At 66.4% G+C, this 56,937-nt stretch carries 49 protein-coding genes and 1 tRNA gene (1 of these 50 running past the window's edge); 22 read left to right on the top strand and 28 right to left on the bottom strand.

Annotation, left to right across the window (positions count from 1 at the left end):
• The 5 genes from JOE41_RS07350 to JOE41_RS07330 all read right to left on the bottom strand — a co-directional run.
• On the bottom strand, positions 1 to 68 hold the 5' portion of the coding sequence (locus JOE41_RS07350; RefSeq protein WP_245200659.1) for a serine hydrolase. 1,087 nt of this gene lie to the left of the window's left edge; the window shows 68 of its 1,155 coding nt (coding positions 1-68); its start codon is at positions 66 to 68; its stop codon lies beyond the left edge, outside the window.
• 157 nt (positions 69 to 225) lie between these two features.
• Positions 226 to 1,038 carry a bifunctional allantoicase/(S)-ureidoglycine aminohydrolase gene (locus JOE41_RS07345; protein ID WP_043431026.1) on the bottom strand — a complete coding sequence of 271 codons (813 nt, stop codon included), beginning with the start codon at positions 1,036 to 1,038 and terminating at the stop codon, positions 226 to 228.
• A 10-nt stretch (positions 1,039 to 1,048) separates the two neighbouring features.
• Entirely contained in the window at positions 1,049 to 2,323 is a 1,275-nt protein-coding gene (locus JOE41_RS07340) for an aldolase (protein ID WP_011693259.1), read from the bottom strand.
• 3 nt (positions 2,324 to 2,326) lie between these two features.
• Positions 2,327 to 3,925, bottom strand: a complete 1,599-nt coding sequence (aceB, locus tag JOE41_RS07335; RefSeq protein WP_011693258.1) for a malate synthase A — start codon at positions 3,923 to 3,925, stop codon at positions 2,327 to 2,329.
• Positions 3,926 to 3,951: 26 nt separating this feature from the next.
• Positions 3,952 to 5,391, bottom strand: a complete 1,440-nt coding sequence (locus JOE41_RS07330; RefSeq protein WP_011693257.1) for an NAD-dependent malic enzyme — start codon at positions 5,389 to 5,391, stop codon at positions 3,952 to 3,954.
• A 221-nt stretch (positions 5,392 to 5,612) separates the two neighbouring features.
• Here JOE41_RS07330 and JOE41_RS07325 point away from each other — a divergent pair, with 221 nt between their 5' ends.
• On the top strand, positions 5,613 to 6,368 hold the full coding sequence (locus JOE41_RS07325) for an IclR family transcriptional regulator (protein ID WP_209742475.1): 756 nt from the start codon (positions 5,613 to 5,615) through the stop codon (positions 6,366 to 6,368).
• 50 nt (positions 6,369 to 6,418) lie between these two features.
• On the opposite strand, the gene JOE41_RS07320 is transcribed toward JOE41_RS07325, so the two are convergent.
• The 4 genes from JOE41_RS07320 to pucL form a co-directional block, all read right to left on the bottom strand.
• Entirely contained in the window at positions 6,419 to 7,981 is a 1,563-nt protein-coding gene (locus tag JOE41_RS07320) for an NCS1 family nucleobase:cation symporter-1 (RefSeq protein ID WP_209751752.1), read from the bottom strand.
• Between the two features lie 103 nt (positions 7,982 to 8,084).
• Positions 8,085 to 8,909 carry a MurR/RpiR family transcriptional regulator gene (locus JOE41_RS07315; protein WP_209751749.1) on the bottom strand — a complete coding sequence of 275 codons (825 nt, stop codon included), beginning with the start codon at positions 8,907 to 8,909 and terminating at the stop codon, positions 8,085 to 8,087.
• 129 nt (positions 8,910 to 9,038) lie between these two features.
• Positions 9,039 to 10,541, bottom strand: coding sequence for a nucleobase:cation symporter-2 family protein (locus JOE41_RS07310; RefSeq protein WP_011693253.1), 1,503 nt, complete (start codon positions 10,539 to 10,541; stop codon positions 9,039 to 9,041).
• A gap of 244 nt (positions 10,542 to 10,785) precedes the next feature.
• The gene (gene pucL / locus JOE41_RS07305) at positions 10,786 to 11,694 is read right to left on the bottom strand and encodes a factor-independent urate hydroxylase (protein ID WP_011693252.1); all 909 of its coding nucleotides are present in this window, start codon (positions 11,692 to 11,694) and stop codon (positions 10,786 to 10,788) included.
• Positions 11,695 to 12,054: 360 nt separating this feature from the next.
• Between pucL and JOE41_RS07300 the strand changes: the two genes are divergently transcribed.
• Positions 12,055 to 12,252, top strand: coding sequence for a hypothetical protein (locus tag JOE41_RS07300; RefSeq protein ID WP_043430022.1), 198 nt, complete (start codon positions 12,055 to 12,057; stop codon positions 12,250 to 12,252).
• 142 nt (positions 12,253 to 12,394) lie between these two features.
• Here the strand turns inward: JOE41_RS07300 and ligD are convergent, their stop codons facing one another.
• Positions 12,395 to 13,639 (bottom strand): non-homologous end-joining DNA ligase, encoded by a 1,245-nt coding sequence (ligD, locus tag JOE41_RS07295; protein ID WP_209751747.1) that lies wholly within the window; start codon positions 13,637 to 13,639, stop codon positions 12,395 to 12,397.
• Positions 13,640 to 13,756: 117 nt separating this feature from the next.
• Complete coding sequence (locus JOE41_RS07290; RefSeq protein ID WP_209751745.1) at positions 13,757 to 15,121, bottom strand: 8-oxoguanine deaminase; 1,365 nt, start codon at positions 15,119 to 15,121, stop codon at positions 13,757 to 13,759.
• A gap of 409 nt (positions 15,122 to 15,530) precedes the next feature.
• Here JOE41_RS07290 and JOE41_RS07285 point away from each other — a divergent pair, with 409 nt between their 5' ends.
• The 7 genes from JOE41_RS07285 (at position 15,531) to JOE41_RS07255 (ending at position 24,659) form a co-directional block, all read left to right on the top strand.
• Complete coding sequence (locus JOE41_RS07285) at positions 15,531 to 16,025, top strand: nucleoside deaminase (RefSeq protein ID WP_011693249.1); 495 nt, start codon at positions 15,531 to 15,533, stop codon at positions 16,023 to 16,025.
• Positions 16,026 to 16,039: 14 nt separating this feature from the next.
• Entirely contained in the window at positions 16,040 to 17,536 is a 1,497-nt protein-coding gene (locus JOE41_RS07280) for an NCS2 family permease (protein ID WP_011693248.1), read from the top strand.
• 219 nt (positions 17,537 to 17,755) lie between these two features.
• Positions 17,756 to 19,057, top strand: a complete 1,302-nt coding sequence (locus JOE41_RS07275; RefSeq protein WP_209751743.1) for an XdhC family protein — start codon at positions 17,756 to 17,758, stop codon at positions 19,055 to 19,057.
• Entirely contained in the window at positions 19,048 to 20,019 is a 972-nt protein-coding gene (locus tag JOE41_RS07270) for a xanthine dehydrogenase family protein subunit M (protein ID WP_209751741.1), read from the top strand. Before JOE41_RS07275 ends, JOE41_RS07270 begins: the two co-directional genes overlap by 10 nt.
• Before the next feature lie 2 nt (positions 20,020 to 20,021).
• Entirely contained in the window at positions 20,022 to 22,874 is a 2,853-nt protein-coding gene (locus JOE41_RS07265) for a molybdopterin-dependent oxidoreductase (protein ID WP_209751739.1), read from the top strand.
• A 7-nt stretch (positions 22,875 to 22,881) separates the two neighbouring features.
• A complete protein-coding gene (locus JOE41_RS07260; protein ID WP_209751737.1) occupies positions 22,882 to 23,865 on the top strand; it encodes an aldo/keto reductase in 984 nt (327 codons plus the stop codon).
• A 53-nt stretch (positions 23,866 to 23,918) separates the two neighbouring features.
• Positions 23,919 to 24,659: a HEAT repeat domain-containing protein gene (locus JOE41_RS07255; RefSeq protein WP_209751735.1), complete on the top strand. Its 741-nt coding sequence runs from the start codon at positions 23,919 to 23,921 to the stop codon at positions 24,657 to 24,659.
• Here the strand turns inward: JOE41_RS07255 and JOE41_RS07250 are convergent.
• Positions 24,656 to 25,180, bottom strand: coding sequence for a DUF488 family protein (locus tag JOE41_RS07250; protein ID WP_209751733.1), 525 nt, complete (start codon positions 25,178 to 25,180; stop codon positions 24,656 to 24,658). The two genes, JOE41_RS07255 and JOE41_RS07250, sit on opposite strands and share 4 nt — an antisense overlap.
• 70 nt (positions 25,181 to 25,250) lie before the next feature.
• On the opposite strand from JOE41_RS07250, the gene JOE41_RS07245 reads away from it, so the two are divergent.
• Positions 25,251 to 25,901 carry a uracil-DNA glycosylase gene (locus JOE41_RS07245; protein WP_011693241.1) on the top strand — a complete coding sequence of 217 codons (651 nt, stop codon included), beginning with the start codon at positions 25,251 to 25,253 and terminating at the stop codon, positions 25,899 to 25,901.
• A 4-nt stretch (positions 25,902 to 25,905) separates the two neighbouring features.
• Here the strand turns inward: JOE41_RS07245 and nboR are convergent, their stop codons facing one another.
• Positions 25,906 to 26,514: a nicotine blue oxidoreductase gene (gene nboR / locus JOE41_RS07240; protein WP_043430020.1), complete on the bottom strand. Its 609-nt coding sequence runs from the start codon at positions 26,512 to 26,514 to the stop codon at positions 25,906 to 25,908.
• Between the two features lie 84 nt (positions 26,515 to 26,598).
• Positions 26,599 to 29,367, bottom strand: a complete 2,769-nt coding sequence (gene aceE, locus JOE41_RS07235; RefSeq protein WP_209751731.1) for a pyruvate dehydrogenase (acetyl-transferring), homodimeric type — start codon at positions 29,365 to 29,367, stop codon at positions 26,599 to 26,601.
• A gap of 307 nt (positions 29,368 to 29,674) precedes the next feature.
• On the opposite strand from aceE, the gene JOE41_RS07230 reads away from it, so the two are divergent.
• The 4 genes from JOE41_RS07230 (at position 29,675) to JOE41_RS07215 (ending at position 34,578) form a co-directional block, all read left to right on the top strand.
• A complete protein-coding gene (locus tag JOE41_RS07230) occupies positions 29,675 to 31,243 on the top strand; it encodes an NCS1 family nucleobase:cation symporter-1 (RefSeq protein WP_209751729.1) in 1,569 nt (522 codons plus the stop codon).
• A gap of 40 nt (positions 31,244 to 31,283) precedes the next feature.
• Entirely contained in the window at positions 31,284 to 32,027 is a 744-nt protein-coding gene (locus tag JOE41_RS07225) for an aspartate/glutamate racemase family protein (protein WP_011693237.1), read from the top strand.
• Between the two features lie 42 nt (positions 32,028 to 32,069).
• Positions 32,070 to 32,849: an SDR family oxidoreductase gene (locus JOE41_RS07220; protein ID WP_011693236.1), complete on the top strand. Its 780-nt coding sequence runs from the start codon at positions 32,070 to 32,072 to the stop codon at positions 32,847 to 32,849.
• A gap of 220 nt (positions 32,850 to 33,069) precedes the next feature.
• Complete coding sequence (locus tag JOE41_RS07215; RefSeq protein WP_011693235.1) at positions 33,070 to 34,578, top strand: C4-dicarboxylate transporter DctA; 1,509 nt, start codon at positions 33,070 to 33,072, stop codon at positions 34,576 to 34,578.
• Between the two features lie 124 nt (positions 34,579 to 34,702).
• Here the strand turns inward: JOE41_RS07215 and JOE41_RS07210 are convergent, their stop codons facing one another.
• Genes JOE41_RS07210 through JOE41_RS07200 form a run of 3 tightly spaced genes read right to left on the bottom strand, consistent with a single transcriptional unit; the run spans position 34,703 to position 37,721 of the window.
• Positions 34,703 to 35,089, bottom strand: a complete 387-nt coding sequence (locus JOE41_RS07210; RefSeq protein WP_209751727.1) for a sterol carrier family protein — start codon at positions 35,087 to 35,089, stop codon at positions 34,703 to 34,705.
• 1 nt (position 35,090) lies between these two features.
• Positions 35,091 to 36,107 carry an asparaginase gene (locus JOE41_RS07205; protein ID WP_011693233.1) on the bottom strand — a complete coding sequence of 339 codons (1,017 nt, stop codon included), beginning with the start codon at positions 36,105 to 36,107 and terminating at the stop codon, positions 35,091 to 35,093.
• Positions 36,108 to 36,143: 36 nt separating this feature from the next.
• Positions 36,144 to 37,721 (bottom strand): molybdopterin-dependent oxidoreductase, encoded by a 1,578-nt coding sequence (locus JOE41_RS07200; protein ID WP_209751725.1) that lies wholly within the window; start codon positions 37,719 to 37,721, stop codon positions 36,144 to 36,146.
• A 91-nt stretch (positions 37,722 to 37,812) separates the two neighbouring features.
• On the opposite strand from JOE41_RS07200, the gene purD reads away from it, so the two are divergent.
• Entirely contained in the window at positions 37,813 to 39,129 is a 1,317-nt protein-coding gene (gene purD / locus JOE41_RS07195; RefSeq protein WP_043430014.1) for a phosphoribosylamine--glycine ligase, read from the top strand.
• Position 39,130: 1 nt separating this feature from the next.
• Positions 39,131 to 40,084: a phosphoribosylaminoimidazolesuccinocarboxamide synthase gene (locus tag JOE41_RS07190; RefSeq protein ID WP_209751723.1), complete on the top strand. Its 954-nt coding sequence runs from the start codon at positions 39,131 to 39,133 to the stop codon at positions 40,082 to 40,084.
• A 25-nt stretch (positions 40,085 to 40,109) separates the two neighbouring features.
• On the opposite strand, the gene JOE41_RS07185 is transcribed toward JOE41_RS07190, so the two are convergent.
• A complete protein-coding gene (locus JOE41_RS07185) occupies positions 40,110 to 41,384 on the bottom strand; it encodes a helix-turn-helix domain-containing protein (RefSeq protein WP_011693229.1) in 1,275 nt (424 codons plus the stop codon).
• A 131-nt stretch (positions 41,385 to 41,515) separates the two neighbouring features.
• Here JOE41_RS07185 and JOE41_RS07180 point away from each other — a divergent pair, with 131 nt between their 5' ends.
• On the top strand, positions 41,516 to 41,746 hold the full coding sequence (locus tag JOE41_RS07180; RefSeq protein ID WP_043430012.1) for a hypothetical protein: 231 nt from the start codon (positions 41,516 to 41,518) through the stop codon (positions 41,744 to 41,746).
• A 98-nt stretch (positions 41,747 to 41,844) separates the two neighbouring features.
• The gene (locus JOE41_RS07175; RefSeq protein WP_209751721.1) at positions 41,845 to 42,189 is read left to right on the top strand and encodes a hypothetical protein; all 345 of its coding nucleotides are present in this window, start codon (positions 41,845 to 41,847) and stop codon (positions 42,187 to 42,189) included.
• A gap of 69 nt (positions 42,190 to 42,258) precedes the next feature.
• Here the strand turns inward: JOE41_RS07175 and JOE41_RS07170 are convergent.
• The 5 genes from JOE41_RS07170 to JOE41_RS07150 form a co-directional block, all read right to left on the bottom strand.
• Positions 42,259 to 42,335: transfer RNA gene (locus tag JOE41_RS07170), tRNA-Pro, on the bottom strand.
• Between the two features lie 83 nt (positions 42,336 to 42,418).
• Complete coding sequence (locus JOE41_RS07165; RefSeq protein WP_209751719.1) at positions 42,419 to 44,251, bottom strand: ABC transporter ATP-binding protein; 1,833 nt, start codon at positions 44,249 to 44,251, stop codon at positions 42,419 to 42,421.
• The gene (locus JOE41_RS07160; RefSeq protein ID WP_209751718.1) at positions 44,248 to 46,065 is read right to left on the bottom strand and encodes an ABC transporter ATP-binding protein; all 1,818 of its coding nucleotides are present in this window, start codon (positions 46,063 to 46,065) and stop codon (positions 44,248 to 44,250) included. The genes JOE41_RS07165 and JOE41_RS07160 overlap by 4 nt, the downstream gene beginning before the upstream one ends.
• 159 nt (positions 46,066 to 46,224) lie before the next feature.
• A complete protein-coding gene (locus JOE41_RS07155) occupies positions 46,225 to 47,169 on the bottom strand; it encodes a metallophosphoesterase (RefSeq protein ID WP_011693225.1) in 945 nt (314 codons plus the stop codon).
• Between the two features lie 7 nt (positions 47,170 to 47,176).
• On the bottom strand, positions 47,177 to 49,477 hold the full coding sequence (locus tag JOE41_RS07150; RefSeq protein ID WP_209751716.1) for a transglycosylase domain-containing protein: 2,301 nt from the start codon (positions 49,475 to 49,477) through the stop codon (positions 47,177 to 47,179).
• A gap of 37 nt (positions 49,478 to 49,514) precedes the next feature.
• Here JOE41_RS07150 and JOE41_RS07145 point away from each other — a divergent pair, with 37 nt between their 5' ends.
• From JOE41_RS07145 to JOE41_RS07135, 3 genes are read left to right on the top strand one after another with little or no spacing between them, the layout of a single operon-like run.
• Positions 49,515 to 49,670: a DUF4177 domain-containing protein gene (locus tag JOE41_RS07145; protein ID WP_011693223.1), complete on the top strand. Its 156-nt coding sequence runs from the start codon at positions 49,515 to 49,517 to the stop codon at positions 49,668 to 49,670.
• 2 nt (positions 49,671 to 49,672) lie between these two features.
• Positions 49,673 to 50,242 (top strand): RidA family protein, encoded by a 570-nt coding sequence (locus tag JOE41_RS07140; RefSeq protein WP_011693222.1) that lies wholly within the window; start codon positions 49,673 to 49,675, stop codon positions 50,240 to 50,242.
• Between the two features lie 15 nt (positions 50,243 to 50,257).
• Entirely contained in the window at positions 50,258 to 51,169 is a 912-nt protein-coding gene (locus tag JOE41_RS07135) for an NUDIX hydrolase (protein WP_011693221.1), read from the top strand.
• Positions 51,170 to 51,377: 208 nt separating this feature from the next.
• Here JOE41_RS07135 and JOE41_RS07130 read toward each other — a convergent pair whose 3' ends face one another.
• The gene (locus JOE41_RS07130) at positions 51,378 to 52,055 is read right to left on the bottom strand and encodes a Crp/Fnr family transcriptional regulator (RefSeq protein ID WP_011693220.1); all 678 of its coding nucleotides are present in this window, start codon (positions 52,053 to 52,055) and stop codon (positions 51,378 to 51,380) included.
• Between the two features lie 260 nt (positions 52,056 to 52,315).
• Here JOE41_RS07130 and JOE41_RS07125 point away from each other — a divergent pair, with 260 nt between their 5' ends.
• Positions 52,316 to 53,500, top strand: a complete 1,185-nt coding sequence (locus tag JOE41_RS07125) for a MarP family serine protease (protein ID WP_011693219.1) — start codon at positions 52,316 to 52,318, stop codon at positions 53,498 to 53,500.
• A 16-nt stretch (positions 53,501 to 53,516) separates the two neighbouring features.
• Here the strand turns inward: JOE41_RS07125 and JOE41_RS07120 are convergent, their stop codons facing one another.
• Genes JOE41_RS07120 through JOE41_RS07105 form a run of 4 tightly spaced genes read right to left on the bottom strand, consistent with a single transcriptional unit; the run spans position 53,517 to position 56,795 of the window.
• Positions 53,517 to 54,536, bottom strand: coding sequence for a DUF2332 domain-containing protein (locus tag JOE41_RS07120; RefSeq protein ID WP_209751714.1), 1,020 nt, complete (start codon positions 54,534 to 54,536; stop codon positions 53,517 to 53,519).
• Between the two features lie 2 nt (positions 54,537 to 54,538).
• Positions 54,539 to 55,015, bottom strand: coding sequence for a type II 3-dehydroquinate dehydratase (aroQ, locus tag JOE41_RS07115; RefSeq protein ID WP_209751713.1), 477 nt, complete (start codon positions 55,013 to 55,015; stop codon positions 54,539 to 54,541).
• Between the two features lie 41 nt (positions 55,016 to 55,056).
• Positions 55,057 to 55,431 carry an SRPBCC family protein gene (locus tag JOE41_RS07110; protein WP_156810699.1) on the bottom strand — a complete coding sequence of 125 codons (375 nt, stop codon included), beginning with the start codon at positions 55,429 to 55,431 and terminating at the stop codon, positions 55,057 to 55,059.
• Between the two features lie 17 nt (positions 55,432 to 55,448).
• A complete protein-coding gene (locus tag JOE41_RS07105) occupies positions 55,449 to 56,795 on the bottom strand; it encodes an NAD(P)/FAD-dependent oxidoreductase (RefSeq protein ID WP_209751711.1) in 1,347 nt (448 codons plus the stop codon).
• Between the last annotated feature and the right edge of the window lie 142 nt (positions 56,796 to 56,937).

Here is a 56,937-nt window from a genome sequence, read left to right as displayed (position 1 = left end):
AGAACGGTGACGGTTGCCGCGGCCGCCGTCCGAAACGGAAGTGCGCGAATCCGTGCCACGGAACTCATGTTCCTCAGGGCTCTCCGACGCGTCAATAGCTAGCGGGCGCCGCCGTCGCAACCCGGTCAAAGTCCCGTTAACCCCCAACTGACCCGCAGTTAACGTTGCGAAACCGCGTTTTGGCGACGTTAACTGCCAGTCAGTTGGGGTGGGGAAGGTCAGGCCTTAGGTCAGGCGGATCTGGCGGTTCATGTCCTTGTACAGCAGGTAGCGGAACTCGCCCGGGCCGCCGGCGTAGCAGGCCTGCGGGCAGAAGGCGCGGAGCCACATGAAGTCGCCGGCCTCCACCTCAACCCAGTCGTTGTTGAGCAGGTACATGGCCTTGCCCTCGAGGACATACAGTCCGTGCTCCATGACGTGGGTCTCGGGAAACGGGATGACCCCGCCCGGCTGGAACGTCACGATGTTCACCTGCATGTCGTGGGCCAGGTCGCTGGAATCCGTGAAGCGGGTGGTCTTCCAGGCGCCGTCGGTATCCGGCATTGCGGTGGGTTCCACCTCGGCATCACTGGTGACGAAGGACTTTGCCTCGTAACCCTCAAGCCGCTCATAGGCCTTGCGGATCCATTGGAAGGAAACGATGTCATCCGAGACGTTCTCCAGGCCCCAGGTGGAGCCGGCGGCCAAGTAGGCATAGCCGCCCTCCTCAAGCTGGTGCAGTTCGCCGTCGAGGGTCAGGTTGACCTTGCCCTTGGTGACGAAGACGACGCCTTCGACGCCGGGCTCAAACTCGGCTTTCGGAGCGCCGCCGCCGGGGCCGATCTCCACGATGAGCTGGGAGAAGGTGGTGGCAAAGCCGGCAATCGGGCGGGCCAGGATCCAGGACCGGGTGTTGGAGAAACCCGGCAGGGTGCTGGTCACGATGTCGGTCATGACGCCCTTGGGGATGACCGTGTAGGCCTCCGTGACGATGGCCCGTTCCGTGGTGAGGTGGGTCTGGGGCGGCAGGCCGCCCTGGGGGTAGTAATACTTTCCCATCATTGGATCCTTACTTCGAAGTGGAGTGGGCCAGCCGAGGGTGGGCCAGGCCGGTCAACTGGGGGATTCCGACGCCGGCAAGCGCCTGGACGTCTTCGGCGCCGACGGCTCCGCACTGGACGCCGCGCAGCACGAACGCTGCTAGCGCACGTGCCGTGGCGGGCTCGTCCATGACCCCGCCTTCGGTGTGTTCCACGTAGTTGCGCAGCCTGGCCGCCGCGGCGGGGAGGCCTTGGCGGTAGAACGCGTAGGTGGCCGCGAACCGGCTGGGCAGCTGCGCCGGGTGAAGGTCCCAGCCCTGGTAGTAGCCGCGCTCCAGGGAACGCCGCACCAGCCGGCCGTGCAGGCGCCACGCATTTTCCACGTTGTCGCCCACGGGGATGATGTTGGTGGAGCCGTCCGACAGCCGGATGCCCGTTCCGGCCACCGCCAGCTGCATGACTTCTTTGGCGAAGTCAGCCACCGGGTGCTCCATGGACTGGTACTCGGCCGAGATCTGCAGCGAGGCGGAGTAGTCGTAGGTGCCGTAGTGCAGACCGCTGATCCGACCGGGCACGGCGTGGGGCAGCTGCGCCACCGGTGACGTTCCTTCCGGACCGAGGATGAGCTGGGGCGTCTCCACCTGCACCTCGAACCGCAGCCGGCCTGCGGGCAGGGAGTGCACGTCCTCCAGCCGGGAGACGGCGAAGTCCATCGCCTTGACCTGCGCCACGGTGGTGACCTTGGGCAGCGTCAGGATCAGGCCCTGCGGCAGCTCGCCCGCGGCGGCCAGACCGGAGACGAACAGGTCCAGTGTGCGCAGGCCGCGCACCCTGGTGGCCGCCTCAAAGCACTTGAAGCGGATGCCGATGAACGGGGGAGCTGTGCCGGCCGCAACGGCGGCGGCCACGGCGGAAGCCGCCGCAACAGCGGCCGCGTCCTCGGCGTCGTCGCCCCTGTCCCCGAAACCGTCTTCGAAGTCCAGGCGCAGGTCCTCAACCGGTTCGCTTTCCAATTTCGACTGGACGCGCGCCGCTACGGCCTCGGCGAGCTCGGCGTCCTGGCCCAGCAGGTGGCCCAGACGGGCCAGGCCGCCGTGGGCTTCCGCCGTCGCCAGCGCCGTAGCCCCCCACTCAGCGGAGAACGACGGCGTGAAACGGTCCGCCGGTACATACACGGTATGTACCGGCTGGCGGGAGCCATCATCGCCCGGGTAGTTGCGCTCCAGCAGCTGGTCGGTGGCGGCCAGTTGTTCGTCGATCTGTGCCAGATCGGCAGCGCTGAGCGATCCGGAGGGTACCGCCATGCCTCAGCCCACCAGTTCGTAGGCCGGCGTGGTGAGGAAGTCGGTGTAGTCCTCGGAAAGGCAGATATCAGCGATCAGTTCGCTGGCCGGCTGGTAGTACTTGGCGAAGGTTTCCTCGCCCACTTCACCGCGGAGCTTGTCGGTTTCCTGGGCCAGGATGCTGCTGACCAGTTCACGGGTGACAGTGTTGCCGGTATCGGCCAGGACCACCTTGTTGCGGATCTGCTGCCAGACCTGCGAACGGGAGATCTCGGCCGTGGCGGCGTCTTCCATCAGGTTGTGGATGGCCACCGCACCGTTGCCTGAGATCCAAACAGCCGTGTATGCGACCGCAACGTAGAGGTTCAGCCGCAGCCCGGCCTCCGTCACCGTGCCGTCGGCCGAGGCAATGTCCAGCAGTTGGTCCGCCGTGACATGGACCTCCGGGCGCTGCTTGTCCAGCTGGTTGGGGCGCTCGCCCAGGACGGAATCGAACACTTCCCGGCACACCGGCACCAGGTCAGGGTGGGCCACCCACGAGCCGTCAAAGCCGTCGTTGGCTTCGCGCGTCTTGTCGGCGCGGACCTTCTCGAATGCCTGGGCGGTGACCTCGGGTTCGCGACGGTTGGGGATGACCGCGGCCATGCCGCCCATGGCAAACGCGCCGCGGTGGTGGCAGGTCTTGACGAGCAGCTCGGTGTAGGCCCGCATGAACGGTGCCGTCATGGCCACGGTGGCGCGGTCCGGCAGCACAAAGTCCGCTCCGGCGTCGCGGAAGTACTTGATGATGCTGAACAGGTAGTCCCAGCGGCCGGCGTTCAGCCCGGCGGCGTGGTCGCGGAGCTCGTACAGGATCTCGTCCATCTCGAAGGCCGCGGGGATCGTCTCGATCAGCACGGTGGCCTTGATGGTGCCCTGCGGAATGCCCAGGAAATCCTGCGCGAAGACGAACACGTCGTTCCAGAGGCGCGCCTCAAGGTGGCTCTCCATCTTCGGCAGGTAGTAGTACGGGCCCTGGCCGTTGAGCAGGAGCTGCTTGGCCGTGTGGAAGAAGTGCAGGCCGAAGTCCACCAGCGCGCCCACGGTGTGTTCGCCGTCGAGCAGCAGGTGGTGCTCGTCCATGTGCCAGCCGCGGGGCCGGGCCACCACGACGGCGAGCGGGGCGTCGGAGCGGAGCCGGTATTCCTTGCCCTCCGGAGAGGTGTAGCTCAGGGTTCCCGTGGCGGCATCGCGGAGGTTCAGGATGGCGTCAATGACGTTGGCCCAGGTGGGCGTGCTGGCGTCCTCGAGGTCGGCCAGCCACACCTTGGCGCCGGAGTTGAGGGCATTGATGGCCATCTTGGCCGGCGAGGCGGGTCCGGTCATTTCCACGCGGCGGTCCTGCAGCGCGGCGGGCGCCGGCGCAACCTTCCAGTCGCCCTCGCGGACATCCTTGGTTTCGGACAGGAAATCAAGCTTTCCGGTCCGGGCTACCTGCTCGCGCTTGGCCACGCGGGCTTTGAGGAGTTCGGCGCGGGTGCCCGCAAACCGCTTGTGGAGCTCCTCCACGAAGGCCAGTGCCTTCGGGGTGAGGATTTCCTCTGCTCGTGCAATCGGCTGCGGGTCTGTGACTGTGAGAGCCATTGTCCGGGTCCTTTCTAGGCTGCGAATCAGGCGTTGGCGGGTTCTAGGTTTGCGTGCGCTGCGCTTGCTGCCTTGGCGGCGCTTGCTGCGTTAGCTGCATTTGCGACCGCGGTGGCCACATCGGCCGCAACATGCGGGTCGAAGACGCTGGGGATGATGTAGCTGGCATTGAGTTCGTCGTCAGCCACGCGGTTGGCAATGGCTTCGGCGGCCGCGACCAGCATGTCCGGCGTGATGTCCGAGGCGCCAGCGTCGAGCAGCCCGCGGAAGAACCCCGGGAATGCCAGGACGTTGTTGATCTGGTTGGGGAAGTCGCTGCGCCCCGTAGCCACCACTGCCGCATGCTTTGACGCTACCACCGGGTCGATTTCCGGAGTGGGGTTGGCCATGGCGAATACGATCGCCTTCTCAGCCATCGCGGCCACCTGCTCCTCGCCGATCACATGCGGGGCGCTCACACCGATGAAGACATCCGCGCCGACGAGTGCCTCATGCAGCGTGCCGGAGAAGCCTTCTTCGTTGGTGTTCGCGGCGATCCAGCTGCGGTGTTCGTCGCTGTATTCCGCGCCGGAGTGGATGGCGCCGGAGCGGCCGGCAGCGATGATGTGCTGCGCGCCCTGGGCCTTGAGGAGCTGGATGATCGCCGAGCCCGCGGCGCCGACGCCGGAGACCACGATCCTGACCTCCGAAAGCTTCTTGTCCACCACGCGGAGGGCGTTGACCAGGGCAGCCAGGGTGACGATGGCCGTGCCGTGCTGGTCGTCGTGGAAGACCGGGATGTCCAGTTCCTCGCGGAGGCGCTTTTCGATTTCGAAGCAGCGCGGGGCGGCGATGTCTTCAAGGTTGATGCCGCCGTAGACGGGGGCCATGGCCTTGGCGATCATAATGATTTCTTCGGTGTCCTGGGTGTCAAGGCAGACCGGCCAGGCGTCAACGTTGGCGAACTGCTTGAACAGAGCGGCTTTGCCTTCCATGACGGGCAGGGCCGCGGCCGGGCCAATGTTGCCCAGGCCAAGGACGGCCGAGCCGTCGGTCAGGACTGCGATGGTGTTGCGCTTGACTGTCAGGTTGCGGGCCGCTGAGGGGTCCTCCGCGATGGCCAGGCAGACGCGGGCGACGCCGGGGGTGTAGGCGCGGGAGAGATCGTCCCGGTTGCGCAGGGCCACCTTCGGGACCACTTCGAGCTTGCCGCCGAGGTGCATCAGGAAGGTGCGGTCGGAGACGTGCTGGACCGTGACGCCGTCGAGCGCGTTCAGGGCGTCCTTGACGCGGGCGGCGTGTTCGTCGTCGGTGGTGTTGCAGGTGACGTCAACAACCAGCGTTTCGTGGTGCGATTCGGTGACGTCCAGGGCTGTGATGGCTGCTCCGGCGGCTCCGACGGCGGCGGCCAGCTCGCTCGTCGCGGTAAAGCTGGACGGCGCTTCCACGCGCAGGGTGATCGAATTTCCGGGGCTCGGGTTCGCCATTGAATGTTCCTCCTGGTCGGGTCCGGACGCGGAGCGCACCCGGACGTACTGCTCAAACAAATGTTTTCGTATTATGGATATTATTATCTACTTTGTGGAAACACAAGCCCCGCCCGTGCATCGACGGAGGGCGATGCGTGCTGTATCTTGGGACTTCTAAGCAATTTTTTTCACGATGTGGATAAGAGTTGTCGGAATCGATACCGCAGGAGACCACGGTTATGGCTGAAAAAGCCCCGGGAGGCGTGCAGTCCGTTGAGCGCGTCTTCGAACTTTTGGAACTGATCACTGACGCCGGCGGAGACGTCACGCTCAGCGAGCTGTCTTCCTCCACCGACCTGCCTCTTCCCACGATCCACCGCCTGCTGCGCACCCTGGTCACGCTGGGCTACATCCGCCAGCTGCCGAACCGGCGGTACGCACTCGGTCCGCGGCTCATCCGGCTCGGCGAAGGTGCCAACAAGCAGCTCGGTGCACTCGCGCGTCCGCAGCTCAAGTCCCTCGTGGACCGGCTGGGGGAGACGTCCAACATGGCGGTGCTGGACTCGGACATGGTTATTTACGTGGCCCAGGTGCCGTCCCTGCACTCCATGCGCATGTTCACCGAGGTGGGCCGCCGCGCGCACACCCACGCCACCGGCGTCGGCAAGGCGATCCTGGCCCAGCTGGATGACGAGACGGTCCGCGGAATCGTCCAGCGCAGCGGCATGCCCACGCCCACCCCCAAGAGCATCGGCGACATCGACTCCCTGCTCCTTGACCTGAAGCTGATCCGGGAACGCGGCTATTCCATCGACGAGGAGGAGCAGGAGATCGGCGTCCGCTGCTTTGCGATGGCAGTCCCCAATGCGCCGACGCCCACGGCCATCTCGGTGTCCGGGCCGGTGTCGCGCGTGGACCAGTCCTTCGCCGAACGCGCCGTGCCGCTCCTGCGCGAGGCAGCCCAGACGATCTCCGACGAGCTCAACCAGAACTGACCTCCCGCCGTCGTACGTCCCGCCGTACGCGAGGTCGACGGCGGCCGGTCCTAAACCAGCGTGCCGTCGCTGACGGTGCCGCTTTCCTCGCCGGCCGGTTCAAGCGAAATCATCGGTGACCGCCGCTCCAGCGCCCGGAAGACTACGTAGCCGAGGGCGCATCCGAGGAACCAGCTGTAGTTGCCGATCCAGGTTGCGTTCACTGCCGTGGCACCGGTGTCGAGCAGGATCTTGGGAATCAGCACGGAGGCGATGGAGGTGGCTCCGCTGATGGCCACGGCCTTGACGGCGTTCGGGTTGTAGCCGTTCCGGAACCAGTACCGGCTTGTGGTTTTCAGCGTGTACATGTCGTCCACCCAGACCTTCTGGCGGCTCACCACGTAGTACCCGGCGATCAGGATGCCAAACAGGGGGCCGATCAACGCGCCCAGGACACCCAGTGTGTAGTGGATGGCGTCGTTGTTGGAGTACCAGTTCCACGGCGTCAGGATGACGGAGCCGACGGCGGCAATCATGCCGCCTGCCCGCCAGCTGATTTTCTGCGGGCTGACGTTGGAGAAGTCGAACGCGGGCGAGATGAAGTTGGCCACGATGTTGATGCCGACGGTAGCGATGACGAAGGTGAGTCCGCCCAGCAGCACGGCGAACACGGTGTCGATTTCCTGGACGGTCTTGACCGGGTCCGTGATGAGGCGGCCGAAAACCGGGATGGTGGCTGAGGCGGTGATGACGGTCAGGAGCGAGAAGAACAGGAAGTTCACCGGCAGCCCCAGGAAGTTCCCCTTCTTGACCGCCTTGTAGCTCTTGCCGTACCGGGCGAAGTCGCCGAAGTTGAGCATCGGGCCGGAGAAGTAGGACACCACCAGCGCGATGGCGGAGACCATGACGGGGATGGAGGCGGCGAAGTCCAGGGGCGGCCCGCTGGACAGGTTCAGGCTGATGTTCCCGATGCCCGCCTTGGACACCAGGTAGATGGCCAGGAACAGCATCACCACGTAGACGGCGGGGCCGGCGAAGTCGATGAACCTTCGGATGCTCTCCATGCCGTTCCAGAAGAGTGCGGCCTGCGCCACCCAGAGGATGCCGTAGCAGATCCAGCCCAAGGTGGAGAGGCCCAGGAAGCCGTTCTGTTCGACGTCGTACAGCGGCGCCATGCCGGGGAAGAACTTGAGGAAGACAATCACCAGCGCCTCGGAGGCGAGGAAGGTCTGGACGCCGTACCAGGCCACTGCGATCAGGCCGCGGATGATGGCCGGGATGTTGGCGCCCTTGACGCCGAAGACGGCCCGGTTGATGACCGGGTACGGAACACCCGTCAGCTGGCTGGGCTTGGCCACGAGGTTGCAGAAGATATTGACGATCACGATGCCCGCCAGCAGGGCCACGAGCACCTGCCAGCTGGCCAGCCCCAGGGCGAAGAGGCTTCCTGCCGTGACGTAGCCGCCGATGCTGTGGACGTCCGACATCCAGAAGGCGAACAGGTTGTAGCTGGTCCAGCGCTGGTTCTTCAGGGGGACAAGATCCTCATTGCTGAGCTGCGGATCGTAGTCGGGGAGCTGGCCGGTGCGGGCGGATGCTTCAACCCGGGGGGCGGCCATCGCGGAATCTGTCATGGTTTCCTCTAAGAGATTGGGACAGCCGCCGATCCGGCCGTTTCACGCTTTCAATTAGATGGAACCAATGTTTCAAAGCTGTTTCTGGCGCAACAATTCCTGTTTACTTCGCTTCGATCTCGCCCAGGGTGTCGAATATTCCCGTCACCTCGCGGACGCGCTCGCGGCCGGGACGTCCCAAGGCTACGAGGACGCCGTTCGCAAGGACGCTGACCAGGCTCATGGCGGCGGCGTAGCTGTCGAAGGCGTGGGCGCCGTCCACCGGGCACTCGAGCCACAGGGCGGCATCAGCTGCGAGGCGGCGTGCCCCCGGGTCCCCGATCAGAATCGTGGTTGCCCCTGTGGCGGCCGCCGCCTGGAGGACTTTACGGAACCCGGCGGGCCGCCGCCGGAAGCCGAACAGGACCACCGCGTCGCCGGCGCCCAGCCCGGCGAGCTCCTCGCCCAGGCTCTGTCCGGGCTGTGGCGCCACAGACACCGCGGGGCGGCACTGGAGCAACTGCTGCCGGAAGTGCAGCGCCACGGGAAAGCTGTTGCGGAAGCCGAGCAGCAGCACGGTCCCGGCGCCGGCGAGCTTGCCGCAGGCTGCCGACAGTTTGTCCTCGTCGAGCGATTCAGCCAGGCGGCGCAGGTTTTCCTGCTCCTGCCCCCAATGGGTAGGCAGGCCGCCGTCGGACGACTGCGGACCCAGCGGCATGCCGCTGGAACGGATGGACCGGGTATGTTCCTTGACCTCGTTGAAATCCTCGAAGCCGAGGCGGCGGAACAGCCGGCTCATGGTGGCTTTGGAAACGCCGCTGAGCCTGGCAAGTTCGGCGGCGTTGTACATGGCGAGGTCGCCGAGGCGGTCCAGGAGCGTGTCTGCCGCCTTTTGTTCCTGCGGGCCCAGCTCCGCATAGTGCCGTTCGATTCGTTCATCGATCCTCATGAAACAACCGTCTCACAGCGGGGACCCGGTGGCATGGATCAGCGACGCAGAAGCGCGAACGGACAGTGGGGCCCCTGTGGGAAAGGGGCCCCAACTGTCCGTTCGCGCTTGTTGTGCCGGTCTGCGGGCTTAGTGGTCAGATTTCGACGCCGACTCCACCGGGACTTCCTTGCCGTCGCAGTCGATCAGCTTCCCGCCTTCGTAACGGTCGCCGTCGGCCAGGCATTTCAGGTCCTCTTCGCGGACAACCCGTCCGGTTCCCGCCACGAAGACGGACTGGTTCTCTGAGTTGCCGGCCTTGAGGTGGTTGAAGAGCAGGTTCAGCAGGATGGCCATCACGGCGGCCGAGCTGATGCCCGAGTGGAAGATGGTGCCGAACCAGGACGGGAACTTGTCGTAGAACGCAGGCGCGGCGATGGGGATCATGCCGAAACCAATGGACGCCGCCACGATGATCAGGTTCATGTTGTTCTTGTATTCCACTTTGGCGAGTGTCCGGATGCCGCTTGCGGCAACGGTTCCAAAGAGAACGACGCCGGCGCCGCCCAGGACGGGCGTCGGCACCGCTGCGACCACGCGGCCAAGCACCGGCAGCAGGCCGAGGATCACCAGGATGAGTCCGCCGGCGCTCACCACGAAGCGGCTCTTGACCCCGGTGATGGCCACGAGGCCAACGTTCTGGGCAAAAGCGCTCTGGGTGAAGGAGTTGAACAGCGGGGAGATGGCGCTGGAGAGCATATCGGCCCGCAGGCCGTCGCCGATGCGCTTGGAGTCAACCTTGGTGCCCACGATCTCGCCGACTGCGATGATGTCCGCCGAGGTCTCGGTGAGCGTGACCAGGATGACGATCAGCATGGAGATGATCGCCGCGAGCTCGAAAGTGGGCGGCCCGAACGCGAACGGGGTGGGGAACGCCACGATTTCGCCCTGGCCCACCTTGGAGAAATCAGCCATGCCGAAGGCGAAGGCAATCACCGTGCCGAGCACCATCGCCAGCAGGATGGAAAGCCTCGAGATTGCCGCGTTGCCCACCTTGCTCAGGAGCAGCACGATCGCCATGGTGGCCGCGGCCAGGCCGATGTTGGCCATGCTGCCGTAGTTCGGGGCCTTGTTGTTGCCGCCCATGGCCCAGTTGGCCGCGACCGGCATGAGGGTCAGCCCGATGGTGGTGATTACTGTGCCCGTCACCACCGGCGGGAAGAACCGGATGATCTTGGAAAACAGTGGAGTGATGAGCAGGCCGATCAGCGAAGCGGCAATCACCGAGCCAAAGACCGCCTGGATACCGCCGCCGCCGTGGACGATCGCCACCATGGTGGAAACGCCGGCGAAGGAGACGCCCTGGACCAGCGGGAGCTTCGACCCGAAAAACGGAATGCCGATGGTCTGCAGGATGGTGGCAAGGCCGCCCACAAACAGGCAGGCGGCGATCAGCAGGCCAATGTCCTGCGAAGACATGCCGGCGGCTGCGCCGATGATCAGCGGCGGGGCGATGATGCCGCCATACATGGTGAGGACGTGCTGGAAGCCGTAGGCGAAGGTGCTTCCGAGGGGCAGCCGCTGGTCTTCGGGGCGGTCGGACTTCTTGCGGCCGGCTGCGGCTGCGGCGGCCGATTTCTTCTTGGTGTTCATGGCAGACTTTCTTGGTGTTCATGGCAGACGTCTTTGTCTGGCTAACGGTGTCTGGCTAACAGTTTTGAATCGTTGGTGGCCCGGGTGGTCGAGCTGGGGAGTGAGGCCGGGAGGTGCCCGGTGGTCGAGACTCGCGAGACCCGGGGATGTCGGGCCCCGCCTGCCCCCTGACCTCGCAAGCTCGGTCAGGGAACCCGTCAGGCGGGGCCCGGCTCAACCACCGGCGCGGGCCGCTAAGTGCGGTCTAGCAGAAGCCGGCGATGCCGGACCAGGCGATGTCCGCCGGGGTGGCGTCCTCGCGCTGGACCGTGGCCTCGATCAGGCCGTACGGACGGTCCGCGGCAAAGAAGACCTCGTTGGGGTTGTCGAGGCCGAACGGTGAGAGGTCCACCAGGAAGTGGTGCTTGTTGGGCATCGAGAACTTGATCTCGTCGATCTCGCTGTGCGCTTCCAGTACCTTGGCGCCCATGTCGAACAGGGTCTGCTGCAGGGCGTGGGAGTACTTTTCGGTGAAACCCTCCAGCAACAGGCTCTTGACGTCCTCGTAGCTCTTGTTGAAGTCGAGCGCGCTGAAGTCCGTGTTGGCGTTGAAGCGCCAGCGGGCGGAAACGTCCGTAGCCAGGATGCGGTCAGTGGTTTCCGGAAGGGTGGTGTACTTGTCCCGCGGGTAGCCGACGAAGCCGGACTGGGTGGACTTGAGGACGGTGAGGTCCTTCAGGCCGGAGATGAGGTGAGCGGCCGCGCCGTCGCGGACCAGCACCGCAGTGCGGACTTCCTGGCCGTTACGCACGAAGGAGTGGTCGTGCTCGGCTCCGTGGGCCTGGATCCGATCCCAGCTGTAGGACTCGGCTTCCCAGCGGCCGCCCGTGACCCAGTCGAAGCTGGAGGTGAAGTGCTCGCCCAGTCGCAGGAGGAAGGCCTCCGGCGAACCGACGCCTTCACGGGCAAACGCATAGATGGTGTTCTTCTGCGTGTCCGTGGCAACGACGTGGCTGTTGTCGCCCTGGAGGTGCGCGGCGGCGAAGTCCCCGCGGAGCTGCGAGGTGACGTTCAGGTCTTCGATCTCGTGGCGGTCGGTGTCCCTGGTGATCTTGACGACCCGGACTTCGGCCTTGCCGTACTGGTTCTGGCCGAGGATGATTTTGCTGCTCATGGTCTATTCCCAACTTCCGTGATGTGGAACCTAGGTTCCATCATTGAAATTAAGCGCGTGTTACACACGCGTTTCTGATGGAGCCGACCCAACAAAAAAGAGCCGGCATCCAATGACGCCAGCTCATTACGACCCTGCCTGCTGCTCCCAGGTTACGTGACCTACGCCACGAGTTGACTTAAAGCGTAGCCGAGCATCGCCGTGGTGTACATCACTAGCTGAAAAATCAGATTGTGACCGGCGGCCTCCCGGACCATTGACGAATACCGGGCAGCGCTCTACGCTATTTCACATAGCAAAAGTTATTTTCCATTTTGTGGAAGTTGAGAGCTTAACCAAATCGCCTTGGAGGAGGATCAGATGTACCAGCAGGACACAACGCCGGTTGCACCGGCACCGACGGCGGCACCTTCAGTCCCGGAGTTCTACCTCCCCCTCGGAGGCGGAACGGATCCGGACTTCTACCTGCCTGCAGACCGGGAGCACGTCCCGGGCCGCTTCTCGCGCTGGGTCCACGGCCTGCCGGGCTTCGGCGGCCAACGGTCGCAACGAGGCTGACGACACGCTTCTTCGCTGACGACGCCCAAAAGGCCTGGCGACACCCGAATCCGGGTGTCGCCAGGCCTTTTGCGTGTCGCCGGACACTTTGCGTGTCGCCAGGCCTTTTGCGTGTCGCCGGGCGCTTTGCGTGTCGCCGGCGTCAGGCCCCCGGGCGCCCCGGCCATTCCCTGCCGGCCCAGGGGTCATAGTCGGCGATGAGCTCCTCCTGCGCTGGACGCTCCGCTTCGGGGATGTGTTGCAGGTTCACCCGCACCCTGTACCAGAGCGAGCTCGATCCGCGCATTCCGTCGACGAGGACATCGGCCGGGTGCAGGGCCGGGACGAGGTCCGCATGCCGGGACTTCCACTCGTCGAGTGCCGCGAGCGCCTCGGGTCTGGTCCTGGTGCGGGCCACCTCGATCAGCGGCATCACCGACTGCCGGCGGCCGGAGCCGTCGCCGCCGCGCGGCGGCTTCTCGGCGGGGCCGAGCTTGGCAGCCAGGGCGAGGAGCCCGTCGAGGCTGCCGGCCGCGTCGTCGATGCCGGCGTGCGGGTCGCCCACCTCTGCAAAGCGCCCGAGTACGGTGGGCACCGTGAACTGTTCGGGCCGGGTGGAGCGGACCTCGTCCCAGGTGAGCGGCGTCGAGACCCGGGCATCGGGCAGGGGCCGGATCGAGTATGCGGAGGCCACGGTGCGGTCTTTGGCATTCTGGTTGAAGTCGACGAACACACTCTCGCCGCGTTCCTCCTTCCACCAACGCGCCGTGGCAAGGCCGGGAGTGCGGTTCTCCACCTCGCGGGCGAGGGTCTCGGCGGCGAGGCGCACGTCTCGGTACGACCACTGCGGCGCGATGCGCACCAGGATATGGAGTCCCCGCGAGCCGCTCGTCTTCGGCCACCCCACCAGTCCCGTGTCGTCGAGGACCTCCCGTGCCACATACGCGACGTCGACGATCTGCGACCAGTCGACCCCCGGCATCGGATCGAGGTCCACCCGGAGCTCGTCGGGGTGCTCGAGGTCCTCGGCGCGTACGGGATGGGGGTTGAGGTCGAGGCATCCAAGGTTCACCACCCACGCCAGGCCGGCGGCATCGCGGATCACGGCCTCTTCGGCCGATGTTCCGGACGCATAGTGCAGTGTTGCCGTCTCGATGAAGTCGGGGTGGTTTTCCGGCACGCGCTTCTGGAAGAACGGCTCGGCGTCGATGCCCTTCGGGAAGCGCTTGAGCACCATGGGCCGGCCGCCCGCGCCGCGCAGCGCACCATCCGCGACTGCGAGGTAGTAGCGCACCAGGTCGAGCTTCGTCAGCCCGGGCTCGGGAAAAACCACCTTGTCCGGACTCGAGATGCGAACCTCGGTGCCGGAAATGTCGAGGATCTCGGCCGGCGTCTTCGACGGATTCATGCCGCCACGCTAGCAACGAACACCTGCCGGGGCATAGGCCCGTTTCGACGGTTCCCTGCGCCCACGACGCCGCCGAACGTCGTGGGCGCAGGGAACCGTCGAAACGGCGGGAAATGGCTACCCGTTCACCAGCTTCCGTGCAGCGGCCGAGTGTTCCGCGATCAGCCCGGCAACATCAAGGCCCGGGATCTGCCCGTCCACCACGCGCCACTGCCCGCCCACCATCACCCGGTCGGCCCGGTCCGCTCCGCACAGCAGGAGCGCGGCGAGGGGGTCGTGGCTGCCGGAGAACCGCAGCTCGTCGAGCCGGAACAACGCCAGGTCCGCCTGCATCCCGGGTGCCAGCTGGCCCAGGTCGGAGCGGCCCAGCACCGCCGCCGATCCCCGGGTCGCCCAGCCCAGCGCCCGCTCCACCGGGACCTGCGCCCCGTAGCGCAGCCGCTGCAGGTACAGGGCCTGCCGTGCCTCCAGGATCATGTTCGAGGCGTCGTTCGACGCCGACCCGTCCACTCCCAGCCCCACCGGCACTCCGGCATCCTCCAGTTCGAGTACCCGGGCAGTGCCCGAGGCCAGCCGCATGTTGGACGTGGGGCAGTGCGCGACGGCGGTGCCCGCGGCTCCCAGCGCGGCGATCTCTGCATCGCTGAAATGGATGCCGTGGCCCAGCCAGGTCCGGTTGCCGAGCCAGCCCACGCTCTCCAGGTATTCCACCGTGCGCAGGCCGAACATCTTCCGGCAGAAGTCTTCCTCGTCCAGCGTTTCAGCCAGGTGCGTGTGCAGCCGGACGTCATGCCGTTCGGCCAGTGCGGCGCTCTCGGCCATGATCTCCTTGGTCACGGAGAACGGCGAGCACGGGGCCAGGGCAACCTGGATGACGGCGCCGTCGCCGCGTTCGTGATACTCCCGGATGAGCCGCTCGCTGTCCGCCAGGATCACGTCCGGCTGCTGGACGGTGGACTGTGGCGGCAGGCCGCCGTCGTCCTCTCCGAGCGTCATGGAGCCGCGGGTGAGCGTGGCCCGCATGCCGAGCTCCCGCACCGCCCGGACCTCGATGTCGATGGCGTCTTCCATGCCCTGGGGGAAGAGGTAGTGGTGGTCAGCGGCTGTGGTGCAGCCGGAGAGCAGCAGTTCCGCGAGTGCAACGGTGGTAGCCAGTTCCAGGTCCCGCGGCTTGAGCCGGGCCCAGACCGGGTACAGGTTCTGCAGCCACGGGAACAGCGGGGCGTTGGCCACCGGACCCCAGGCGCGCGTGAGTGTTTGGTAGAAGTGGTGGTGGGTGTTGATCAGGCCCGGCAGCAGGACGTGGCTGCCGGCCTCGAAAGTTTCCTGGCAGGGCGCGGAAGGCTGCTGGCCGGCGGCCAGGACTTCCGTGATGATGCCGCCGGCCACCACGATCCCGCCGGTGGCATCAAGATTGTTGGCGGTGAAGGCTGCGAGTGGATTCCGGATCCAGAGCCTGTGTGCGGAGCGGTGGGTAGCCATAAACGGGATTCCTGTCTGAGCGTGCGGATGGAATGCCAGCTCAGTGAGGGCCTGTCTGCTGATCCAGGCTCCCGGCGCGGGTAAGGCGAGCGCCGGTTCGGCATCAGCGTAGGACGGCGGGAAGCGCCGCGTCAACGCACTGGATTGTGACAGCACGTGGCGCCCCGTCTGGCGACCGGCCCGGCCGCCGCAATTTCACATCACGAAATTAACTTTCCAAAACCTATGGCGCAGCTCACGTTCAGGTGCTAATCTCGATTTTGCCAAAGGCGGGCCCCCGGACTCCGGGGAAGCTATCTACCAGGCGCAACTTAACCTTCAAAAGCACATGCTGAAGCCTGGTAACCGTCGCATCTGGCCTTTTCGTCCCACCTCGGCGTACCGGCTTCCCAGCAAAGGGAGTCGCATCATGAGTACCACCGTCACGGCCCAGGATTACCTGGCCAAATCAATCAGGTTGGCCACGGCCAACGTCCTTAACAGCGGCGGCCCGTTCGGTGCCGTCGTTGTCACGGCAGACGGACAATCGTTCGGCGGCGTCAATCGCGTCACCGCAACGAACGACCCCACAGCCCACGCCGAAGTCACGGCCATCCGCCGTGCCTGCAGCGAGCTGGGCACCTTCGACCTCACCGGCGCCACCCTCTATACGAGCTGCGAGCCGTGCCCCATGTGCCTGGCGTCAGCACTGTGGGCGCGGGTGGAGCGCGTGGTGTTCGCAGCGGACCGGCACGACGCCGCCTCCGTTGGCTTCGACGACGCAGTCTTCTACGAGTACTTCGAAAACGGCGGGCGCGACGCGCTGATGCCGGTGGCCAAGCTGGAACTCGACGACCCACAGGCACCGCCGATCCTCGAACCTTTCAACACCTGGAACACGCTCGACTCCAGGATTGACTACTAGGGCCGGCGGCTGAGATGACAATCCTGGACACTACCTCCGACGAGCGGCAGCAACCGGCCGCACCCAAGCGCCCGCAGCCAGCCAATGCTTTCCTGGACCGTTTCTTCGAAATCACCAAGCGCGGTTCCACTGTGGCCCGCGAGGTTCGCGGCGGCCTGGTCACCTTCTTCACCATGGCCTACATCGTCATCCTGAACCCGTTGATCCTGGGTGGTTTCAGCGCGGACAATGCCCCCACCGACGTTGCCGGGGGCTGGCTGTCCGCAGCGCAGGTGGGCGCCGTCACCGGCCTCACCGCCGGCGTCATGACCATCCTGTTCGGCCTGATCGCCAACCTCCCCTTCGGGCTCGCGGCAGGGCTGGGCATCAACTCCTTCCTGGCCGTGGCCGTGATCCAGGAGGTCACCTGGGCCGAGGCCATGGGCCTGGTGGTCATCAACGGAATCCTGATCGTCCTCTTCGGCGTCACCGGCGCACGGACCGCCATCTTCCGGGCCGTGCCCAAGGAACTGAAGGCCGCCATCACGGTGGGCATCGGGCTGTTCATCGCCTTCATCGGATTCGTGGATTCCGGATTTGTCCGGGCCACCACGGCGGGTCCCCCTGTCCAGCTGGGCGACAACGGTTCCATCACGTCGGTTCCAACCCTGGTGTTCATCGTGGGCCTGCTCGTCATGGGAGTGCTTGTGGCCCGCAAGGTGCAGGGCGGCCTGCTGATCGGCATCGTGGCGACCACCGTACTCGCCGCGGTGGTCGAGGCAGTCATGAAGATCGGCCCCGGCAGCGCGAGCAACCCCGGCGGCTGGCACCTGAACACCCCTGTCCTCTCCGGCCACCTGGTGTCCGCCCCGGACCTTTCCCTGGTGGGGCAGTTCGACCTGTTCGGCGCCTTCGGCCGGATCGGCGGCCTCGCGGCGACCATGCTGGTGTTCACGCTGGTGTTCACCAACTTCTTTGATGCCATGGGCACCATGACCGGCCTGGCCAGGAGCGCCGGAGTGGCGCACAAGGACGGCACGTTCCCGCGGCTGAAGTCCGCCTTCATCGTCGAAGGTCTGGGGGCCGTGGCCGGCGGTGCCACGTCAGGTTCGTCCAACACGGTGTACATCGACTCCGCCGCGGGCATCGGGGAAGGCGCCCGCACGGGTCTGGCCTCCGTGGTCACCGGCGCGTTGTTCCTGGGTTCGATGTTCCTGACGCCGCTCACGTCCGTGGTGCCGCTGGAAGTGGCCGCGGCAGCGCTGGTGGTTGTTGGCGCAATGATGATGGCCCAGATCCGCGAGATCAAGTTCAGCAAGTTCTCCGTGGCACTGCCCGCCTTCCTGACCATCGTCACCATGCCGCTGAGCTATTCCATCGCCAACGGCATCGGCGTGGGCTTCATCTCCTGGGCGGTCATCAGTGCCTGCTCCGGCAGGATCCGGAAGGTGCACCCGCTGATGTGGGTGGTCACGGCCGGCTTCCTGATCTACTTTGCCCGCGGTCCCATCAACGCGCTGCTGGGCGCATAGGACCCCCCCCGTAGGGACCACATAGACCGGACCGGGGCAGGCAGATGGGGCCGGCCCCGGTCCACCAAACCGCTGGTTCACTACCCGGCTGTTCAACAACGGCAACCCACAGAGTGCAATGAAACTGACGCAGGCGCCACAACTGCCGGTGCTTCCCCCGGCGCACGATAGGAACGAGAATATGGACACCATCGCCGCACAGGAAAAGGGAGTGCAGCAATGTTGGATCTGATGCCTTCACTGAAGGAATGGCGGCCCGCCGCCACCGGGCAGCGCTGCGCACTGGCAACCGTGGTGGGGGCCGGCGGATCCGTACCCCGGCCCTTGGGCACCTCCATGCTGGTGTCCGAGGCCGGCGACGTCCTGGGGAGCCTGTCCGGCGGCTGCGTTGAGGGCGCCGTCGTGGAGGCGGCGCTGGCGGCAATGCACGACGGCGGCACACGCCGCGAGTTTTTCGGCTACAGCGCGGAGGACGCGTTCGCCGTCGGGCTCACCTGCGGGGGAGAGCTGGAGATCCATATCGAACCCCTGGGCACGGCGCCCGGCGCGCTCCGGCTGGAAAGCCTGCGGCTCCTTGCCGGTCAGGGATCCGCCAGCGCACTCGCACTCATCCGCAGGGTGGACGCCCACGGGGGCGGCGCCGTCGTGATTCCGGACCCGGCAAGTTTCCAGGCGGAGCATTCCACGGAACTCGCGGCGCTGCTGGGCCTGCCCGGGCTGGGAGCACCCGCGGCCGGGCATCTGATGCTGGCGGCCGCCGCCCAGCTGGAACCCCTGCTGCGCGGCGGCCGCACGGGCCTGGTCCGGCTCGCCCCGCCGGAAGGCTGCCTTTCCGGCGCAGCCGTGCCGCCTAACGCCCCAACCAGCCCGGCCACCGTAGCGGAACCCGTCACACTCCTCGTAGAGAGCCGGCTGCCCCCTGCGCGGCTGCTGATCTTCGGAGCCAACGACTTCGGCGCCGCCCTGCTGCCCGCCGCCCAACTGCTGGGCTACCACGTGACCCTCTGCGACGCCCGCCCGGCCTTCGCCGGCCAGTCACGGTTTGCCGGGGCGGACCAGGTGGTCACTGCCTGGCCGCACCGCTACCTGGCCGAGGAAGCTTCGGCAGGGCGCATCGACGCCCGTACCGTGGCGTGCGTCCTGACCCACGATCCCAAGTTCGACATCCCGCTGCTGCACACCGCGCTGGGGCTTGACCTCGCCTATGTGGGCGCCATGGGATCGCGGCGCAGCCACCGGCAACGCGTCGATGCACTGCTTGCCGCCGGGGTAGGCCCCGAAGACCTGTCCCGGCTACATTCACCCATCGGGCTGGACCTCGGCGCCGTGACCCCGGCCGAAGTGGCCGTGTCCATCACCGCCGAACTCGTGGCCAGCCGCAGCCGCTCGGCCGGTGCCTCCGTGCTGGCGGCGTCGCTGAAAGACGGCGCAGGCCCCATTCACAGGACCGGCCCCGTTCACGAAACCGGGCCCATTGACAACGTCAACACCGCGCAACACCAGGAGACCCCATGGACATGAACACCATCGACGCCGTGGTCCGCACCGAGGACCCGGCCGAATGGCGCGACGGCGATGCCTGGCTGGCCGGCGGAACGGTGCTCTTCTCCTACGGAAGCCTTGCCTTCGGCAAAGAACCGCTCCGCCGTCTGCTGGACCTCGGCTCCGCCGGCTGGCCCGCCGTCACGGTGACGGACGCGGGCATCGAGCTCGCGGCGACCTGCACGGTGGCGGAGCTGTACGCCCTGCCCGGGTCCGCTGCCGCGGCGGACCAGGACACTGCCTGGCCCGCCTTGGACCTCATCCGCCCCTGCTGCGACTCCTTCGTGGCCTCCTTCAAGGTGTGGAACATGTCCACCGTGGGCGGCAATCTCTGCACCGCGCTGCCCGCCGGCCCCATGACCTCGCTCTGCGCCGCCCTCGACGGAGTGGCCACGGTGCTCGGGGCGGACGGCGCCAGCCGGACCGTCCCGGTGGCGGAGTTCGTCACGGGGGACGGGCGCAACTGCCTGGCACCTGGCGAGCTCCTCCGCAAAGTCCACCTTCCGCCGTCGGCCCTTGCCGCCCGGGTGGCTTTCCGCCGGCTGTCGCTGAGCAACCTGGGACGGTCTGGGGTGCTGCTGCTCGGAAGGCTCGACGACGACGGCACCCTGGTCCTGACCGTCACGGCCGCCACCAAACGCCCCGTGCAGCTGCGCTTTCCGGCCACCGCGGCGGTGTCCGCGGCTTCCCTCGTAGACGCGCTCGACGCCGCCATTCCGGCGGAGCTCTACCACGATGACATCCACGGCCTGCCCGCCTGGCGGAAGGACATGACGTACCGGCTTGCCGAGGAAATCCGGGCAGAGCTGGCAGCCCCTGCCGGGGTTCCGCCGGTCCGTGTCTCCGGGGATTTCTGGCCGCCGCAGCGAAAATCACCACAGCACGGTTCACCACAGCAAACGTCTTCACCGCAGGCTTCGCCTCTGCAGGAAGGGGCCTGAGCATGGCCAACGACACCACCCGCGCCATTGAAATCAACGGCGTCCAGGCCGAAGCCGCGCCGCGCCCCGGCCAGTGCCTGCGCACCTTCCTGCGCGAACAGGGCAACTTCGGCGTCAAGAAGGGCTGCGACGGCGGCGATTGCGGTGCCTGCACCGTGCACGTGGACGGCACTCCCGTGCACAGCTGCATCTACCCGGCCGTTCGGGCCGAAGGGCACTCCGTCACCACGGTCGAGGGCCTGGCCGGCACCTGTGGAACTGCCGGCGCCCTCCACCCGATGCAGCAGCAGTTCCTGGACCGCCAGGGATTCCAGTGCGGATTCTGCACCGCCGGCATGGTGATGACGGCGGCCACGTTCGACGAGGAGCAGAAGGAAAACCTGCCCCGGAACCTCAAGGGAAACCTGTGTCGCTGCACCGGCTACCGGGCCATCGAGGATGCCGTGTGCGGCCAGGAAGGACACCCGGACCCCAGGGGCCCGGGTTCGGGCATCGCCGGCGAAGGCCAGCCCGAGCCCAAGCCGGGCCAGCTCGGAGACGACGTTCCCGCCCCTGCCAGCCTTGCGGTGGTCACCGGGAAAGCCCGCTATACCCTGGACGTTCCGGCAGAGGAGCTGCAAGGGCTGCTGCACCTGAAGCTCCTGCGGTCACCCCACGCCCATGCGCGGGTCGTCTCCATTGACTCGGGCGCGGCCCTGCAGGTTCCGGGCGTCGTGGCCGTCCTCACCCACGAGGACGCTCCGGCGCAGCTTTTCTCGACCGCCCAGCACGAGCTTTACACCGACGATCCGGACGATACCCGCGTCCTGGACAACGTCGTGCGGTTCATCGGACAGAAGGTGGCCGCCGTCGTCGCCGAATCCGTGGCGGCGGCGGAAGCCGGCGTCCGCGCCCTCACAGTCGAGTACGAGGTGCTCGACGCCGTCTTCACCCCCGAGGACGCGATGCGCCCCGGTGCCCCCGCGATCCACGGGGAAAAGGACGCGGTCACGGCCCGCATCAGCCGGCCCGGGCAGAACGTCGTGGCAGAGCTGCATTCGGAACTCGGCAGCGTGGCAGCCGGGTTCGCCGAGGCCGACTTCATCCACGAACAGACATACCGGACCCAGCGGGTGCAGCACACCGCACTGGAGACGCACGCCGCGATCGCATCCGTGGACGGGGAAGGCCGGCTGCAGGTCCGCACCTCCAGCCAGGTCCCGTTCCTGGTCCGGCGCACCCTGTCCCGGGTCTTCGATATCCCGGAAGAACAGATCCGCGTGGTGGCCGGCCGCGTGGGCGGCGGCTTCGGCGGCAAGCAGGAGGTGCTCACGGAGGACGTGGTGGCACTGGCTGCGATGAAGCTGAAGCGGCCGGTGCAGCTCGAATTCACCCGGACGGAGCAGTTCACGGCCGCCACCACCCGGCACCCGTTCACCATCCACCTCAAGGCCGGCGCCAGCAGGGACGGCAGGGTCACCGCGCTGCAGCTGGACGTGCTCACCAACACGGGCGCCTACGGCAACCATGCCCCGGGCGTGATGTTCCACGGCTGCGGCGAATCACTCGGCGTGTACAAGTGCGCCAACAAGAAAGTGGACGCCCACGCCGTGTACACCAACACAGTCCCGTCGGGCGCGTTCCGGGGCTACGGCCTCAGCCAGATGATCTTCGCCATCGAATCCGGCATTGACGAGCTGGCCGCCGGGATCGGGATGGATCCGCTGGAGTTCCGCCGCCGCAACATGGTCCTGGAGGGCGACGACATGCTCTCCACGCATCCCGAGCCCGAGGAAGACGTGCACTATGGCAGCTACGGGCTGGACCAGTGCACGCGGCTGGTGCAGGGTGCCCTGGCCCGCGGGTTGGAACGGTACCGTGCCGCCGGACTGGACGACCTGGGCCCGGACTGGGTCACGGGCGAGGGGACCGCGCTGTCCATGATCGACACCGTCCCGCCGCGCGGCCACTTTGCCCACTCAAAGCTCCGGCTCCTTCCGGACGGAACGTACGCTGCCGACGTCGGGACCGCCGAATTCGGCAACGGCACCACCACCGTCCATGCGCAGCTCGCGGCCACCGCGCTGTCCACGACGGCGGGGCGCATCACGGTGCGGCAGTCGGACACGGACCTGGTGCAGCACGATACCGGCGCGTTCGGCTCGGCCGGAACCGTGGTGGCAGGCAAGGCCACGCTGGCCGCGGCCGAAGAGCTCGCCATCCGGATCCGGGCGTTCGCTGCCGGCATCCGTCAGGTCCAGTCCTCCGGCTGCGTGCTGGAGGATGACGCTGTGGTGTGCGAAGGAACGCGGGTGCCGCTGACGGAAATTTTCGACGCCGCCGAGGCCGCCGGCGTCGAACTCGCCACCGAGGGACACTGGGGCGGCACGCCGCGCTCGGTGGCATTCAATGTCCAGGGCTTCCGCGTGGCCGTAAATACGGGCACCGGCGAACTGAAGATCCTGCAGAGCGTCCAGGCCGCCGACGCCGGCGTGGTGGTCAACCCGCGGCAGTGCCGCGGGCAGATCGAAGGCGGGATCGCGCAGGCCCTCGGCGCTGCGCTGTACGAGGAAGTGAAGGTGGACGCCGGCGGAAAGGTCACCACGGACATCCTGCGGCAGTACCACATCCCCACTTTCGCGGACGTGCCCCGCAGCGAGGTCTATTTCGCCGAGACCAGCGACAAACTGGGCCCGCTGGGGGCGAAATCGATGAGCGAAAGCCCGTTCAACCCGGTGGCGCCGGCGCTCGCCAATGCCATCCGGAACGCCACCGGAGTGAGGTTCGCCGAGCTGCCCATCGCCAGGGACAAGATCTACCTTGGTCTGAAGGAAGCAGGCGTCGCCTCGCGATTTGAGAGCGCTAACGGCCTATAGTCGGATGATGGAAAAGCGAATATTGGGCAAGACCGGACGGAACGTCTCCATTGTTGGCCTGGGGACCTGGCAGCTTGGCGCGGACTGGGGCAACGTGGACCCTGCGCAGGCGCAGGCCATCCTGGCTGCATCCGTGGAAGAGGGCGTCACGTTCTTCGATACTGCAGACGTTTATGGCGACGGCCGCAGCGAGCAGGCCATCGGCGCGTTCCTGGCCGATAACCCGGGCCTGGACATCACGGTGGCCACAAAGATGGGCCGCCGGATGGAGCAGCGGCCGGAGAACTACAACCTGGCCAACTTCCGCGAGTGGACGGACCGGTCCAGGCGGAACCTGGGCGTGGACCAGCTGGACCTGGTCCAGCTCCACTGCCCGCCCACCGCTGTGTACAGCAACGCGGAAGTCTACGATGCGCTGGACACCCTGGTGGCCGAGGGGGCCATCCGTAACTACGGCGTCAGCGTGGAGCGTACCGACGAAGCCCTTGAAGCCATGCGCCACCAGGGCACTGCCACCGTGCAGATCATCCTTAACGCTTTCCGGCTCAAGCCGCTGGACGACGTGCTGCCCGCGGCGGAGGCTGCCGGGGTGGGCATCATCGCCCGCGTGCCGCTCGCTTCCGGGCTGCTCTCCGGAAAATACACCGAGGATACCTCCTTCGCGGAGAACGACCACCGGAATTACAACCGCACCGGCTCTGCGTTCGACGTCGGGGAGACCTTCTCCGGCGTGGACTTCGGGCAGGGCCTCAAAGCCGTGGCCGAGTTCGAGGAACTGGTGCCCGACGGCGTCAGCACCGCACAGGCGGCCATCGCCTGGATCACGGCTCAGAACGGGGTCAGCACGGTGATCCCGGGTGCACGCAACGTGGACCAGGCGCGCTCCAACGCTGCAGCTGCGGATGTCAGCGGCATCGATGCCACGTTCGACGTCGGTGTCCACGAAATCTACGACCGCTACTTCCGCGAATCGATCCACCCGCGCTGGTAGCGCGCAGGATTCCTTGACGGTCAGGGGCACTTCGGGAGCGGGGAAATTGGCCGATGACCAAGCGTTCGGATTACAGGGCGGTGCTGGAGTCGCTCCCCGCTGACCAGTTGGTGGCCTACCTTAACCACGAATCCGGCCTTCCCGGCCCCCGCGGCAACATAGAACTTGCGGAGGCATTCGCCGACGTGGCTGACCCCGCCCTGATCCGAAGGTGCGCGGAGAGCCAGGACGAATTCCTGGCCACCTGCGGCGCCGTCGGCTTTGGCCGTTTACTTGCCGACGGCGAGCCGCAGGCTGCGGAAGTGTTGAGGTCGCTGGCAGCGGATTCCCGCTGGCGGGTGCGCGAGGGTGTGGCGATGGCCCTGCAGCGACTCGGCGATGCGGACATGCCGGCATTGTGGGCCGTAACCGGTGACTGGGTGGATGGCCCGCTACTGGTGCAGCGCGCCGTGGCGGCCGGTATCTGTGAACCCCGGCTGCTCGCCAATCCGGACGATGCCCGCCGGGCGGTGGAGGTCCTGGACCGGATCACGGCGTCAGTCCAGGGCCTGGGGCCCCAGTCCCGGCGTGCCGAAGAGTTCCGCGTGCTGCGGCAGGGGCTGGGGTACTGCTGGAGTGTTGCCATTGCGGCGTCACCGGCGGAGGGCTTCCGCCGGCTGGAAAGGTGGGCGGCCAGCGACGACAAGGATGTGCGCTGGATCGTGCGGGAAAACCTCAAGAAGGCACGCCTGGCCCGGGCCGACCCGGCAGCTGCCGAGCAAGTGGCCGCCGTCCTGGAACGGACAGCTCGTTAGTCCGCCGGATACCACACCCGCTCTCCCTCGACGCGTGCAAACGAAGTCAGGGTGTGGGGTTTGGCGGACTTTTGGGTAATGATGTCCAGCACCTGGACGTTGCGGACCAGGAGTGCGTCACCGATCAATGAGCGGTGGCAGCGCCACGGGACCGCCTCAGCGCACATGATCGCCGCGTTGTTGGTGCGCCCGCGTTCCATCAGCTGATCGATCGCTGACGAGAACTCTTCGGTCTGCATGTAGTCCGCGTACCCCCGGAAAGACGCGTTCCGCCAGGCGCCGTTGGAGCTGTCTTTCCGGGCGTGCCGCAGTCCGCCAAGGGATTCCATCCGCCGGTAGGTGATCCCGCTGGCGCGCACGCTCGCCGCCAGGGCGCCCTCGTTGAACTGCGGATTGTGCCGCGACTTCGCGACGGTGCGCACGTCGATCAGCTTCTTGATGCCGTGGGCCTTGAGGATGCCGACGAATTCGTCGATGGCATGAGTGGAGTGCCCCACCGTGAAGATGGTCATATCCGTCATGCCCCCATGCTACGGCGGCGGCCCGGATATTCTGGATGCCCGACCAGCTGCCAAGGGAAACGGGCATGGAATGACTTCATCGGCAATCGATGCCTTCATCGAGCGGCTCGCGGCCGTGGCAACAGGGCCGGGGTGCAACAACTTCTTCGACCACGCCGTCCCGGAAAATGCGCAGCGCCGGCGGAACCTGGGGATCTACCTGCAGGAAATGCTGGACCGATCCCCGAAAGTGCTGCTGGTGGGGGAGGCCCCCGGCTTCAGGGGCATGAGGGTTACCGGTGTTCCCTTTACCAACCGCACCATGTTTGAGGGTCCGCCCAACAGCTTTGGCCTGTTCGGGCCGGGCAAGGGATATGTGCTGCCGGCTGAAGCAGCCGGCGTCGCAGCCGAGCCCACCGCAACAGTCATGTGGCAGGTCCTGGCCGAGCTGGAAGTCCTGCCCCTGCTGTGGAGCGCCTGCCCGTGGCATACGCACGTGCCGGGGCGTCCGTTGTCCAACCGCACACCGAAGCCGGCCGAGGCAGCACTCGGGACTCCTTTTTGGCAGGCACTGACTGAGCTCTTTCCGATCGAAACCGTGGTGGCCGTAGGCAATGTGGCGCACCGCAGCCTGCACCGGAGCGGCCTGGACGTGCCGAAGATCAGGCATCCCGCCCATGGCGGCCGGTCCGGCTTCAAACGCGGACTGGAGGAGTTGCTCGCAGCGGGAATGCGGCCGTGAGCCGCTAGCCGAGAAGCCCCAGCTGCTCAGGGGTGTCGAGGTCCCCGCCGCCGGACTGGTCGCTGCAGTCCACCAGATCGATGAGCTCGGGGTGGGCCTGCAGGAAATGACGGGCTCCGGCGTCGCCTGTTGCTGATTCAGCCGCGTCGGCTCGCAGGCCGGCGTCCAGCAGCAGCGGATGGCCGCGCCGGAGGACACCGTCCTCACCGCGGTAGGCGGCGGCAGTCACCCGGCCGGGCGCGTGGGCTGCCAGGAGCCGGGACACGGTTTCCGGAGTCAGACCGGGCTGGTCCACCAGCGCGACCAGCACATGGTCGTCAGCTGCCGCTGCGGCAACTCCCAGCCGGAACGAACCGCCCATCCCGGACTGCCAGTCCGGGTTATGGACGACGGTGTACGGGGCCAGGTCGGCGGTTTCGCGGACCCGGACCGCGTCGGCCCCGAGGACGATCACGACGTCGCGGCATCCGCCGTCGAGCAGCACCCCGGCGATCACGTCCACCAGGGTGCGGCCGCGGAACGGCAGCAGGGCCTTGGGGCCCCGCCCCAAACGGGTGCCCGCGCCGGCGGCGAGCAGCACCGCCGTCGTACTCCGTTCCCGTAAGTCAGCCATCGCTCCAGCCTATCCAGCCACATGACAGTTGACGGCAGTGTTCCGTGCGGAACACTGCCGTCAGCTGTTGTATCGATGAGGCGGTCAGGCGTCGCCGCCGGCTCCTCCGGTGGTTCCGGCGTTCACGTCCAGGAGTTTGTAGCGGTCCATGGCGTACGACGGCGCCCCCTCCTCCACGTCGCCCCTCGCCGCGAGCATTTGCAGCGTCTTCACCACGATGGAGTGGGTGTCGTTCTTGAAGAAGCGGCGCGCTGCGGCGCGGGTGTCGGAGAAGCCGAAGCCGTCCGCGCCGAGCGAGGCGAACTGGTTCGGGAGGAACTGGCGGATCTGGTCCGGGACGGCCTTCATGTAGTCCGAGACCGCAACGACCGGGCCTTGCGCATCAGCCAATTGCTGGGCCACAAACGGAATCCGGGCCGGTTCGCCGGGGTTCAGGAAGGCTTCCTCCTCGGCGGCGAGGCCGTCGCGGCGAAGTTCATTCCATGACGTGACGGACCAGACGTCCGCGGAGACACCCCAGTCCTCGGCCAGGATCCGCTGGGCTTCCAGCGCCCAGGGCACCGAAACGCCCGAGGCCAGGATCTGGCTCTTGGGACCTTCCGCACCCGACGCCGATACCCGGTAGATGCCTTTCAGTACACCGTTGACGTCGAGGTTCTCAGGCTCGTTGGGCTGGGTGATGGGTTCGTTGTAGACGGTGAGGTAGTACATCAGGTTTTTATCGGATGCAGCTCCGGTTCCTTCGCCGCTTGCGGCCCCCGGTCCGTACATCCGCTCGATGCCGTCGCGGATGATGTGGCCCATTTCGTAGCCGTAGGCGGGGTCGTAGGTGACGACGGCCGGGTTGGTGGCGGCGAGGATGGGGGAGTGGCCGTCGGCGTGCTGGAGTCCTTCGCCGGTGAGGGTGGTCCGGCCTGCGGTGGCGCCGATGATGAAGCCGCGGGTCATTTGGTCCGCGGCGGCCCAGAAGGCGTCGCCGGTGCGCTGGAAGCCGAACATGGAGTAGAACACGTAGACCGGGATCAGCGGGACGCCGTGGGTGGCGTAGGCGGTGCCGGCGGCGGTGAAGGCTGCGACGGCGCCGGCTTCGTTGATGCCGGGGTGGATCAGCTGGCCCTGGGCGGATTCCTTGTAGGCCAGGACCAGGTCCCGGTCCACGGAGAGGTAGTTCTGGCCGCCCGGGTTGTAGATCTTGGCCGTGGGGAAGAACGCGTCCATGCCGAATGTGCGGGATTCGTCCGGCACGATCGGAACAATCCGGTGCCCGAACTTCTTGTCGCGGAGCAGGTCCTTCAGGAGCCTGACGAAGGCCATGGTGGTGGCGGCCTGCTGCTTTCCGGTGCCGCGCTTGGCGACGTCGAAGGTCTTGGCTTCGGGTAGTTCAATGGCCTTGTGGTCGGGCCGGCGCTCGGGCGTGTAGCCGCCGAGTGCCGCGCGGCGCTCGAGGAGGTAGGCGATCTCCGGCGCATCGTTGCCGGGGTGGAAGTACGGCGGGCTGTACGGGTCCTCCTCCAGCCGGGCGTCGGAAATGGGGATCCTTAGGTAGTCCCTGAATTCCTTGAGGTCGTCGAGGGTGAGTTTCTTCATCTGGTGTGTGGCGTTGCGGCCTTCGAAGTGCGGGCCGAGGCCGTAGCCCTTGACCGTTTTGGCCAGGATGACGGTGGGTTTGCCCTTGAATTCGGTGGCTGCCTTGTACGCGGCGTAGACCTTGCGGTAGTCGTGGCCGCCGCGCTTGAGGTTCCAGATCTGGTCATCGCTCAGGTCCGCGACCATGTCCTTGGTCTGCGGGGTCTTCCCGAAGAAGTGTTCGCGGACGAACCCGCCGGATTCGGCCTTGTAGGTCTGGTAGTCCCCGTCCGGGGTCTCGTTCATGATCTTCACCAGGGACCCGTCGTTGTCCTTGGCCAGGAGGTCATCCCATTCCCGGCCCCAGACGACCTTGATGACGTTCCAGCCCGCGCCGCGGAAGAACGCTTCGAGTTCCTGCATGATCTTCCCGTTGCCGCGCACCGGCCCGTCCAGGCGCTGGAGGTTGCAGTTGATCACGAAGTTCAGGTTGTCCAGGTTCTCGTTCGCGGCGAGCTGGAGCAGGCCGCGGGACTCGGGCTCGTCCATTTCCCCGTCGCCCAGGAACGCCCAGACCTGCTGGTCGGAGGTGTCTTTCAGGCCGCGGTTGTGCAGGTACCGGTTGGACTGGGCCTGGTAGATCGCGTTCATCGGCCCGATGCCCATGGACACGGTGGGGAATTCCCAGAACCCGGGCATCAGCCGCGGGTGCGGGTAGGAGGACAGGGCGTGGCCGGCCTTGGACTTTTCCTGCCGGAACCCGTCCAGGTCCTCCTCGGTCAGGCGTCCTTCCATGAACGCCCGGGCGTACATGCCCGGGGAGGCGTGGCCCTGGAAGAAGACCTGGTCCCCGCCGCCGGGGTGGTCCTTGCCGCGGAAGAAGTGGTTGAACCCGACCTCGTACAGGGTCGCGGCCCCGGCATAGGTGGAGATGTGCCCGCCGACCCCGATGTTCGGGCGCTGGGACCGGTGCACCATGACCGCGGCGTTCCAGCGCATGTACGCCCGGTAGCGCCGCTCGTATTCCTCGTTGCCCGGGAACGGTGCTTCCTGGTCCGCGGGAATGGTGTTCACATAGTCCGTGGTGGTGACCATCGGAACCCCGACGCTCTGGGCGCCGGCACGCTGCAGGAGACTGCGCATGATGTACTGGGCACGCTCGGTGCCCTGTTCCCTGATCAGCGTATCCAGGGACTCAATCCATTCGGCGGTCTCTTCCGGATCACGATCAGGCAGCTGGTTAGTCAACCCGCTGAGGATATGGGAGGTATCTTCTCCTGCAGCCATGGCAGCCTCTTTTCATCTTTGAATGTCTGGGCTCTAAGTTTTCGTATTGTGAGAAAACATTCTTGCCATTCGAGATTATGCAGAAGCGGCCGGGCGGTCAAGGCGGCTGTGCGATGCTGACTCCGGGGCAGGGGGAAAGCTCCTGCGGACGGATTGTGACAGTCTGATGCGCCGCGACGCCCTTGACCATAAGGTGACCCAGGTCATAAAGTTATTCCACTCCTCAAAACCAAATTTCCATCTTGTGGAATTACTCTCTCGGAAGCAGTGGCTTCCGCCATCACCGTCCCTAGAACTGGAGAACCAGATGCAGACGACCCCATCAGTCGGCGTCGAAACGGATTCCGGCCCGACAGAGTTGTCGGACCAGCCGGTCCATCCCGCAACGGGCGTCGAAGCCCTGTGTGAAACAGCGAGCGCCGCGTCCGGGCGCACCATCAGCCCCAGCCTGTACAACATCGACCTTGCTCCGACGAAGCGGGAAGGCCGCCGCTGGACGAGCTACAGTATCTTCACCCTGTGGGCCAACGACGTCCACAGCCTTGGAAACTATGCCTTCGCCATCGGGCTTTTCGCACTGGGCCTCGGCGGCTGGCAGATCCTGCTGGCCCTCGGCGTCGGTGCCGTCCTGCTGTTCGGGCTCCTAAGCTTCTCCGGGTTCATGGGCGTCAAAACCGGAGTGCCGTTCCCCGTCATGAGCCGGATCAGCTTCGGCATCAGGGGAGCCCAGATTGCCAGCCTCCTGCGCGGTGCCGTGGCCGTGGCCTGGTTCGGCATCCAGACCTACCTGGCGTCGGTGGTGCTTCGCGTCATGCTCGTGGCCATGGTTCCTTCGCTGAAGGAGCTGGACTCCAACTCGATCCTGGGGCTGTCCACACTGGGCTGGGCCGCCTTTGTGTTGCTCTGGATCGTGCAGCTGATCATCGTCAGCTTCGGCATGGAAATGATCCGCAAGTACGAGGCTTTTGCCGGGCCCATCATCCTGGTGACCATGGCGGCCATCGCCGTCTGGATCTTCATCGAAGCCGGCGGCTCCATTGCCTGGTCTTCGGACAACGCCCTCGAAGGGGCGGACATGTGGCGCACCATCTTCGCCGGCGGCGCCCTGTGGGTGTCCATCTACGGAACTTTCGTCCTGAACTTCTGCGACTTCACCCGGTCCGCCGTTTCCAAGAAGGCAGTGGTCCGCGGCAACTTCTGGGGCATCCCCATCAACATGCTCCTCTTCGGCGCCATTGTGGTGGTCATGGCCGGCGGCCAGTTCAAGATCAACGGCACGGTCATCCAGAGCCCGTCGGACATTGTCCAGACCATACCGAACACCTTGTTCCTGGTCCTGGCGTGCCTCGCGCTGCTCATCCTGACCATCGCCGTGAACCTGATGGCAAACTTCGTGGCCCCGGTCTACGCCCTGACCAACCTCTTCCCGAGGCACCTGAACTTCCGCAAGGCGGCCTGGGTCAGCGGCACGATCGGACTGATCATCCTGCCGTGGAACCTGTACAACAATCCCCTCGTGATTGTGTACTTCCTCGGCGGCCTCGGAGCGTTGCTCGGCCCGCTGTTCGGTGTCGTGATGGCCGACTACTGGCTGCTGCGCCGCGGCCGGGTCAATGTCCCCGAGCTTTACACGGCTGACCCCGCCGGAGCCTACTACTACAAGAAGGGCGTGAACCCCCGGGCGATCATCGCGCTCGTCCCGGCGGCCGTCGTCGCGCTCCTGATAGCCTTCGTTCCGGCGCTCGAGGCAGCCGCCCCCTTCGCCTGGTTCTTCGCGGCCGGCATCGCCGCAGTGGTGTACTACTTCATCGCCGACCGCTCGCAGCGGCTCGAAGATGTCGACGGCGAATCCATCGCCGTCGCGAGCACGCACTGACGAACGCCACCCGGCCCCACAGACAACGGAAGAAACAACCATGCGCATACTTGTCGCCAACGTGAACACCACGCAGTCCATGACCGACTCCATCGCCGCCCAGGCGCGGTCCGTCGCGGCACCAGGCACCGAGATCGTGGGGCTCACGCCGCGGTTCGGCGCGGACTCCTGTGAGGGGAACTTTGAAAGCTACCTCGCCGCGATCGCCGTCATGGACGCCGTGGTCAACTACCCGGAGCCGTTCGACGCCGTTATCCAGGCCGGGTACGGAGAGCACGGACGGGAGGGGCTGCAGGAGCTCCTGGACGTCCCCGTCGTCGACATCACCGAGGCGGCGGCCTCCACGGCGATGTTCCTTGGCCACAAGTACTCGGTGGTCACCACCCTTGACAGGGCGGTTCCGCTCATCGAGGACCGGTTGAAGCTGGCCGGCCTCGATGCGCGGTGTGCCTCGGTGCGGGCCAGCGGGATGGCCGTCCTGGAGCTGGAAGAGGAGCCGGAGCGGGCTGTCGAAGCGATCATCGAGCAGTCGCTGGCGGCGGTGCGTGACGACAAGGCCGAGGTGATTGTCCTGGGGTGTGGCGGGATGGCCGGCCTGGACGAGGAGATCCGCAAGCGTGCGGGCGTCCCGGTGGTTGATGGAGTGGCGGCCGCCGTGACCATCGCGGAGTCCCTGGTGCGGCTGGGGCTGTCCACGTCCAAAGTCCGGACCTACGCCAGCCCGCGGCCCAAGACCGTCATAGGCTGGCCCGTAACGGCAGCGGACGTGCCCGCTGCGCCGTAGCCGCGGCCCTGGCGGTCCGGCCATCAACGCAAGGAGCGACGAATGACTGCAACCCACCGGCCTGTACCACCCCACCGGCCGGGGCCGGTCGCCGTCGTGACCGGTGCAGGGTCCGGGATCGGCCGGGCGGTGGCGCGGCTTATGCTGGCCGAAGGCTACCGCGTGGTGCTGGCCGGCCGCCGTGAGGCTCCGCTGCTGGAGTCCGCAGCAGGTCACCGCCAGGCACTGGCGGTGACCTGCGATGTCACGGTGCCCGACGACGTCGAACGCCTTTTCGCCACGGCCCTCCGGAAGTGGGGGCGGGTGGATGTCCTGTTCAACAACGCGGGGGTCTTCGGCCCGGCTGCGTCGGTGGACGAAATCAGCGTGGCGGACTGGGATGCGGTGGTGGCGGTGAACCTCACCGGTTCCATGCTGTGTGCCGCCGCTGCGGTGCGGGCGATGAAGGCCCAGGAGCCGCAGGGCGGCCGGATCATCAACAACGGCTCCATTTCCGCCCATTCCCCGCGGCCCCGGACCGTGGCGTACACGGTGACCAAGCACGCCATGACAGGCCTGACCAAGAGCATCGAACTGGACGGCAGGGATTTCGGCATCACGTGCGGCCAGATCGACATCGGCAATACCGCCACGGACATCATGGGCACCATCGGAGTGGACTCCGGCGCCCTGCAGGCTGACGGCAGCCGCCGCGTGGAGCCCACGTTCCCGGTGCAGGACGCCGCCCGCGCAGTGCTGCTGATGGCAGGCATGCCACCAACGGCCAGCGTCGGCTCGGTGGTCATCACGGCAGCAGGAATGCCGTTCATCGGCCGCGGCTAACAACAAGAAAAGCCATACTTTCCGCTGCGTAGGCGGACGTTTGGGCCGGGGTTTCCCCGGACAGGCGTCCGTTTCCGCAGCGGATTTTGTATGCCCAAAAAATCCCATATGATTCCACACTGTGGAAATTGAATTTCCTCTTGCGGAATAATGTGAGCGGGGTTACTTTGGAAACAGACCCCGATCTCCGGGGCTGTTCCCGATTGATAGGTACAGATCAATGAAGATCCCAGACTCTGCGGCGCTGAAGGCGAGTTCGGCGCCGTCGAAGAAGAAGCCCCTGTATAGGTCGCTCTTCTTCCAAATTCTGATCGCCGTTGTGGCAGGTGTTCTTATCGGACATTTCTGGCCGGACCTCGGCTCGCAGCTGAGGCCTCTCGGTGATGGATTCATCCAGCTCATCAAGATGATCATCGCGCCGCTGATTTTCCTGGTGATTGTCACCGGAATCTCGGCCGTAGGCGACGTCAAGGCGGTCGGAAGGGTTGGAGTCAAAGCCCTTCTCTACTTCACCGCGGCCACGCTCTTCGCGCTGGTCTTCGGCCTGATCGTAGGCAACATCGTCCAGCCCGGTGCCGGGCTGAACATCGATCCCAGCACGCTCTCCCAGGAAGCGTTGAACGCGAAAACCGGCACCACGCCGCCGAAAGACGCGGCCCACTTCATCCTGGACATCATTCCCACCAGCGTGATCGGTGCCTTCGCGAGCAACAGCCTCCTGCAGGTCCTGTTCTTCTCCGTGTTCTTCGGCGCGGCCATCGTGGTCATCGGACGCGAGCGCTGCATGCCGGTCATCAGCCTCATGGAAACTGTCCTGGAGCTCATCTTCAAGATCATGTCCTGGATCATGAAGGTGGCGCCCATCGGTGCCTTCGGAGCTATGGCATTCATCATCGGCCAGTACGGCCTCGGTACCCTCGGCACCTACGCCAAGTTGATTGCAGCCTGCTACGGCGCCGCCGTCGTCTTCATCGCGCTGTTGTTCCTTGTCGCCTGGGGCTTTGCCCGGGTTCCGCTCTGGCATTTCCTGAAGTACACCCGCGAAGAGTTCCTGCTGGCGCTCGGAACTGCCTCCACCGAGGCTGTTATGCCGCGCATCATGACCAAGCTGACCAATGCAGGCTGCTCACGGGCCACGACCGGCCTGGTGGTTCCCACCGGCTATTCGTTCAACCTCGACGGCGCCGCCATCTACCTGTCCATCTCCCTGCTCTTCCTGGCGCAGGCTTTCGGCCACAACCTGGACCTTGGCCAGCAGTTGGCCGCCCTCGGCGTCCTGCTCCTGACCTCCAAGGGCATGGCCGGAGTGCCCGGGTCCTCGTTCCTCGCCCTGTCCGCCACCGCAGCCGCCTTGGGAATCTTCCCGGTTGCCGGCGTGGCACTGCTCCTTGGCGCAGACCGTCTGATGGATTCCATGCGGGTTGTGGTCAACCTGCTGGGGAACTGCGTAGCCACGTTCGTGGTCTCCAAATGGGAGGGCCAGTTCGATCGCGGCGTCATGGTCCGTGCGTTCCGCGGCGAAATCACCAATCACGACTCTGCCATCATGCTCGGCGTCGAGGATGACTTCGAGGACCAGGAGCTCGAGCGGATCAGCGGCGGAGAGGCTCCGTCGCCCAAGTTCCGCGGCGGTCCCAACCCCGAGGATATCCCCGGATTCCAGATGAGCCGGCCAGGAGGCCGTCCGGCCCCGCATGAGCGCAGCTCGGCCGCTATCAACCACGAATAGGCGCCGTCCGTCCAAGCTATAGAGGCCCTACACCGCACCAAACGCAGCCCCGTCCCGGGAATCACCGGGGCGGGGCTGCGCGTTGCCGCCGCCAGCGTCCGGCCAACGTCGGCTGGAGCAGGGGCTACAGCGGGAGAAGTTCCGACAGGTCCGCCCGCAACCCAGATGCCGCCACTTTCCCGGATGCCACGGCGTCGGCCCAGCCCACCTGGCCGGTGGCCATCGCAAGCCAGGTTGCGGCGTCGCACTCGATGACGTTAGGGGGAGTTCCGCGCGTGTGCCGCGGTCCTTCCACGCACTGCGTGACGCCGAACGGCGGAACGCGCACCTCCACGGAGTTGCCCGGCGCCCTCGCCGTGACCTCCTCCAGGGTGTAGCGCACCGCCGTCGCGGTCACGGCACGCGGAACGCCCGACGCCGGTCCGCCCGACGCCGGTCCGGCGGCTTCCAGCCACGCGGCCAGGGCGGCGCGGCCTTCTTCGATATCAATGCGTCGACGTGAAACAGCCATGTCAGTCCAGGAGCGCCGAGACGGCATGGCCCAGCCGGATCTTGCCCACAGGCCGTCCGCCGCCGAGGACGGGTTCCACTACTTTTTCCAGCACGCTGGAGACGCCCGGGATGTCCACGGCGCCCGAGGCGGCCAGCAGGGTCAGGCCCACCAGCGTGGTGGCGCGCAGGTTTCCGTCCAGCACCTTGATGGCCACGGAAACGCCCGTGGTGGTGGCCATGGCAAGCACGCCTTCCGCACCGATCTTGGCGATGATCTCCAGTTCGTCCATCACGATGGTGTTGGGCTCACCCTTGCCCTGGACTGCCCACGGGTAGTCGAGCATGGAGGTCGCGATGGTGGCGGCGCGCGCATTGGAATTCTTGTCCCCGGGGGCCTTGGCCAGCCGCGAGTAGGCCCGTGCCAGCCCGGTCAGGGAGATGGCCGCCACCGGAGCGCCGCAGCCGTCGATCCCCAGGTGCGCGATCCGCTCGCCGGAGTATTCCTCGATTGCGGAGCGGACGCGCTGCTGCAGCGGATGGTTGGGCTCAAGGTAGCTGTGTGTGTCCCAGCCGTTTTCCGTGCAGGCCCACAGAAACGCGGCGTGCTTACCCGAGCAGTTGAACGCGAGCTTGGACCTGCCCTGTTCGGACCGGATCAGCCAGTGGCGGGCGTTCTCGTCCTGCGGCCAGGCAGCAGGGCACTGCAGCTGCTCCTCCTTGACCCCCGCGGCCTTCAGCATCCCCTCCACGACGTCCATATGGTCCAGGGAACCGGTGTGGCTGGCGCAGGCCAGGGCGACCTGTGCGCCGCGCAGGGGAACCCCGGACTGCATGGCCGCCAGGGCCTGCAGGGGCTTCAGCGCCGAGCGGGCGTAGATGGGGGTGGTGATGTCGCCGAGCTGCGTGACCACCGTTCCGTCGGCGGCAAGGACCACGGCTGAGCCGATGTGCCGGGATTCGACGAAACCGCTTCGTTCCACGACTGCCAGTTCGACGGCGGACTCCACTGTGAATGTGGCATGCGGATTTTCTGGCATGGCTAAAGTCTATGGTGCCGTTGCCTGAAACCCGGGCTATTGCACGGTCACCATGACCGACTGCCAGCCGGAAGCGCCGTCGGGCACGGGATCGGCGCGCTTGTCCGTCTGGACCTCGCCGGTACCGTCCGTGGCCCGGGCCTTGATGTAATGCGGGCCAGGGGTGGCGTCCCATTCGAACGACCACTGGCGCCACGTCACCACGGATGCTTCGGTGGACAGCACCGCCTCGGTCCAGGGGCCGTTGTCGATCTGCACCTCCACCTTGGTAATGCCGCGCGTCTGCGCCCAGGCGGTGCCGCCGATGGCCACTTTGCCGGCCGGGACCTGCGCGAAGGACTTGGGCACCTCCACCCGGGCCATGGTCTTGATGGGACCGCGCTCGGACCAGCCGCGGTCCGTCCAGTAGGCCTTGCTGTCAGCGAAGCGGGTCACTTCAAGGTCCACCACCCATTTGGTGGCGGAGACAAAACCGTATAGGCCCGGGACCACCATGCGGACGGGGTAGCCGTGTTCCAGCGGCAGGGGCTCGCCGTTCATGCCGATCGCCAGCATGGCGTCGCGGTCATCCTGCAGCACCTCGAGCGGAGTCGACGCGCTGAAGCCATCCTCGGAGGTGGACAGCACCATGTCTGCGCCGTCCTTGGGGCGGGCCATCTTGAGGACCTCACGGAGGGGCAGTCCCAGCCATTTGGCGTTGCCCGCCAGGTTGCCGCCCACGGGATTCGACACGCACGTGAGTGTCACGTGGGACTCAATCAGTTCGGCGTCGAGCAGGTCCTGGAACGTCAGGGTGACTTCCTGCTCCACGAGGCCGTGGACGCGAAGCTCCCATTCCTCGGCGTTGATCTCCGGCACGCTCAGGGCCGTGTCGATCCGGTAGAACTCGTTGTTGGGGGTAATCCACGGCGTGACCCCCGGGGCGGCGGACTGGACACCCGCCGGTACAGCGGGGGCTGCCTTGGCCGGGGAAGGCAGCTGGAGCGATTCGCGGGCCTGGGCAATATTGCTCCGTGCCGCGCTGAGCAGCCGGCCGCCGGTTGCCGCGATGGCAGCCGCCACTGCGGTGATCCCGCTGGCGGCGAAGAAGGCGCGGCGGGTGGTGGCCGGGCGTTCGGTGTCCTTGGCGGCGACATCCGCGGCGACGCCGGGCCATGAACGCATCCGCCACAGCCGCGTGATCAGCAGCCGCAGCACCACCAGCCCGGCCGCGGTGCCGATCAGCGAAGGGATGGCGTCCAGCGGTTCCACGCTGGCCCGGGTCACAACGCTGGCAACAATGACCGCGCCCATCAGGAGGACGCCGGCCACGCCCAGCGACCACTTCCGGTACGCCACGACGCCGAGCACGCAGGCGAGCAGGAAGATGGTCAGTCCCATCCCCGCGAACAGTGCCGCCTTGTCATTGGTGCCGAACGTGGCAATGGCGAAATCCTTCAGCCACGGCGGCGTGAAGTCGATAAAGGTTGAGCCGAGGGCAATGAGCGGCGTTGCCCGCGCCGTGAAGAAGGCGCCGATCAGTTCCGCAACGGAAAGTACGACGGCGGCCGCAGCCACGCCTGCCAGCGCGGCCAGCGCAGTGGGACCCTTGAGCCAGTTCGTAAGCTTCTTCATGCCGGGGGTTCGTAGCTGCGGCCGTTAAGGATTGACGGGGGCAGGTCACGGCTTAGGACCGGACCGGGTGCACAAAGTACCCTTGGAGACTGTGAAGGTACTCGTCATTGGCCCTGGTGGCCGCGAACACGCCATTGTCCGCTCCCTGCTTGCAGACCCCAACGTTTCCGAAGTCCATGCGGCTCCGGGCAACGCGGGTATCGGCAAGCTGGTCCCCACCTACGCCATTGACGGCAATGATCCGGACGCCGTAGCGGCCCTGGCCACCAAGCTGGGTGTGGACCTCGTGGTGGTTGGTCCCGAGGCGCCCCTGGCCGCCGGGGTTTCCGATGCCGTCCGTGCAGCCGGGATCCCCGTCTTCGGACCCAGCAAGGCGGCCGCCCAGCTGGAGGCCTCCAAGGCATTCGCCAAGCAGGTCATGGCCGAGGCCGGCGTTCCCACCGCCATGGCGCGCGTTGCGAGCACCGCCGAGGAAGCTGCCGACGCGCTGGACACCTTCGGCGCCCCCTACGTGGTCAAGGACGACGGCCTGGCCGCCGGCAAGGGCGTGGTGGTTACCAACAACCGGGACGAAGCCCTGGCCCACGCCCAGAGCTGCTTCGACGCGGGCGGCTCCGTGGTGATCGAAGAGTTCCTGGACGGTCCCGAGGTTTCCGTGTTCGTCCTGTGCGACGGCCGGAACACGGTGGCACTCTCCCCGGCGCAGGACTTCAAGCGCATCTTCGACAACGACGAAGGCCCCAACACCGGCGGCATGGGCGCCTACACCCCGCTGGAGTGGGCGCCCGAAGGCCTGGTCCAGGAAGTCATCGACCGCGTGGCGCAGCCCACGGTCAACGAGATGGCGCACCGCGGAACCCCGTTCGTCGGCGTGCTGTTCGTGGGCCTGGCCCTGACCTCGCGCGGCACCCGCGTCATCGAATTCAACGTCCGCTTCGGCGATCCGGAAACCCAGGCCGTCCTGGCCCGGCTCAAGACGCCGCTCGGTGCGCTGCTGCTGGCAGCTGCCAAGGGCGAACTGGACAAAGCGGAAGAGCTGCGCTGGTCCAAGGACACCGCGGTCGCCGTCGTCGTCGCCTCGGAAAACTACCCGGACACCCCGCGAACGGGTGACCGCATCCGCGGCCTCAAGAAGGTGGACGAGCTGGAAGGCGTCCACGTGATCCACGCCGGCACCAAGCTGGACGAGGAAGGCAAAGTGGTCTCCGCCGGCGGCCGCGTGCTCGCCGTGGTCGCGCTGGGAACCGACCTCGTGGAGGCCCGGGAACGCGCGTACGACGGCGTGGAGCTGGTACAGCTCGAAGGCGGGCAGTTCCGCACCGACATCGGGCGCAAGGCGGCCCGCGGCGAAATCAAGGTCTCGGCCCCGTCCACCGGAACGCTGCCCGTAACGAAGGCGAAGGCATAGCATGACCGAAAATTCCCCCCTTGAAGCAGCTCCCAAGGCCGGGCTGGACACCGCCACTTTGGATCTTCCGGGCTGGCGCCACGTCTACTCCGGCAAGGTCCGGGACCTCTATGTGCCCGCGGACGATTCCCTCGCCCGGCAGTTCGGCCAGGACTGCGTCCTGGTGGTGGCCAGCGACCGCATCAGTGCCTACGACCATGTGCTTTCGAGCGAAATCCCGGACAAGGGCCGCATCCTCACCCAGCTGAGCCTGTGGTGGTTCGACCAGCTCGACGTCGCACACCACGTGCTGGCATCCACCGTTGAGGACGGCGTCCCCGCGGCGGTCGAGGGCCGCGCCATGATCTGCAAGAAGCTGGATATGTTCCCGGTGGAATGCATTGCCCGCGGCTACCTCACCGGATCCGGGCTCCTGGAATACCAGAAGTCCCGCACCGTGTGCAGCATCCCGCTGCCGGAAGGCCTGGTGGACGGTTCCCGGCTCGACGAAGCCATCTTCACGCCGTCCGCCAAGGCAGAGGTGGGGGAGCACGACGAAAACATCACCTATGACGCCGTGGTGGGCCTGGTGGGCGAGGACGTTGCCGCCCGCCTGCGCGAGCTGACGCTGAAGATCTACACCAAGGCCGAGGAAATCGCACGCGGACGCGGCATCATCCTGGCCGACACCAAGGTGGAGTTCGGCTTCGACGTGTCCACCGGCGTCATCACCCTGGGCGACGAGGTCCTCACCCCGGACTCTTCGCGCTTCTGGGACGCGGCCACGTATGAGCCGGGCAAGTCCCAGCCGTCGTATGACAAGCAGTACGTCCGCGACTGGCTGACATCCGACGAGTCCGGCTGGGACCGGGCTTCGGACGTACCGCCGCCGGCGCTGCCGGAGGACGTGGTGAGCCGCACGCGCGGCCGCTATGTCGAGGCGTACGAAAAGCTCACCGGACGGGCGTTCGTCTAGGGGACGTTATTGAGGCCGGGCTCGCCTAGCTGGCCTCAGCAGCTGCCTGGGCAGCTGCTGCGCGCCGCTGGGCGAGCTTGATCTCCAGCACGGCATCCATGGCCTGCTGGACGCGGTCGGAGGCGCCGGCGGCACTGAATTCCTGCTGCGCTTCCTCGAGGAGCACCAGTGCCTCGTCGGATTCACCGGCGGCCTTGAGCGACTTCCCCAACAGGAGTGAGACTTCGCCTGCCGTGTGACGGGCCAGTGCCTTCCGCTCGGCGTGGATTTCGCGGAGCTTCTCCACGGCGGCCGGGATGTCGCCGGTCAGGTACAGCCAGCGCGCGCGGATGAACGCGACTTCCAGCTGGTCTGTCTTGTTCCCGCCCACGATGGACAGGGCCAGTTCGGCGCGCTCGATGGCGGAGAGGGTTTCCGGTTCCACGATGCCCGAGGAGAGCCGCACTGCCGCGGATGCCTTGTTGAAGCGGGCCCACAGCTCGATGTCATTTGCCGGCGAGAGCAGTTTGGCGGCGCGTTCGTGGTACTTGATGCCCTCGGGGTAGTCATGCCGCATGAACGCCACGTTGCCAATCACCCAGGCCACCTCGCCGGCGAGCTGCGAAATGGATTGGTCGTCCATCTGGTCGTTCATGGCCTGGCAGTAGGTCCAGGCTTCGTCCAGCCGTCCGCTTTCAGCCAGCGCGCCGATCAGGGCACGCAGGGCACCGATGATCAGCGTTGACCCCTTCGGCAGCTGCGAGCAGAGTTCCACGGCCTTCTGGGCATGCTCGACGGCGGTGGCCAGCTGGCCCTGCCCGTGGCACACCGCGGCGAGCATCTGGCGGGCGCGTACGCCCAGGCCGGCGGACTCCGTGGCCATGGGGTGCTCCAGGAGGTGCTGCATGATGTTCTGGCATTCCTGCAGCTGGCCCTGCTTCATGAGGCACTCCGCCTGCATGTAGGTCATGTTCCACCAGGCGCTGGTGTTCTTGCCCTCGAGGGCTATCTGGGCCGCTGTGGCGGCGTGCGCCGCCGCGAGCGGATAATCCCGCAGGTCCCAGGCCTGCCGGGCGTAGAGACCGGCCAGGACATACTCGGCGTCGCTGACCGAGATGGGCTGGCTCCACGCTTCCAATGCCTTGGGGGCCAGCTCGAGCCTCCGGGCTAACTCTTCGATAACATCGGCGGTAGGTTCACGCCGGCCTGTTTCCAAGAGGGAGATGTAGCTGGGAGAATAAAGGTCCTTTCCCAGTTCTGCTTGCGTCAACCCACGTTCGAGTCGTTCGGCGCGGAGCTTCTCCCCGAATCCGTTCCCCACGGGTTTCCTCCTTATTCCGGACAGTCTTTATACCAAATGCTTGACAGTCTCTGTGGAAAACATTTTACAATGTATGTCAACAAGGGCAGTGCTGACTTTGTAACGAATCCGACTCGTATTGAGGAAACCTAATGTTGAAGAAGATCGCAGCCGCCGCCGCCTTGGCTGGCGCACTGGCATTTTCAGCCGCAGCCCCCGCAGTGTTGTCTGCAGGTCCGGTCGGCAACTGGGCGGATCAGCTGGGAAGCACCACCGCTATTGGTAACTGGCCGGATCCCATGCAGTTTGCGCAGTCCATCGGTAACTGGCCGGATCCCATGTCTTACCAGGCGTCCATCGGCAACTGGCCGGACCCGATGTAGACCCTGACGTACCTCCCGCAAGGGACCACCAGCCCCGGGACATGCGCGAACCATGTCCCGGGGCTGTTTTTTTGGCCACACGATGTAGGGGGAGTGTCATGAACCGCAGGGAATCGAATGACTTGAAGCGGGCCCATGCCGCGTGGACCATCGCAGGGGCTTCGCTGATCGTGGCCGCCGTGGCGGGGTCGTCGATAATCGCCGTGGCGGGCGGAACGGCGGACGCCGGAACCCTGGTCTGGGGGATGGTGGGCATAGCGTTGCTGTTGGAGGCACTGGTGCTCTTTGCCTATGGACTCCGGCTTAGGCACCGGTATGTCAGCCAGGTCCAGACTTATGAAACGCGGGGAAGCTACCGGGAGGATGACGGCTCCAACCGGCCACGGGTTCCCCTGCTGGGTGACGGCCAGGCCAGCCAGCGTTCCACCTTCGAGGGCCTCTAAGGCCACGGCCGGACGCGCCGCAGGCGCAACACAAAGAGGGCCTTCCGAATGGAAGACCCTCTTTGTGTTTGGTCGGGATGACAGGATTTGAACCTGCGACCTCGTCGTCCCGAACGACGCGCGCTACCAAGCTGCGCCACATCCCGATCCGTTGCTTCAAAAGCAACTTCACAAGAGTATCCGATTCCTGCCCCGGATGTGAAATCGGCACCCCGCGGCAACACGAAAGCTATACGAGCGAGTCCTTCCAAGCTCCGTGCAGTTCGGCGAATCGCCCGCCGCCGCCGATGAGTTCCTCCGGTGTGCCGTCCTCCACCACCCGTCCGTCGTGGACCACCAGGACGCGGTCGGCGGTCTCAACCGTGGAGAGCCGATGGGCGATGATCAGGGCCGTGCGGCCGGCGTCGTGCCCTGCCACACCCTCCAGCAGGCTGGCGAGTCCGCTCTGGACCAGGCGCTCCGAGGGGATGTCCAGCGAGGAGGTGGCCTCGTCCAGGATGAGCACCGCCGGGCGGGCCAGGAAGGCCCGGGCAAAGCTGATGAGCTGGCGCTGCCCGGCCGAGACACGCCCGCCGCGCTTGTTCACGTCGGTGTCGAAGCCATCGGGCAGTTCCATGATGAACTCGTAGGCGCCAACGGCGCGGGCGGCCTCCTCGATCTCCGCCCGGGAGGCTTCCGGACGGCCCAGTGCGATATTGTCCGCCACGGACCCGCTGAACAGGAAGGCCTCCTGGGTAACCATCACCACGTTCCGGCGCAGGTCCGGGGTGGTGAGGCTCCTCAGGTCCACGCCGTCCAGCGTCACCGACCCCTCGGACACGTCATAGAAGCGGGCAATCAGTTTTGCCAGGGTGGACTTGCCCGCGCCGGTCTGGCCCACCAGGGCCACAATCTGCCCGGCCGGTATGTGCAGGTCCAGCTTCGGGATGATGACGGGCCCGTCGCCGTAGCGGAACTCCACGCCGTTGAAGTCGATGGTGCCGCGGGCATCGGGGAGCGCTACGGGGTTCTTCGGCGGCCGCACGGTGGGAACCTCCTCCAGCAGGCCGGAGACCTTCTCAAGGGCTGCCTGGGCGCTCTGGAAGGAGTTGTAGAACATGGCCATCTGGTCCACCGGCTGGAAAAAGCGCTTGGTGGACAGGATCAAGGCCAGCAGGACACCCACGGCGAGGTCCCCGTCCAGCACACGGAAACCGCCGAACAGCAGAACCACCGCCACGCAGACGTTGCCGATCAGCACCAGGCCCGGCTGGAAGATGCCGTTGAGGTTGATGGACCGGACAGTCACCCTGCGGTAGTCCTCGGACAGTTGGCCGTAGCGGTCGGCGTTTTCGCGCTCCTTGCGGAAGGCCTTCACTGCCCGGATGCCGGTCATGGTTTCCACGAAGTGCACAATCAGGCGCGCGGACACCACCCGGGACTCGCGGAAGGCGATCTGGGAGTGCTTCTGGTACCAGCGTGCCAGGAAGTACATGGGCACGCCCGCGGCCAGCACAATGAGGCCGCTGCGCCAGTCCAGGGCGAACACCGTGATGGCCGTGAACACCATGAACAGCATCCCGGAGGCCAGCGAGCTGACGCCCGAGTCCAGGAGTTCACGCAGCGCCTCGAGGTCCGAGGTCTGCCGGGCGATGATCCGGCCGGACGTGTACTTCTCGTGGAATTCAAGGCTCAGCCGCTGTGTGTGCCGGAAGACGCGGACCCGCAGGTCCAGCAGCATCGCCTGGCTCAGTTTCGCCGTCGAGGTCACGTACAGGGCGGTGAGGCCCGCCGTGGCGACCGCCGCGGCAAGGTAGGCGACGCCGGTGAGGACCAGCGGCATGTTGTCCCCGGACCGGAGGGCAGGCAGGGCGTGGTCGATGCCGAAGGCGATCAGCGCAGGCCCGGCCACCCGGGCGGCCTGCGAGAGGACCACCATGGTGATGGTGAGCCAGAACCTCAGTCGGACGGGACGGATCAGGGACGCCAGCAACGCGAGCGAACGCCGTCGCACGGTTTTGCTTTCGCTCTTGCTCAGGTGGGCGTTGTCCTCGTTGGCGGTGCCGAAGGTAGCGGTGGTCATCGGGAAATCTCCTCGGACTCGTCGCTTAATTCTGAAAGGTCCGACAGTTCGGAATCCAGGTCACGGGGTTCAGTTTCCAGGCTGGCGATCACGTAACGGTAGTGCTCGTTGTGCGCCAGCAGTTCGGCGTGGGTCCCGACGGCGGCGATCCGGCCGTCCTTGAGCAGTGCCACCCGGTCCGCCAGCGCCACGGTGGACGGCCGGTGGGCGACGATCAGCGTGGTGGTGTCGGCAAGCACCTCGCGCAGCCGGGCTTCCACGAGTTCTTCGGTGTTGACGTCCAGGGCGGACAGCGGATCGTCCAGCACCAGCACCTTGGGCTTCGCGGCGATGGCACGGGCCAGGGCGATGCGCTGCCGCTGGCCGCCGGACAGGCTGAGGCCCTCCTCGCCGATCAGCGTGTCCAGGCCGTCCGGAAGGGAGTAGGCGAAGTGGGCCTGGGCAACGTCCAGGGCTTCCTCCAGCGCTTCCTGGCTCCGCTCGCTGGCACCGAGCAGCACGTTGTCGCGGACGGAATTGGAGAACAGGGTGGTGTCTTCGAAGGCGACGCCCACCACCGTGCGCAGCTGCTCTACGGAGAACTCGCGCAGGTCCACGCCGTCGATCGTGATGGAGCCCGCGGTGACGTCGTAGAGGCGGGGGACCAGCTGGAGCAGTGCGCTCTTGCCGCTGCCGGTGATTCCCACAAGGGCCATGGTCTCCCCGGGACGGACGTCAAGGCTGATGTCCTTGAGGATCGGCTTGTCCGGGGCGTCCTCGAACGCGAACGTCGCGGCATTGAAGCTCAGGGCGCCCCTGAGTTGCGCGGGCTGCCGGGGCTGTTCCGGGCTGGTGATGGTGTTGGCAGCGTCCATGACCTCGAAATGCCGGTCGATGGCCGTTTTTGCCGTCAGCGCCATGGCGAGCAGCATGCCGCTGAATTCCACGGGCGCCGCGACGACGGCCGCGGTGGCGAAGAACGCTACCAGCGAACCGATGCTTAGCTGGCCGTCCGCGGCCAGCGTGATGCCCGCCACCAGCCCGGCGCCGAGCGCAAGTTCGGGCAGGAGAGTGACCACCATGCTGAAGGTGGCCTGGTGTTTGGCCTTGGCGATCTCGGTCTGCCGGAGTTCCTCGGCCTGTTCGTTGAAGTTCTCCAGGGCTTCGCGGCTGCGGCCGAAGGCCTTGAGCACGCGGATGCCGTGCACGGATTCCTCCACCGTGGTGGCGAGGTCGCCGGCCTGGTCCTGGCTGCGCCGGGCCACCTTGCTGAAGCGGGTCCTGAACCGGAAACCGTAGATCATGATGGGCACGGCGGCGGCCAGGAAGATCAGTGCCAGCTGCCAGCTCATCGCAAACATCACGACGACGCCGATCACCACCGTCAGGGTGGTCACCACCAGCATGATGGCGCCGAACGCCATCCAGCGGCGCAGGAAGTTCAGGTCCGTCATTGCCCGGGAGAGCAGCTGCCCGGATCCCCGGCGGTCGTGGAAGGACACGGTCAGGTCCTGGAGGTGTCCGTAGAGCGATACCCGCATCCGCGTTTCCACGGTGGTGGCGGGATTGATCACGAACTGGCGGCGGAGGGCAACCAGCCCGGCTTCGGCGACACCAAGTCCCAGGATGGTCAGGGAGGCGATCCAGACAGCGTCCGTGGCGCCGCCCGGCCGAAGCGAGTCATTGATGAGCACCCGCAGCACCTGGGGGATCGCCAGTGCCACGATGCTGGCCAGGAGGGCGCATAGAAGTCCCATAAAAAGCCGGGGGATGATCGGCTTTACGTGGGGATAGAGTCGGCTGATTGACGTGAAGAATGGAGTCTGCTTGGCCATGCCCGCTTCTTGAAGCTCAACTGCGAATGTAGTTTCCTTTAGCAACTACCCTATGCCATGGCGTGACGTCGTTCACAGGATTTTGCGGGCTGCGGAGATCTTGCCCAGTCATTGCGCTTCGTAATGGTTCCGGTGGTGGGGCCTGCGGAACCGGGCGCCTCAGCGCTCCGTCAGGGTGAGGAGTACGGCCTCGGGCCGGCAGGCGATCCGTACCGGTGCGAAGCGCGAGGTGCCGATCCCGCCGGAGACGTTGACCGGCGTCGTGCTTCCATTGCTTTCCCAGTTGTGGAGTCCCTTGGCCCGCCACGTGGGGAGGTCGCAGTTTGAGACCAGGGCACCGTACCCGGGCAGGCAGATCTGTCCGCCGTGGGTGTGGCCGGCGAGCAGCAGGTCCGCCCCGTCCTCGGTGAAGTGGTCCAGCACGCGCTGGTAGGGCGCGTGGATGACCGCCACGCGCAGGTGGGGTGTGTTGTCCTGGCCCTTGGTCCCGCGGGGCCAGCCGGCATAGCGCTCCAACTTGAGGTGGGGATCGTCCACACCGGAGAAGTCAAAGCGCAGACCCTTCAGCACCACGGACTGGTTTCGGTTGGTCAGGTCCACCCAGCCGGACATTCCGAAGGAGGAGCGCAGCCTCGGCCAGTCGAGTTCCACGGGCTTCTTCTGGGCTTTTGACGGACCCAGCAAGTAGGACGCCGGGTTTTTAACGGTGGGTGCGAAGTAGTCGTTGGAACCGGGCACGAAGACGCCGGGAAATTGCAGGAGGGGTTCCAGCGCCGCCAGCAGCGGGTCGATCGCCTTGACGTGGCTGAGGTTGTCCCCGGTGTTGACCACCAGGTCCGGTTTCAGCTCAGCCAGGGAAGACAGCCACTCCGCTTTCCGGTTCTGCCCCGGAACGAAGTGGATATCGCTGAGGTGCAGGACCCGGAACGGGCCGAAACCGGCGGGAAGGACGGGCACGGTTTCCTCGCGCAGGACGAACTGGTTCTTCTCCCACAGCCCGTACCCCGCCGTTGCCATGCCGGCTGCGGCGCCGGCTGCTGCAGTTACGGCAAGGCCGCGTCCGATGCTTCGGGCGCGGCCTGCCAGCGTTGTGTTGTCCCCCATTGGTGCGCTACCCGTTGCCCTTGCCGTTGTCCTTGTTGCTGGGTGCCGGAGCCGGAGCTTCGGTGGTGGGAGCCGGCGCCGGTGCTGGCGCACCGCGCTGCGTCGACGGGGTGTTCTGCCGTGTGGGCGTTCCATTGACCATGTTCGACGGCGGTGCAGTGAACGGGTTGGTACCGTACGCGGGCGCGACCTGGGACATGAAGTTCGAGAACATCGGCCCGGCGATCATGTAACCGTCGATTCCGGTGTAGAACTTGCCGTTGACGGTCACGTTCTGGCCCGCGCGCTGCTGCGTTCCGAGGGCGTCACCGAACCACGCCGCGGTGGCCAGGCCGGTGGTGTGGCCCACCACCCAGGTGGAGCCGTTGTTGTTGGACGTACCGGTCTTGGCCGCGATGGGGAAGTTGGTCTTGGTGGAAATGCGGGGCTGGATGAGCGAACCCGAGCCGCGGTTGAGGACTTCCTGGAGGGCATAGTTCACGCCGCGGGCAACCTCCGGTTTGAGGGCGTCCCGGCAGTTCGTGGACTGGGCCGGCAGCTGGGCGCCGGTCTGGTCGGTGACCGACGTGATGGCGATCGGGGCACAGTACTTGCCGTCATTCGCGAAGGTGGCGAAGGCGCTTGCCATGGCCAGCGGCGACGTCTGCCTGGAACCCAGGAGATTACCCAGCGTCGTCATGGTGATGGGCGGCGTCGGGTTGGTGATCTTACCGTCACCGTCCCGCTGCGGAAGGCCTTCGTGCAGGCCCACAGCGTCCACGACCTTCTGGATTCCGCAGAGGTCCACCCTGGCGGCGGTGGCAAACGTCATGGTGTTGATCGAGTTGGCCAGGCCATCGAGGACCGTCATTGACTTGTAGTAGTTCGGCTCCGCATTCTGCAGGTCCGTGGACTCGCCGTTGGTGCTGTCATACCAGCCGACCGTCGGGGTCGGGCAAGTGTTCTTCCAGGGGAAGTTCTGTGGATAGCGACGAACCGCGCCGTTCAGGATTGTGTTCATCGAATTGCCCTCGTTTAGCCACTCGGCAAACGTGAACGGCTTCATGGTTGATCCGGGCTGGGCTCCGCCGAGGCCGTTGAGGTCGTTGCCGTTGGCGTCGTACTGGTCAACGCTGAAGTTGAGCTGGCTGTCGAACTTGCCGTCCCCGGCGAACCACACGGTGTTCTGCGCCATGTTGGTGATCTTGCCGGTGTTCGGCTGGACCGAAACAACCGCCGCACCCCACTTGTCCGGGTTGGCTCCGGCCGACGCGTCCACTTGGGCCTGCGCCGCGTTCTGGGCCTTGGGGTCAAGGGTGGTGGTGATGGTCAGGCCGCCGCGGAAGATCTTCCGCTCGCGCTCCGTGGCATCGGCGCCGTAGGCCGGGTCGTTCAGCAGCAGGTGCAGGACGTAATCACAGAAGTAGGGGGCCGTGGAAGCATAGGCACAACCTTGGCGGGCCGGGGTGACCTTGGTTTCCACCGGTGCGGCCACCGCTGCTTCGTACTCGGGCTGCTTGATCTTGCCCTGCGTGTACATCGCCTTGAGCACCAGGTCGCGGCGGTTCTTCGCGTTCTCAGGATTGGTGATGGGGTCGTAGAACGACGGGCTGTTCACCACGCCGGCCAGCAGCGCGGCCTGCGGAAGGGTGAGGTCCTTCGCGGTGGTGCTGAAGAAGAACTTGGAAGCCGCCTCGATGCCGTAGGCGTCACGGTTGAAGAACACGATGTTGAGGTAGCCCTCGAGGATCTGCTCCTTGGTGAACTTCTTCTCCAGGGCGATGGCCAGCTTCATCTCGCGGAGCTTGTCGCCTACGCCCTTGTTAACGCCGTTGAGCTTGATGTCCTCGGTATTGCCTTCAGCTTCCAGCGAGGCATTGATGACGTTGTTCACGTACTGCTGCGTGATGGTGGACGCGCCCTGTTTATTGCCGCGGGCAGTGCTGACCAGTGCACGCATGATGCCCGTGGTGTCCACACCGCCGTGCTCATAGAAGCGGCTGTCCTCAATGGCGATCACTGCGTCCTTGATGAATGGCGACATCTGGTCCAGTGAAACGCGTGTGCGGTTTTCAGCGTAGAGGTTGGCGATCAGGCTGCCGTCGGAGGCGAGGATCTTGGTGGACTGGCTCGGCGGATCCACCTGCAGCTCCGCCGGGAGCGTGTCGAAGAACTCGATGGAGCCGCTCGCAGTGCTGCCGGAAACAGCCGCCGCAGGGACCAGCAGGCCTGCCACCAGGACACCACAAATCGCGCTCACGCCAAGGAAAGCAAGGATCTTTCCGAGGGTGGTGGCCGTGTCGAATAAAGGGTTCTTACCAGTCGCCATGTTTTCCACTTTACCGGCAAGGACTAGTCTTTAGCTCATGACCAAATGGGAGTACGCCACGATTCCGCTCATTATTCACGCCACGAAGCAGATTCTGGACCAGTGGGGAGAGGACGGCTGGGAGCTCGTCCAGGTAGTCACCGGTCCTGACGGCAACGGCCTCGTTGCCTACCTCAAGAGGGAGAAGCAGTAGTTATGACAAGCCCTGCGGGCACGGCGCCGGAATCCCCGGCCCACGCCGAAAATCCGGCCTCCGGAGCGGAAAACGGAGCACCGGTTTCCGCCGTAGAACAGCGTCTGGCGGAGCTGGGATTGGTCCTTCCGGACGTTGCGGCCCCGGTGGCCGCCTACGTTCCGGCCGTCATCTCCGGCAACCATGTTTATACGTCCGGCCAGCTGCCCTTTATTAACGGCAAACTCGAAGCTACCGGCAAGGTGTCGACGGGCACCGAGGGCTACGCTGACGAACCCACGGTTTCTCCCGAGGACGCCAAGCGCTTCGCCGCCGTCTGCGCCGTCAACGCCCTGGCCGCGGTCAAGAGCGTGATCGGCGACCTCGACCGCATCACCAGGATCGTCAAGGTGGTGGGCTTCGTTTCCTCCGATCCCACCTTCACCGGGCAGCCGGGAGTCATCAACGGCGCCTCGGAACTCCTGGGCAAGGTCCTCGGCGACGCGGGCCAGCATGCACGGTCCGCCGTCGGCGTATCGGTTCTTCCGCTGGACTCGCCGGTCGAAGTCGAACTGATCGCCGAATTTAGCTAAGGCCGGTCACTTCCCTTGCCCCAGTTAGCCCGTCGCCTGTTTGTGCTGCCTCCCGATCTTGAGGGGGCAGCACAAAGCTGGCTCGAACATGGCGAGCGGACACCGCGCGCCGCACGCTACGCGTCCTCGGTCGTCCTGCTGCGGGACTCTCCCACAGGGCTCGAAACCTGGCTGGGCTACCGGCCGGGTTCCTCCCCGCTCGGCGTTCTCGCCTTCCCCGGCGGTTCCCTGGAGGCGTCCGACGACGACGCCGTCGGCTGGCTGGGCCCGACGCCGCAGCATTGGGCGGAACAGATGGGGACGGCCGACGTCGGGCTGGCGCGCCGCCACGTGGTGGGTGCCATCCGTGAACTCTTTGAAGAAACAGGCGTCCTCCTCGCCGGCCCGGACATCTCCACCACGGTGGAAGCCACGTCCACGCCTGAGTGGATGCGTGCCAGGATTGCGGTCGCCGAGCAGGAGAAATCCTTTACGGACGTGCTGGCCAAGCGCGGATTGTCGATCCGCACTGACCTGCTGAAACCGCTGGTCAACTGGCTCAGCCCCGACTTTGCCCACCGCCGCTTCAACACCCGCTACTTTGCCGCCACCGTGCCCGTGAACCAGCAGCCCACCCTGCTGGGAAGCAAGGGCGTGTGGGGCCGGTGGGTGTGCGCCAGCAAGGTTATCGCCGAACGTGACACCACCGCCCTGGGCGACGAAGTGGGCCAGGAAAACACGGTGGGCCTGAAACTCGGCCAGCTGCTGGTTCCCGGCTCCGAAATCATGCTCGAGAAGATGGCGGCCGCCAACGGCTGCATCGCCTACCTGAGCTACAAGCGCAAGCCGCACGTGTACCAGCCGAAGCTTGTCGAAGAAGACGGCAAGCTGATGCTCGAAGTCGAAGCCGCCAAGACCGTGGCAGGAGAACCGCAGCGCGAACGCTAAGCCGACCGGGGCGTAACATCCTCGGCCTGCTCGCTCGTTCCTCCCCACCGTCTCCCTAACCTCGCAAACTCGGCCAGGGAACCCGGACAGCGTGGGCCCTGCTTAGACGCACGCTGCCGGATGCCACACCCCGGTCGGTGAACATGCAGAAGGCCGGCTCCTTACTACGGGCCGGCCTTCTGCATACGCTGTAAGGGTGTTGTGAGGACTAGCGGGAGCGCTGGCGGAGGCGCTGCATGTCCAGGATGACTACGGCGCGGGCTTCAAGGCGGAGCCAGCCGCGCTGCACGAACTCGGCCAGGGCCTTGTTCACGGTTTCGCGTGACGCGCCCACCAGTTGGGCCAGTTCTTCCTGCGTGAGCTCGTGGGCCACCAGGACGCCGTCGGTTGCCGGGCGGCCGAAGCGGTCGGCCAGGTCCAGCAGCGCCTTGGCCACGCGGCCCGGGACGTCGGAAAATACCAGGTCCGACAGGGAATCGTTGGTGCGGCGCAGGCGTCGGGCCAAGGCCTGCAGCAGCTGGGCAGAAACCTCGGGGCGGGTGCGCAGCAGGGCGTTGAGGCTCTCGTTCTTCAGCCCGGCCAGGCGGGTCTCCGAGACAGCAGTTGCCGTGGCCGTGCGGGGGCTCGGATCGAAGAGGGCCATTTCGCCGAAGAGCTCGCCCGGGCCGAGGATTGCCAGCAGCGACTCGCGGCCGTCCGGGGACGTGCGGCCCAGCTTCACCTTGCCGGAGACGATGAAGTAGAGCTGATCACCCTGGTCGCCTTCGCGGAAAACCGAGGCTCCGCGTGAGAGGTCCACCTCCGTGAGCTCGTCCGTGAGCAGGCGGAATGCCTCGTCGTCGAGCGTGGCGAATAGGGGTGCGCGGCGCAATACCTCGATGTCCATGAAATCTCCTGAGTAAATGTGTCGGCTGGGGCGCTTCAGCCATTGTTTCAGAATTTTGAAGGTTCTGTGACGTACTTGGCACCCGAAACGCCTGAAACGGCGCCCATAGGGCCGTCGCGGGGCCCATCCAGGGCGGTTTTCGACGGCGGGAACGGGGTTTGCCGGGCACGATGCCGTTTACTGCGGCGTCCGGCCCCGGTCGGCAAACTGTCAGGGTCCGCCCCTAGAATTAGGGCTTACCTGTTTTGTGAGGAGCCCGTGTGTTCGGCTTGACCATCCTGGACCTGGCGTTGATCCTGGTGCTGCTGTCGTACCTGATCTACGGCCTGCGCAACGGCTTCCTGGTGACCCTTGGCGGCATCGCCGGGTTTATCGTCGGGGCCGTGGCCGCTTTCGTTTCGGTGCCCGTCGTCAGCAACCTGGTGGAGGACAGCGGCTGGCGGCTCACCGCCATCGTGGCCGCCGCCGTCGTGCTGATTGTCCTGGGGCACGCGCTGGGAACCATGATCGGCCGCAAAATCCGCAGCGCCGTGCGGATCCAGCCCCTGCGGGCAATGGACCGGCTGGTGGGCGGAGGCGTCAACGTGGTGGTGGCAGCACTGGTCATGTCCATGCTGTCCTTCAGCATCAGCGCACTGGGCGTTCCATTCGTGTCCCAGCAACTGGCTGAGTCAAAGGTCATCCGCTTCATCGACGGACTCACGCCCGTGCCGGTGAAGACGGCCGTGGCGCAGCTGCGCTCCACCGTGATCGGTGACGGCATCCCCACCCTCATTGAGGGACTCGGACAAGGCCAGCAGGTGGCCATTCCCAACGCCAGCACGGACACGCCGGCCCTGAACCGGGCAGCGGAGTCCGTCCTGAAAATCGCGGGCACTGCCTACCAGTGCGGCCAGAACCAGACCGGAAGCGGCTTTGTGGTGTCGCCGGGGCGCGTTGTGACCAACGCCCATGTGGTGGCGGGCGTGTCGCAGCCGGTGGTGGAGATTCCAGGCGGGGGAGCAATGCCCGGCCGGGTGGTCTACTTCGACAGCCAGCACGACCTTGCCGTCCTTGCCGTGGACGGCCTGCCTTCGTCCCCGCTGCAGCTGAGTGCGGACCTTCCGGCCGGCAGCCCGGCCGCTTTCGCGGGCTACCCGCACGGCGGTCCGTTCCAGTCCAAACCGGCAACGGTGCAGGACATCGCCACCGTCCTTGTTCCGGATATCTACGGCAGCAACGCGGCACCCGAGGATGTTTACCGGCTTGCCGGCGATGTCCAGCCGGGCAACTCCGGAGGCCCGCTCCTGACCACCGAAGGCCAGGTGGCAGGTGTGATCTTTGCCAAGGCAACCTCAGATGCGGATCTGGGCTTTGCCATCACCATGGATGACCTCGGTCCGGTGGCCGGCCAGGCCGCAGGACTGAGCAGCCCCGTCTCATCCGGGCAGTGCATCCAGAAGTAAAACCGGGCGCCGAGCCCTAGAGCCACTCCAGGCTTTGGCCGTGCGGGCCGGCGATGGCCACGGGAACGCCGTCCTGGAGGAGGAGGAAGCGGCCGCGCAGCCGGGCATCATCCATTTCCGGCACCACCACCGAGCCGTCGGCCTGGGCAAGCACCGTGTGGCCCTCGTTGGACAGCCAGTGGCATCCCTGCTCTGCGGCAAGAGTGCCGATGGTGGCGCGAAAAGCTTCCCGTTGCGCGGCGTCCAGATAGGCCATCACCGCGCTGTGGAACACCACCAGGGTTGCGTCCTGCGGCGCCTGGCCGGCCAGTGACACCAGTTGCTCGTTGAGGTCGCCCGCCACGAGCAGCGGCGGGTCCTGCCGCGCGATGGCGATGGCCCGGCGCAGCCGCTCCCGGCGGAAGTCCTGTTCCGGCCAGATGAGGGCCTCAAGCCAGGCGACGTCGTCGGGGTTGTTGATGTCCAGGGGGTTCAGGTCGATTCCGGCCCGCCACACCACCTCGGGGAGTCGGGACGGAAGCGGGACCTCGCCTTCCAACGTGCACCGCAGAACCGGCGGCTCCTGTGCCGGGGACGGGGCGTCGTCCGGCAGAGGGTCCAGCCGGGTGACGGACGCGCCGTTGACGTACTCGTAGGCGTACTTGTCCGGGTAAAGCGCCAGCCCGGCGGAGGCGCCCACCTCGATCAGGGCCAACGGACGGCCCGAGGCCGCGGCGATGCCCGCGAGGGAGGGTAGCAGCGTGGCGCAGCGGCCGGCCTCGTTGGTCTGCGTGGCGCGGGAGAGCACAACCCGGGAAACCTCGTCCCAGTTACGGACCAAGAACTCCCGGAACTCGCGGTAGGGGGTAATTCCAGCCCCGAGGAAGCGGGCGGCAGCGAGGATCAGCAGCGGCTGGCGCTTGTTGTGCGGCCACTGTTCGATGCGGCGGATCAGCTCGGGATCGTCGGCGATTCCCACGGACCATTCGGCGTAGCAGGGCGAGGAAGACGGCGCATCGTTAGTCCCGAAGTTCCGGTACCAGTCCGCCGTGCCCATGGTCAGGCCTTGCCGGCGTTCAGTTCTGCGAGGTATTCGACGGCGAACCGGTAGCCCATCACGCCGGCGCCGGCGATCACGGCCTTGCTGACGTCCGAAAGGTACGAGTGGTGCCGGAATTCCTCGCGGGCATGGACGTTGGTGATGTGGACCTCCACTGCTGGCAGCTGCACCGCGGAGATGGCGTCGCGGATGGCCACGGAGGTATGGGTGTAGGCGCCGGCGTTGAGGACGATGCCGATGGCCTTGCCCCGCGCGGCGTGGATGGCATCAACCAGTGCGCCCTCGTGGTTCGACTGGAAGCACTCAGCCTCGAGGCCGTACGTTGCGGCGGCGTCCTTGGCGAGCTGTTCGACGTCGGCCAGCGTGGCCGTGCCGTATTTCTCCGGTTCCCGGGTTCCCAGCAGGTTCAGGTTGGGCCCGTTGAGGACAAGGATGGTGCCGCGGCCGGCGTCGGTGGCAGGGGAGGCTTCAGTCATGTCAGCCAATCTATCGCTTTGCCGGCGGCGTGCGCTGTTCTTTACGGCGGGCTGACGGGACGGGCGGTGATCTTGGCGATCCGGCGCAGCGCCGCCGCGCACACCGGAAGGTAGGCGGGTGCCCACCACGGGACCGTAAACGTGAGGCGGCACCCTTCACCCTCCGGAACCACAGCGTGACCGGTGGCCCGGATACCGGCCACAGCCCAGGACCAGGACCGGCCCGCGTCGAATTCCGTCACCGTGAACGGCAGCGTGATGCCGGGCAGCGTCCGCACGCGGCCCGTGCTGCCGGCCATGAGGCAGGGCGCGTAGAGTTCGGCACCCGTCACTGAAGGGCCCCATTCCGGCCAGCGGCCGACGTCGGTGAGCAGCACCCATACCTCCTCCGCGGGCGCCGAAATGTGCCGCGACATGGAAAACCGCATGCGGGCTACCCGAAGTCCGGGCGCAGGACCGCCTGCGCCGCGCGGTGGCCGCTTTCGAGGGCACCCTGGATGGACGCGGTTGCGCGATAGTCGCCGCAAAGAAAGAGGCCCGGCGAGGTCTCCGCCGGGTGTGGTGACCCCAATGGCGGTGGCTGGGCGGGCAGGGCCTGTGGAACTTCGTGCCTGGCCACCAGTTCCCAGTGTGTAGCATCCGCCCCATAGATCTCCGCGGCGTGACGGCGGACCTCGTCGTCACCGGGCACCGGCCGTCCCGGGCCGAACAGTGCCGAGGTTTGCACCAGGTGCCTGCCCGCGGGTGCGTACCCGGGCGCGGCGTTGGATACGACGGCGGTATTGACCAGAGGACCGCCGCGAGGTTCCCGGGCATCGACGCAGAGCATGTTGAGCCGCGACGGCGGCTCGCTGGCCGAAAACCAGTGCGTCAGGACTCCCTTCATGGCGGGGGAACCTCCGCGCCTCGGCCTGACGGCTGCCGCACCGCCGGCCGGCGCGCCGGCGTCGTCGTTTCCCGGCGCCAAGGTTCCGGCACTGACCGGATCGGTGGCCAGCACCACCTGCTCGGCGCGGAGCTCCGCTCCGGCGGCGCGGACCAGCATGGAACCGCCCTCGCGCCGGACGGACTCCACCCGCGTCCGGGTGTGCACCGGCGCGGCGAGGGAAGCCGCCAGCTGCCTGGGCAGCGCCTGCATGCCCAGCCGCGGCAGCCCTGGCACACCCAGCGCGAACGTGCGCAGCAGGAGCCGCGCGAAGTCATTGGAGGTGCTGCCGTCGTCTTCCAGGAGCACCCCGGCGAAAAACTGTTCAACCACGCGGCGGAGTTCGCCCGAAAGGCGGGCGTCATCCAGCGCCTGCCGCAGCGTGAGGTCCCGCCCGGACTCTCCGTTGCGACGCTCTCCGGTGCGACGTCCGCCGTCGTCGTACTGCCGCCAGGACCGGACAAATGCGGGCGCCGCCCAACGGAGGAGGGCCGCCGCATCACGTGGTTTGGCGATGCCGCTGCCGATCGTCCGGGCGATCAGCCGGGGTTCGCGCAGCGGGTGGGCGAGCACGGCGAAACCGTCATCGCGCCGGACGCCGAGGCCGGCGCCGAAAGGTTGCAGCTCCAGCGCGCCCACGTCCACCCAGCGGCGGACGGCCGGGTAGGCGGGATTCAGCACCTGGAACCCGCGGTCCACCAGGAAACCGTCCACGTGCTCCGTGCGGATCCTGCCTCCGACATCGTCGGCTGCTTCCCACACCCGCACGTCACGCCCGGCGGCCTGCAGTTCGCGGGCACACTGAAGCCCCGCGAGCCCGGCACCGACCACCAGAACTTCACACGAATCGGTCATGGTTCATCTTGGCACGCCGGGCGGGCGCAACCGGCGGCCCGGGCCAGCCGTTTCCCGCGACTCTGGCCACCCATAGCGGGGGTGCCTAGACTTGAAGGACCATCGTGCGGAGCTCCCGTACCGGTCAGCTCGCGCGGAAAGC

The sequence above is a fragment of the Arthrobacter sp. PvP103 genome, from assembly GCF_017833075.1.
GTDB lineage: Bacteria > Actinomycetota > Actinomycetes > Actinomycetales > Micrococcaceae > Arthrobacter.
This window is presented reverse-complemented; position numbering and strand designations above follow the sequence as displayed.

Coding starts and splice junctions, on each gene's coding strand:
- JOE41_RS07345 (WP_043431026.1), bottom strand. CDS start 1,038: ATGGGAAAGTATTACTACCCCCAGGGCGGCCTGCCGCCCCAGACCCAC.
- JOE41_RS07340 (WP_011693259.1), bottom strand. CDS start 2,323: ATGGCGGTACCCTCCGGATCGCTCAGCGCTGCCGATCTGGCACAGATC.
- aceB (WP_011693258.1), bottom strand. CDS start 3,925: ATGGCTCTCACAGTCACAGACCCGCAGCCGATTGCACGAGCAGAGGAA.
- JOE41_RS07330 (WP_011693257.1), bottom strand. CDS start 5,391: ATGGCGAACCCGAGCCCCGGAAATTCGATCACCCTGCGCGTGGAAGCG.
- JOE41_RS07325 (WP_209742475.1), top strand. CDS start 5,613: ATGGCTGAAAAAGCCCCGGGAGGCGTGCAGTCCGTTGAGCGCGTCTTC.
- JOE41_RS07320 (WP_209751752.1), bottom strand. CDS start 7,981: ATGACAGATTCCGCGATGGCCGCCCCCCGGGTTGAAGCATCCGCCCGC.
- JOE41_RS07315 (WP_209751749.1), bottom strand. CDS start 8,909: ATGAGGATCGATGAACGAATCGAACGGCACTATGCGGAGCTGGGCCCG.
- JOE41_RS07310 (WP_011693253.1), bottom strand. CDS start 10,541: ATGAACACCAAGAAGAAATCGGCCGCCGCAGCCGCAGCCGGCCGCAAG.
- pucL (WP_011693252.1), bottom strand. CDS start 11,694: ATGAGCAGCAAAATCATCCTCGGCCAGAACCAGTACGGCAAGGCCGAA.
- JOE41_RS07300 (WP_043430022.1), top strand. CDS start 12,055: ATGTACCAGCAGGACACAACGCCGGTTGCACCGGCACCGACGGCGGCA.
- ligD (WP_209751747.1), bottom strand. CDS start 13,639: ATGAATCCGTCGAAGACGCCGGCCGAGATCCTCGACATTTCCGGCACC.
- JOE41_RS07290 (WP_209751745.1), bottom strand. CDS start 15,121: ATGGCTACCCACCGCTCCGCACACAGGCTCTGGATCCGGAATCCACTC.
- JOE41_RS07285 (WP_011693249.1), top strand. CDS start 15,531: ATGAGTACCACCGTCACGGCCCAGGATTACCTGGCCAAATCAATCAGG.
- JOE41_RS07280 (WP_011693248.1), top strand. CDS start 16,040: ATGACAATCCTGGACACTACCTCCGACGAGCGGCAGCAACCGGCCGCA.
- JOE41_RS07275 (WP_209751743.1), top strand. CDS start 17,756: ATGTTGGATCTGATGCCTTCACTGAAGGAATGGCGGCCCGCCGCCACC.
- JOE41_RS07270 (WP_209751741.1), top strand. CDS start 19,048: ATGGACATGAACACCATCGACGCCGTGGTCCGCACCGAGGACCCGGCC.
- JOE41_RS07265 (WP_209751739.1), top strand. CDS start 20,022: ATGGCCAACGACACCACCCGCGCCATTGAAATCAACGGCGTCCAGGCC.
- JOE41_RS07260 (WP_209751737.1), top strand. CDS start 22,882: ATGGAAAAGCGAATATTGGGCAAGACCGGACGGAACGTCTCCATTGTT.
- JOE41_RS07255 (WP_209751735.1), top strand. CDS start 23,919: ATGACCAAGCGTTCGGATTACAGGGCGGTGCTGGAGTCGCTCCCCGCT.
- JOE41_RS07250 (WP_209751733.1), bottom strand. CDS start 25,180: ATGACGGATATGACCATCTTCACGGTGGGGCACTCCACTCATGCCATC.
- JOE41_RS07245 (WP_011693241.1), top strand. CDS start 25,251: ATGACTTCATCGGCAATCGATGCCTTCATCGAGCGGCTCGCGGCCGTG.
- nboR (WP_043430020.1), bottom strand. CDS start 26,514: ATGGCTGACTTACGGGAACGGAGTACGACGGCGGTGCTGCTCGCCGCC.
- aceE (WP_209751731.1), bottom strand. CDS start 29,367: ATGGCTGCAGGAGAAGATACCTCCCATATCCTCAGCGGGTTGACTAAC.
- JOE41_RS07230 (WP_209751729.1), top strand. CDS start 29,675: ATGCAGACGACCCCATCAGTCGGCGTCGAAACGGATTCCGGCCCGACA.
- JOE41_RS07225 (WP_011693237.1), top strand. CDS start 31,284: ATGCGCATACTTGTCGCCAACGTGAACACCACGCAGTCCATGACCGAC.
- JOE41_RS07220 (WP_011693236.1), top strand. CDS start 32,070: ATGACTGCAACCCACCGGCCTGTACCACCCCACCGGCCGGGGCCGGTC.
- JOE41_RS07215 (WP_011693235.1), top strand. CDS start 33,070: ATGAAGATCCCAGACTCTGCGGCGCTGAAGGCGAGTTCGGCGCCGTCG.
- JOE41_RS07210 (WP_209751727.1), bottom strand. CDS start 35,089: ATGGCTGTTTCACGTCGACGCATTGATATCGAAGAAGGCCGCGCCGCC.
- JOE41_RS07205 (WP_011693233.1), bottom strand. CDS start 36,107: ATGCCAGAAAATCCGCATGCCACATTCACAGTGGAGTCCGCCGTCGAA.
- JOE41_RS07200 (WP_209751725.1), bottom strand. CDS start 37,721: ATGAAGAAGCTTACGAACTGGCTCAAGGGTCCCACTGCGCTGGCCGCG.
- JOE41_RS07190 (WP_209751723.1), top strand. CDS start 39,131: ATGACCGAAAATTCCCCCCTTGAAGCAGCTCCCAAGGCCGGGCTGGAC.
- JOE41_RS07180 (WP_043430012.1), top strand. CDS start 41,516: ATGTTGAAGAAGATCGCAGCCGCCGCCGCCTTGGCTGGCGCACTGGCA.
- JOE41_RS07175 (WP_209751721.1), top strand. CDS start 41,845: ATGAACCGCAGGGAATCGAATGACTTGAAGCGGGCCCATGCCGCGTGG.
- JOE41_RS07165 (WP_209751719.1), bottom strand. CDS start 44,251: ATGACCACCGCTACCTTCGGCACCGCCAACGAGGACAACGCCCACCTG.
- JOE41_RS07160 (WP_209751718.1), bottom strand. CDS start 46,065: ATGGCCAAGCAGACTCCATTCTTCACGTCAATCAGCCGACTCTATCCC.
- JOE41_RS07155 (WP_011693225.1), bottom strand. CDS start 47,169: ATGGGGGACAACACAACGCTGGCAGGCCGCGCCCGAAGCATCGGACGC.
- JOE41_RS07150 (WP_209751716.1), bottom strand. CDS start 49,477: ATGGCGACTGGTAAGAACCCTTTATTCGACACGGCCACCACCCTCGGA.
- JOE41_RS07145 (WP_011693223.1), top strand. CDS start 49,515: ATGACCAAATGGGAGTACGCCACGATTCCGCTCATTATTCACGCCACG.
- JOE41_RS07140 (WP_011693222.1), top strand. CDS start 49,673: ATGACAAGCCCTGCGGGCACGGCGCCGGAATCCCCGGCCCACGCCGAA.
- JOE41_RS07130 (WP_011693220.1), bottom strand. CDS start 52,055: ATGGACATCGAGGTATTGCGCCGCGCACCCCTATTCGCCACGCTCGAC.
- JOE41_RS07120 (WP_209751714.1), bottom strand. CDS start 54,536: ATGGGCACGGCGGACTGGTACCGGAACTTCGGGACTAACGATGCGCCG.
- aroQ (WP_209751713.1), bottom strand. CDS start 55,015: ATGACTGAAGCCTCCCCTGCCACCGACGCCGGCCGCGGCACCATCCTT.
- JOE41_RS07110 (WP_156810699.1), bottom strand. CDS start 55,431: ATGTCGCGGCACATTTCGGCGCCCGCGGAGGAGGTATGGGTGCTGCTC.
- JOE41_RS07105 (WP_209751711.1), bottom strand. CDS start 56,795: ATGACCGATTCGTGTGAAGTTCTGGTGGTCGGTGCCGGGCTCGCGGGG.